The organism is Kosakonia sp., assembly GCF_032052965.1.
Lineage (GTDB): Bacteria > Pseudomonadota > Gammaproteobacteria > Enterobacterales > Enterobacteriaceae > Kosakonia.
On sequence record NZ_DAMBVN010000014.1, the window covers coordinates 1 to 57671 of the forward strand.

The 57671-nt window shown below is 53.4% G+C and carries 48 protein-coding genes and 1 pseudogene (1 of these 49 running past the window's edge); 22 read left to right on the forward strand and 27 right to left on the reverse strand.

The window, feature by feature from the left end; genetic code table 11:
- Positions 1 to 201 precede the first annotated feature (201 nt).
- The 18 genes and pseudogenes from RTX30_RS16020 to msrP all read right to left on the reverse strand — a co-directional run bounded on the left by RTX30_RS16020 (position 202) and on the right by msrP (position 18134).
- Positions 202 to 960, reverse strand: coding sequence for an amino acid ABC transporter ATP-binding protein (locus RTX30_RS16020; protein WP_312691170.1), 759 nt, complete (start codon positions 958 to 960; stop codon positions 202 to 204).
- An 8-nt stretch (positions 961 to 968) separates the two neighbouring features.
- Positions 969 to 2072 carry an amino acid ABC transporter permease gene (locus RTX30_RS16025; RefSeq protein ID WP_312691171.1) on the reverse strand — a complete coding sequence of 368 codons (1104 nt, stop codon included), beginning with the start codon at positions 2070 to 2072 and terminating at the stop codon, positions 969 to 971.
- Positions 2073 to 2081: 9 nt separating this feature from the next.
- Positions 2082 to 3263: an amino acid ABC transporter permease gene (locus tag RTX30_RS16030; protein WP_312691172.1), complete on the reverse strand. Its 1182-nt coding sequence runs from the start codon at positions 3261 to 3263 to the stop codon at positions 2082 to 2084.
- A gap of 73 nt (positions 3264 to 3336) precedes the next feature.
- Complete coding sequence (locus tag RTX30_RS16035; protein WP_312691173.1) at positions 3337 to 4362, reverse strand: amino acid ABC transporter substrate-binding protein; 1026 nt, start codon at positions 4360 to 4362, stop codon at positions 3337 to 3339.
- Positions 4363 to 4836: 474 nt separating this feature from the next.
- Entirely contained in the window at positions 4837 to 5058 is a 222-nt protein-coding gene (locus RTX30_RS16040; protein ID WP_312691174.1) for a hypothetical protein, read from the reverse strand.
- Positions 5059 to 5371: 313 nt separating this feature from the next.
- On the reverse strand, positions 5372 to 7474 hold the full coding sequence (locus RTX30_RS16045; RefSeq protein ID WP_312691175.1) for an EAL domain-containing protein: 2103 nt from the start codon (positions 7472 to 7474) through the stop codon (positions 5372 to 5374).
- A gap of 165 nt (positions 7475 to 7639) precedes the next feature.
- Positions 7640 to 7801 (reverse strand): DUF2556 family protein, encoded by a 162-nt coding sequence (locus RTX30_RS16050; RefSeq protein WP_312691176.1) that lies wholly within the window; start codon positions 7799 to 7801, stop codon positions 7640 to 7642.
- An 820-nt stretch (positions 7802 to 8621) separates the two neighbouring features.
- Positions 8622 to 8990, reverse strand: a complete 369-nt coding sequence (locus tag RTX30_RS16060; RefSeq protein WP_312691177.1) for an STY0301 family protein — start codon at positions 8988 to 8990, stop codon at positions 8622 to 8624.
- A 554-nt stretch (positions 8991 to 9544) separates the two neighbouring features.
- Positions 9545 to 9841, reverse strand: a complete 297-nt coding sequence (gene fis, locus RTX30_RS16065; protein WP_000462905.1) for a DNA-binding transcriptional regulator Fis — start codon at positions 9839 to 9841, stop codon at positions 9545 to 9547.
- 25 nt (positions 9842 to 9866) lie between these two features.
- Positions 9867 to 10832, reverse strand: coding sequence for a tRNA dihydrouridine synthase DusB (gene dusB, locus RTX30_RS16070; RefSeq protein WP_312691178.1), 966 nt, complete (start codon positions 10830 to 10832; stop codon positions 9867 to 9869).
- A gap of 487 nt (positions 10833 to 11319) precedes the next feature.
- A complete protein-coding gene (gene prmA, locus RTX30_RS16075) occupies positions 11320 to 12201 on the reverse strand; it encodes a 50S ribosomal protein L11 methyltransferase (RefSeq protein WP_312691179.1) in 882 nt (293 codons plus the stop codon).
- Positions 12202 to 12212: 11 nt separating this feature from the next.
- Complete coding sequence (panF, locus tag RTX30_RS16080; protein ID WP_312691180.1) at positions 12213 to 13664, reverse strand: sodium/pantothenate symporter; 1452 nt, start codon at positions 13662 to 13664, stop codon at positions 12213 to 12215.
- Positions 13654 to 13896, reverse strand: a complete 243-nt coding sequence (locus tag RTX30_RS16085) for a YhdT family protein (RefSeq protein WP_312691181.1) — start codon at positions 13894 to 13896, stop codon at positions 13654 to 13656. The genes panF and RTX30_RS16085 overlap by 11 nt, the downstream gene beginning before the upstream one ends.
- A 108-nt stretch (positions 13897 to 14004) precedes the next feature.
- Positions 14005 to 15354 carry an acetyl-CoA carboxylase biotin carboxylase subunit gene (gene accC, locus RTX30_RS16090; protein WP_312691182.1) on the reverse strand — a complete coding sequence of 450 codons (1350 nt, stop codon included), beginning with the start codon at positions 15352 to 15354 and terminating at the stop codon, positions 14005 to 14007.
- Between the two features lie 10 nt (positions 15355 to 15364).
- On the reverse strand, positions 15365 to 15835 hold the full coding sequence (gene accB / locus RTX30_RS16095; RefSeq protein WP_312691183.1) for an acetyl-CoA carboxylase biotin carboxyl carrier protein: 471 nt from the start codon (positions 15833 to 15835) through the stop codon (positions 15365 to 15367).
- 21 nt (positions 15836 to 15856) lie between these two features.
- Positions 15857 to 16155: pseudogene (locus RTX30_RS16100) on the reverse strand (type II 3-dehydroquinate dehydratase); the annotation flags it as partial.
- 383 nt (positions 16156 to 16538) lie between these two features.
- The gene (gene msrQ, locus RTX30_RS16105; protein WP_312691184.1) at positions 16539 to 17138 is read right to left on the reverse strand and encodes a protein-methionine-sulfoxide reductase heme-binding subunit MsrQ; all 600 of its coding nucleotides are present in this window, start codon (positions 17136 to 17138) and stop codon (positions 16539 to 16541) included.
- The gene (msrP, locus tag RTX30_RS16110) at positions 17139 to 18134 is read right to left on the reverse strand and encodes a protein-methionine-sulfoxide reductase catalytic subunit MsrP (protein WP_409429825.1); all 996 of its coding nucleotides are present in this window, start codon (positions 18132 to 18134) and stop codon (positions 17139 to 17141) included. It abuts the gene before it with no gap.
- A gap of 294 nt (positions 18135 to 18428) precedes the next feature.
- On the opposite strand from msrP, the gene csrD reads away from it, so the two are divergent.
- The 8 genes from csrD (at position 18429) to tldD (ending at position 30728) form a co-directional block, all read left to right on the forward strand.
- Positions 18429 to 20369 (forward strand): RNase E specificity factor CsrD, encoded by a 1941-nt coding sequence (csrD, locus tag RTX30_RS16115; RefSeq protein WP_312691186.1) that lies wholly within the window; start codon positions 18429 to 18431, stop codon positions 20367 to 20369.
- Between the two features lie 306 nt (positions 20370 to 20675).
- The gene (mreB, locus tag RTX30_RS16120) at positions 20676 to 21719 is read left to right on the forward strand and encodes a rod shape-determining protein MreB (protein ID WP_006818047.1); all 1044 of its coding nucleotides are present in this window, start codon (positions 20676 to 20678) and stop codon (positions 21717 to 21719) included.
- A 64-nt stretch (positions 21720 to 21783) separates the two neighbouring features.
- Complete coding sequence (gene mreC / locus RTX30_RS16125) at positions 21784 to 22782, forward strand: rod shape-determining protein MreC (protein ID WP_312691187.1); 999 nt, start codon at positions 21784 to 21786, stop codon at positions 22780 to 22782.
- On the forward strand, positions 22782 to 23270 hold the full coding sequence (gene mreD / locus RTX30_RS16130; RefSeq protein ID WP_312691188.1) for a rod shape-determining protein MreD: 489 nt from the start codon (positions 22782 to 22784) through the stop codon (positions 23268 to 23270). Before mreC ends, mreD begins: the two co-directional genes overlap by 1 nt.
- Before the next feature lie 7 nt (positions 23271 to 23277).
- A complete protein-coding gene (locus tag RTX30_RS16135) occupies positions 23278 to 23871 on the forward strand; it encodes a nucleoside triphosphate pyrophosphatase (RefSeq protein WP_312691189.1) in 594 nt (197 codons plus the stop codon).
- Entirely contained in the window at positions 23861 to 25330 is a 1470-nt protein-coding gene (gene rng / locus RTX30_RS16140; protein ID WP_312691190.1) for a ribonuclease G, read from the forward strand. The genes RTX30_RS16135 and rng overlap by 11 nt, the downstream gene beginning before the upstream one ends.
- 57 nt (positions 25331 to 25387) lie before the next feature.
- Complete coding sequence (gene yhdP, locus RTX30_RS16145) at positions 25388 to 29197, forward strand: AsmA2 domain-containing protein YhdP (RefSeq protein ID WP_312691191.1); 3810 nt, start codon at positions 25388 to 25390, stop codon at positions 29195 to 29197.
- A gap of 85 nt (positions 29198 to 29282) precedes the next feature.
- Positions 29283 to 30728 carry a metalloprotease TldD gene (tldD, locus tag RTX30_RS16150; RefSeq protein ID WP_312691267.1) on the forward strand — a complete coding sequence of 482 codons (1446 nt, stop codon included), beginning with the start codon at positions 29283 to 29285 and terminating at the stop codon, positions 30726 to 30728.
- 36 nt (positions 30729 to 30764) lie between these two features.
- On the opposite strand, the gene aaeR is transcribed toward tldD, so the two are convergent.
- Positions 30765 to 31688, reverse strand: coding sequence for an HTH-type transcriptional activator AaeR (aaeR, locus tag RTX30_RS16155; protein ID WP_312691192.1), 924 nt, complete (start codon positions 31686 to 31688; stop codon positions 30765 to 30767).
- Between the two features lie 216 nt (positions 31689 to 31904).
- Between aaeR and aaeX the strand changes: the two genes are divergently transcribed.
- The 5 genes from aaeX to RTX30_RS16180 all read left to right on the forward strand — a co-directional run bounded on the left by aaeX (position 31905) and on the right by RTX30_RS16180 (position 36878).
- A complete protein-coding gene (aaeX, locus tag RTX30_RS16160) occupies positions 31905 to 32108 on the forward strand; it encodes a p-hydroxybenzoic acid efflux pump operon protein AaeX (protein WP_061492969.1) in 204 nt (67 codons plus the stop codon).
- 7 nt (positions 32109 to 32115) lie between these two features.
- On the forward strand, positions 32116 to 33048 hold the full coding sequence (gene aaeA / locus RTX30_RS16165; RefSeq protein WP_312691193.1) for a p-hydroxybenzoic acid efflux pump subunit AaeA: 933 nt from the start codon (positions 32116 to 32118) through the stop codon (positions 33046 to 33048).
- A gap of 5 nt (positions 33049 to 33053) precedes the next feature.
- Positions 33054 to 35021 (forward strand): p-hydroxybenzoic acid efflux pump subunit AaeB, encoded by a 1968-nt coding sequence (aaeB, locus tag RTX30_RS16170; protein WP_312691194.1) that lies wholly within the window; start codon positions 33054 to 33056, stop codon positions 35019 to 35021.
- Positions 35022 to 35108: 87 nt separating this feature from the next.
- Positions 35109 to 36563, forward strand: coding sequence for an NAD-dependent succinate-semialdehyde dehydrogenase (locus RTX30_RS16175; protein WP_312691195.1), 1455 nt, complete (start codon positions 35109 to 35111; stop codon positions 36561 to 36563).
- Positions 36564 to 36608: 45 nt separating this feature from the next.
- The gene (locus tag RTX30_RS16180) at positions 36609 to 36878 is read left to right on the forward strand and encodes a hypothetical protein (RefSeq protein ID WP_312691196.1); all 270 of its coding nucleotides are present in this window, start codon (positions 36609 to 36611) and stop codon (positions 36876 to 36878) included.
- A 56-nt stretch (positions 36879 to 36934) separates the two neighbouring features.
- Here the strand turns inward: RTX30_RS16180 and yhcN (RTX30_RS16185) are convergent, their stop codons facing one another.
- The 3 genes from yhcN (RTX30_RS16185) to argR all read right to left on the reverse strand — a co-directional run bounded on the left by yhcN (RTX30_RS16185) (position 36935) and on the right by argR (position 38414).
- Positions 36935 to 37198, reverse strand: a complete 264-nt coding sequence (yhcN, locus tag RTX30_RS16185) for a peroxide/acid stress response protein YhcN (protein WP_312691197.1) — start codon at positions 37196 to 37198, stop codon at positions 36935 to 36937.
- A gap of 103 nt (positions 37199 to 37301) precedes the next feature.
- A complete protein-coding gene (yhcN, locus tag RTX30_RS16190) occupies positions 37302 to 37565 on the reverse strand; it encodes a peroxide/acid stress response protein YhcN (RefSeq protein ID WP_312691198.1) in 264 nt (87 codons plus the stop codon).
- Between the two features lie 378 nt (positions 37566 to 37943).
- Positions 37944 to 38414, reverse strand: a complete 471-nt coding sequence (gene argR, locus RTX30_RS16195) for a transcriptional regulator ArgR (RefSeq protein WP_312691199.1) — start codon at positions 38412 to 38414, stop codon at positions 37944 to 37946.
- Positions 38415 to 38823: 409 nt separating this feature from the next.
- Here argR and mdh point away from each other — a divergent pair, with 409 nt between their 5' ends.
- On the forward strand, positions 38824 to 39762 hold the full coding sequence (mdh, locus tag RTX30_RS16200) for a malate dehydrogenase (protein WP_312691200.1): 939 nt from the start codon (positions 38824 to 38826) through the stop codon (positions 39760 to 39762).
- 56 nt (positions 39763 to 39818) lie between these two features.
- Here the strand turns inward: mdh and degS are convergent, their stop codons facing one another.
- The 3 genes from degS to zapG form a co-directional block, all read right to left on the reverse strand.
- Positions 39819 to 40886 (reverse strand): outer membrane-stress sensor serine endopeptidase DegS, encoded by a 1068-nt coding sequence (gene degS / locus RTX30_RS16205; RefSeq protein WP_312691201.1) that lies wholly within the window; start codon positions 40884 to 40886, stop codon positions 39819 to 39821.
- 92 nt (positions 40887 to 40978) lie between these two features.
- A complete protein-coding gene (degQ, locus tag RTX30_RS16210; RefSeq protein WP_312691202.1) occupies positions 40979 to 42349 on the reverse strand; it encodes a serine endoprotease DegQ in 1371 nt (456 codons plus the stop codon).
- A gap of 169 nt (positions 42350 to 42518) precedes the next feature.
- Complete coding sequence (zapG, locus tag RTX30_RS16215; protein WP_088236601.1) at positions 42519 to 42917, reverse strand: Z-ring associated protein ZapG; 399 nt, start codon at positions 42915 to 42917, stop codon at positions 42519 to 42521.
- A gap of 189 nt (positions 42918 to 43106) precedes the next feature.
- Here zapG and zapE point away from each other — a divergent pair, with 189 nt between their 5' ends.
- The 5 genes from zapE to sspB all read left to right on the forward strand — a co-directional run bounded on the left by zapE (position 43107) and on the right by sspB (position 46794).
- Entirely contained in the window at positions 43107 to 44234 is a 1128-nt protein-coding gene (zapE, locus tag RTX30_RS16220; RefSeq protein ID WP_312691203.1) for a cell division protein ZapE, read from the forward strand.
- Between the two features lie 264 nt (positions 44235 to 44498).
- Positions 44499 to 44927, forward strand: coding sequence for a 50S ribosomal protein L13 (rplM, locus tag RTX30_RS16225; RefSeq protein WP_004868222.1), 429 nt, complete (start codon positions 44499 to 44501; stop codon positions 44925 to 44927).
- A gap of 15 nt (positions 44928 to 44942) precedes the next feature.
- Positions 44943 to 45335: a 30S ribosomal protein S9 gene (rpsI, locus tag RTX30_RS16230; RefSeq protein WP_000829818.1), complete on the forward strand. Its 393-nt coding sequence runs from the start codon at positions 44943 to 44945 to the stop codon at positions 45333 to 45335.
- A 312-nt stretch (positions 45336 to 45647) separates the two neighbouring features.
- Positions 45648 to 46286, forward strand: coding sequence for a stringent starvation protein SspA (gene sspA / locus RTX30_RS16235; protein ID WP_312691204.1), 639 nt, complete (start codon positions 45648 to 45650; stop codon positions 46284 to 46286).
- 4 nt (positions 46287 to 46290) lie between these two features.
- On the forward strand, positions 46291 to 46794 hold the full coding sequence (gene sspB / locus RTX30_RS16240) for a ClpXP protease specificity-enhancing factor (protein WP_312691205.1): 504 nt from the start codon (positions 46291 to 46293) through the stop codon (positions 46792 to 46794).
- A gap of 99 nt (positions 46795 to 46893) precedes the next feature.
- Here sspB and RTX30_RS16245 read toward each other — a convergent pair whose 3' ends face one another.
- Entirely contained in the window at positions 46894 to 48312 is a 1419-nt protein-coding gene (locus RTX30_RS16245; protein WP_312691206.1) for a glutamate synthase small subunit, read from the reverse strand.
- Positions 48313 to 48321: 9 nt separating this feature from the next.
- Positions 48322 to 52782: a glutamate synthase large subunit gene (gltB, locus tag RTX30_RS16250; RefSeq protein WP_312691207.1), complete on the reverse strand. Its 4461-nt coding sequence runs from the start codon at positions 52780 to 52782 to the stop codon at positions 48322 to 48324.
- A gap of 670 nt (positions 52783 to 53452) precedes the next feature.
- Here gltB and RTX30_RS16255 point away from each other — a divergent pair.
- From RTX30_RS16255 to elbB, 3 genes are all read left to right on the forward strand, one after another.
- Positions 53453 to 54379, forward strand: a complete 927-nt coding sequence (locus RTX30_RS16255) for a TIGR01212 family radical SAM protein (RefSeq protein WP_312691208.1) — start codon at positions 53453 to 53455, stop codon at positions 54377 to 54379.
- 114 nt (positions 54380 to 54493) lie between these two features.
- Positions 54494 to 56830: an aerobic respiration two-component sensor histidine kinase ArcB gene (arcB, locus tag RTX30_RS16260; RefSeq protein WP_312691209.1), complete on the forward strand. Its 2337-nt coding sequence runs from the start codon at positions 54494 to 54496 to the stop codon at positions 56828 to 56830.
- Positions 56831 to 57060: 230 nt separating this feature from the next.
- A protein-coding gene (gene elbB, locus RTX30_RS16265; RefSeq protein ID WP_312691210.1) for an isoprenoid biosynthesis glyoxalase ElbB crosses the window boundary here: on the forward strand, positions 57061 to 57671 show its 5' portion. It continues 43 nt past the right edge of the window; only the first 611 of its 654 coding nucleotides appear in the window; its start codon is at positions 57061 to 57063; its stop codon lies beyond the right edge, outside the window.

A 57671-nucleotide genomic window follows, 5' to 3' on the forward strand; every position in this document is an offset into this window, starting at 1 on the left:
TGGTAGTGTGGGGTCTCCCCATGCGAGAGTAGGGAACTGCCAGGCATCAAATAAAACAAAAGGCTCAGTCGAAAGACTGGGCCTTTTGTTTTTCTGTTGTCCCCGACTGCATCCTGAAAGTAACGTCTCACTCTTTATCCACTGAAACAGCGGTAATAAAAAAGGCCACCAGCAAGGATGGCCTGTGAAAGAGAGATGAGATTAATGGATAACCTGAGACAGAAATGCGCGGGTACGTTCTGATTTTGGGTTTGCAAAGAACTCTTCTGGCGGTGCCTGCTCGACTATTTCGCCACGATCCATAAAGATCACCCGGTCAGCAACGGTACGGGCGAAGCCCATTTCATGGGTCACGCACAGCATCGTCATCCCCGACTGTGCAAGACCAATCATGGTATCCAGCACTTCTTTCACCATTTCGGGATCCAGCGCTGAAGTCGGTTCATCGAATAACATGATCTTAGGTTTCATGCATAGCGAACGTGCAATGGCGACACGCTGCTGCTGCCCGCCAGAAATCTGCCCGGGAAACTTATGCGCATGTTCAGCAATACGCACGCGTTCAAGATAATGCATCGCCAGTGCTTCGGCTTCCTTCTTCGGCATTTTACGTACCCAGATCGGTGCCAGCGTACAGTTTTGCAGTACCGTTAAATGCGGGAACAAATTGAAGTGCTGGAAGACCATACCCACTTCCTGGCGGATCTTCTCAATGTTGCGGATATCTTCATTTAACTCGATACCATCCACGACGATGCGACCCTGCTGATGCTCTTCAAGATGGTTAATACACCGGATCGTGGTGGATTTGCCGGATCCGGAGGGGCCACAAAGAACGATACGTTCACCCTGTTTCACATTGAGATTAATGTCTTTCAGTACGTGGAATTGTCCGTACCATTTATTCACATCTTCGAGCGTAATCATCGCGTTGCCAGAATGCATAGTTATATTACTCATGGGTATCCTCAGTGCGGTGTACGCCCGGTGTTAAAGCGCTTCTCCAGGTGTTGGCTATAGCGCGACATGCTAAAACAAAAAATCCAGTAAATGAGGGCGGCAAAAACATAGCCTTCGGTCGACATGCCCAGCCAGGCAGGATCGACCGTCGCCTGCTGAACGCTGCTAAACAGATCAAACAGACCGATAATGATCACCAGACTGGTATCCTTAAACAGAGCGATAATGGTGTTCACCAGACCGGGGATCACCAGCTTTAAGGCCTGCGGTAAAATCACTAACCCCTGCGTTTTCCAGTAACCCAACGCCAGCGATTCTGCAGCTTCATACTGACCTTTTGGTAATGCCTGCAACCCTCCTCGCACCACTTCAGCCACATAAGCCGACTGGAAAAGGATCACACCAACCAGCGCACGAATCAGTTTATCGATGCTGGTTCCTTCAGACATAAACAACGGCAGCATAACTGAAGACATAAACAGCACAGTGATCAGCGGAACGCCGCGCCAGAACTCAATGAAGAGGACGGACAAGACCCGCACGACGGGCATTTTCGAACGGCGTCCCAGCGCCAGCAATATTCCAAGCGGTAACGCACCGGCAATCCCCACCGAGGCAATAATCAAGGTGAGTGTTAATCCGCCCCACTGGCGGGTTTCAACGCGATCCAGCCCGAAGAAGCCGCCAAACATCAGCCACCAGACAACAATCGGGTAGAGAACAGCCCAACAGGCGATGTAACGTCCGCGTCGCGGCAGTCCTTTCCAGAACATGGGTGCAATGGAGAACAGCCCCACCAGTAAAGCCACATTGATACGCCAGCGTTCCTCATGCGGGTAAAGGCCGTACATGAACTGGCCAAAGCGCTCATGGATAAATACCCAACAGGCACCGGCTTTGGTGCAATCCGCCCGCGTAGAACCTACCCAGTTGGCCTGGAACAAAGTCCACTCCAATAGCGGTGGGATCAGTTCCCACATCAGCCACAGACAAAACAGTGTCAGCAGCGAGTTAGACCAGCTGGAGAACAGATTTTTTCGCACCCATAACACCATGCCGTTGCTACCTGCCGGTGTCGGGCGTGCGGGGGGAGAAAGAATCGCTTTCGTCATCTTCGTTCCTTAGCGCTCAATCAAGGCAATGCGACGGTTATAGATGTTCATCAGCAGCGAAATAGTAAGACTGATAAGCAGATAAACAGACATCGTAATTGCAATCGTTTCAATGGCCTGACCCGTCTGGTTTAGCACCGTACCGGCAAACAGCGACACCATATCCGGGTAACCGATAGCGGCTGCCAGAGAGGAGTTTTTCGCGATATTGAGGTACTGACTGGTCAGCGGTGGAATGATCACCCGGAGTGCCTGCGGGATAATCACCTGACGAAGCGTGACCGGGTTCGGTAAGCCCAGTGAACGTGCCGCTTCGTGTTGTCCATAGGGAACAGACTGGATGCCGGAGCGAATAATCTCGGCGATAAATGCAGAGGTATACACCGATAGCGCAATGGTCAGCGCCGCCAGTTCCGGAATAAGCACCATGCCGCCCCGGAAGTTAAACCCTTGCAAGGCTGGCACTTCCCAGTGCAGTGCCGCACCAAACACCCAGTGCGCTAACAGCGGTAGGGCAATGACCAGTCCCAGCGCTGTCGGCCATGTCCGGCGTAGCTGTCCTGTTTTGGTCTGATGCGCTTTATTAAAGCGGAACAGGCCAACCGAGACGATAATCGCCAGCGCAATAGCGACGATGAATGCCAGCACGCCTTCACCCATTTGTGGTGAAGGAATATATAACCCGCGATTGCTCAGGAAGATAAGATCCATCGCGCTGACCGCCTGGCGGGGACCTGGCAGGTTACGCAGCACGGCAAAGTACCAGAAGAATATTTGCAGCAACGGTGGGATATTACGGAAGGTTTCGATGTAAATCGTCGACAACTTACGCAGCAGCCAGTTTTCCGACAGGCGCGCCAGACCCAGGAAAAAACCCAGAAAAGAGGCAAAAACAATACAGAGCGCGGAGACCAGCAGCGTGTTTAACAGACCGACCAGAAACACGCGGCCATATGTATCGCCCTGTTCATAGTCGATCAGATGTTGAACAATACCAAAACCGGCTGCGCGGTCGAGAAAGGCGAATCCGGAGGTGATCCCGCGATTATCCAGGTTAGTAACGGTGTTGTGTATCAAATAGACTGCGATAACCACCACGGCGACAATCGCAATGATTTGAAACAGCCAGGCACGAACCGCAGGATTTGAAAGGGTGATAGCACCTTTCACGGTTGGGCGGCGATGGGACATAGGGAAAACCTCAGTAACCATGACTCTGGACTGGGCGCTGCATAGGCGCAGCACCCGTTACAGCACTTGCCGATTAGCGTACTGGCGGAGCGTACTGAATGCCGCCGTTGTTCCAGAGATTGTTCTGGCCACGTTTAATTTTCAGCGCGCTCTCAGAACCGACATTACGTTCGAACACTTCAGAGTAGTTACCGACTTTTTTAATGATGTTATAGGCCCATTTATTATCAAGCTTCAGGTCCTTACCGAAGTCGCCTTCTTTGCCCAGCAGGTGCGCCATGTCCGGCGTCGCCGGGTTCGCGACTTTCTCATCGACGTTTTTCGAGGTGATCCCCATTTCTTCCGCATTCAGCATGGCGAACAGAGTCCAGCGCACAATGGCGAACCAGTCGTCATCGCCGCGACGCACCACCGGCCCCAGCGGCTCTTTTGAGATCACTTCTGGCAAGACGATCCACTCAGCCGGATTGCTCAGCTTAATACGCAGCGCATAAAGCTGAGACTGGTCGGAAGCCAGCGTATCGCAACGACCTGACTCCAGCGCTTTTGCCGACTCGTCAGAGCGGTCAAATGTAACCGGTGTGTACTTCATCTTATTGGATTTGAAGTAATCAGCGACATTCAGCTCGGTATCCGTACCCGCCTGAATACAAACGGTTGCGCCATCCAGCTCTTTTGCGCTCTTCAACCCGGCTTTGTTATGTGTCAGGAAGCCAATACCGTCATAATACGTAACGCCAGTAAAAGAGAGGCCCATGCCGCCATCGCGGGAAGAAGTCCAGGTGGTATTGCGGGAGAGCATGTCCACTTCGCCAGATTGCAACGCGGTAAAGCGCTCTTTTGCGGTCAGCGGGGTGTATTTCACTTTGCTATCGTCACCGAACACCGCAGCCGCAACACCGCGACAAACATCCACATCAATACCGGTGAATTTACCGTTGGCATCCGCATAAGAGAAGCCTGGCAGACCGTCGCTGATACCGCACTGTACAAAACCTTTCTTTTTAACGGCATCCAGCGTTGTACCTGCATGCGCCTGATTTGCAACAGCAAACAGCACGCCGGCAGCCGCCAGGCTGGCGATCATCATCTTTTTCATAATGCATCCTGTGTGGCGAAAATTTATCGTTATATAAGGCGTCCGGGAAACGCCTGAACCTGTCTGTGGCTATGGCCGTACTCTTTTAAGCAAAGGTAATGCCAGTTTTGCGGGCGGCGCATTTAGACGAGCCGGACACGCAATATTCAGAGTGTAGTCAGGAAAAAAAACAATAATTGCCCTGCGCTGGTGCAAATTTACAACCTGCGCCACAAAACGGAGCAAAAAAGTGCCTTTTTATCCACTTGTTAGTAAACAAGTTTCTTAGGTGAATATAAGCAATATATTGAATGGCATTACTTTGTGAAATGGCTCACGCCGAATAGCAATAATATCGGCCAACCGGTAGATTCAGCGTGGGGAGGTTTGAGGAAATATTCGCTGCCTTGCTTTTTAATGAGGCTAAACATTCGCGTTGAGAAGAATCTTGCACCATTATAAAGCAAAAGCGCGGATGCCCGCGCTTTTATCAGGTTAACGGGTCAGTGCAACGATACCCAGCGTCAGGCCAGCGAGCGCTGCGGCACCGCCAGCAACCGCCCCTGCGGTTTCCCAGTTATCCTGTGTCGTCCCTTTCATGCAGGTGTTGGTATGCACCAGACGGCCCTGATCGTCATACACCGGTACACAAGGAGAATCGTGCGCACAGCCGGCCAGAACGGCAGAAAGCAGTGCAACAGAAATGAATTTTTTCATGATATTACCTCGAAATAATCACGATCCCCGTCGAGAATCGATGCCGTTATTTTATCATTCGGCAATCGGCTTGCTCAGTCGTAATAATCTCAAAGTATGTGTAATGTAAACATCGTGGAGAGAAGGCTGGGGGATATAAAGAATATTGCAGAAAAAATGAAGAGGATAGCTAAAATATATTCTCCAGCTTCAAAATAGTGGCTTAATTCTATGACCAATAAGGATTTACTTATGTGGCAAGCAAGCAGCATATTAATCTACATCATCAACCTGGTAAAATAAAAAACGCCCGCAGGCGTCTTTTAATCATGCATTATGTACGTCTACTAAAATTATGTTCAGCCGCCGCTTCTTCTGCAGGCAGGTTATTGCCATGCGCGCTAATGGACTCGGCGCTGACCGGTTTGCCCAATAAATAGCCCTGAAGCGTATTACAGCCAAGTTCAGTGAGAAACGCTTGCTGCTCTGGTGTTTCTACGCCTTCCGCAACCACTTTCAGGTTGAGCGTTTTCGCCAGCGCGACAATGGCTGAGACAATCGTGGCATCTTCCCCCTCCTTGGTCAGTTCACGCACGAATGCGCGGTCGATTTTGAGTTCGCAAGCAGGAAGCCGTTTCAAATAGAGCAGGCTCGAGTAACCAGTGCCAAAGTCATCAATCGAGGCCTTAACACCCAGACGGGTCAACTCTGTCAGCACCCGCACACTCTCATCCGGGTTGCTCATGGCCGTGGTTTCTGTGACCTCAAGGATCAGTTTGTTCGGCGGCACGCCATGCTTATTTAGCATATCGACAATCGTATCGACCAGCGCAGGCTGTTCAAACTGTAGCGTCGAGAGGTTGACCGCTATCGACCAGTCGAGATGGCCCTGTTTGCGCCATTCGCTCAATTGTCGGCACGCTTCGTCTACTACCCAGTTGCCCAGCGGGACAATCAGACCTGTTTTTTCGGCCAACGGTAAAAACACATCCGGCGTCAGCAGTCCACGTCGTGGATGTTCCCAGCGCAAAAGCGCCTCGAAACCGACAACCGGCCCGGCAGGCGCTTTAAATTTGGGCTGATACACCAGGCGGAACTCACGATGTTCCAGGGCGTACCACAAATCGTTAAGTAACTGAAGCTGGGTCTGCGCCAGCGTGTTCATGGATGGCTGGAAAAAGTGGTAGCCATTACGCCCCATATGTTTGGTGTGATACATCGCCGCATCGGCGTTAAACATCAGTTCCCGCTCATTTTTACCATCGTGCGGATAAATTGCGATCCCCACACTCAGGGTTACCATCACCTCATAGGGATCGATTTTGAACGGTTTATCAATGACGTGTACCAGCGAGTTAGCGAGGGTGGCTGCCTCTTCAGGAGCGCTAACCTCAACCAGCAGCACAAATTCATCGCCGCCAATACGCGCCAGCGTATATTGACCTTTTAGCTGTTGCGTCAGGCGATCGGTCACCGCGACCAGCAGCTTATCGCCGACATCGTGACCCCAGGCGTCATTGACGGTTTTAAACCCGTCGAGATCCATAAACATCAGCGCAAAGAAGGTTCCTTCGCGCCTGGCCTTGTTGATGACCTGTTCAAGGCGATCTTCCAGTAATACCCGGTTGGGTAAGCGCGTCAGGGTATCGTGCAGGGCCAGTCGTGCCAGTTCTCGGTTCGCCGCGGCCAGCGAGGTAGCCAGTAACGAGGTACGTGCTTGCAAACGCGCATCGAACATCGACACCAGTAAAGTAATGCCCAGCACCGAAAAGGCCATCATGCTGACCAAAATAGCCAGCCAGTTATTGTTAAAGCCGTGATGGCCCATATCGTGCTGCGCAGGAAATTGTGCTGCGACCATCCCGGTATAGTGCATGCCGGCAATCGCGATGCCCATCAGGATGGCGGCGCCAAAGCGCATCAACGCAACCTGGGCGGCTTCATGACGCAGGCGGAAGGTGAGCCATAAGGCTGCAAAAGAGGCGACAAGGGCGATAACAACCGACAGCGATACCCATTTCAAGTCCCAGACGATCGGCGGAGAAACTTGCAGCGCCGCCATCCCGGTGTAATGCATTGCGACAATGCCCAGCCCCATCACCACTGAACCGGGAAGTAAGCGACGAAGGTGCAACTGCGAGGCGCTCACCAGCCACAGCGCGAACAGCGAAGAGCCAATGGCAATGAACATGGATATGACAGTCAGCAGCGGTTCGTAGCGCATGCTCATCGACATATTCATCGCCAGCATGCCGATGAAATGCATCGCCCAGATGCCGATCCCCATCGCGATGCCGCCGCCGGTTAACCAGACCCACGAAGAGGTACCGGTGCTTGTAGAGACGCGGCCAGCCATATTCAGGGCGGTGTAAGAGGCCAGTATGGCGACGATAAAAGAAACAACAATAAGGATATAGTCGTATTGGCTAACCAGCATGATGTCATCAACTCATTCACGAAGATCGTTATGCATTATTACGGCCGTAGGGGCGAAAAAGGCTGAGACAGTATCATCGTCTGGTGATGACTCAAAATGATTTAAATCCCTGCAATAATCTGGATGATGGCGTCGTTTTCACGAATTTTCTCTACCAACAACCACTTATAGATCGTCGCAGTTAACCAGTTTGAGCGGATTTACGGAATTCATATTGCGGCATTTATCCACTTCGGTTGTCAGATACTCAATCCATTGCATGATTAAGACATCCAGCATCAGGATCGACAGAGCGAATGCAACAAGCCACCAATATTTGCGAATCATTCCATGTATCCCTTTCTTACAACCATTTATTGGAATATACACGAGTCTGCGGCGGTGAAACGTTGGGGAAGACCGCGTTTTAGGTGTCATTTCCGGTAATAAAAAAGGCGCTTCCCCATGCCGGTAAGCGCCGTATTGGCGGGGCCAGTATTTCTGCAGGGCTCTATGTGGATGATCAGCAGTGACAAATCACCCTCAGTTATGGCCGGAAGGTGAGACATTTGTCCGCGAGGTGCTGAGACCAACAAACTATGAGCCTTTGCCAGTTTTGGTGACTTACACCGTCCCTCCGTTCGATGTTGTTGTCGCGACGTGGCAGAACACAGACCCGAAAAAGGCGTATCCGCTATTTCGGCAGTTCATCGTTGACTGGGATCAGCAGAAAAGAATAACCGATGACGTTCTTATTAGTTTTCTGATCTTTTTCCCCGGGCTGAGAAAGTGATTTTTGAGGCTTGGGCCGAACACATGAGAGAACGGCTTGCTGTAAGCCTGGCTGTATTCATGCACGAGACAAACTCTATCAATGGAGGCGAGTATGCTTGAACGGGATAACCTCGAAGAAGTAATAAAGGAAATGGCCCGTCAGCAGGGCCGATAAGCTGGAGATACGTTGCCGTGTGGCAGGAACCCTCGCCGCAAAGAAGCGTCACCGCCAGCGCATAATCGCTCCGGAATACCGATGGCGCAAGCCTGCACCCCGAAGATAATCCTTTTTCCTGGCTGATGCTGGTGGCCCTGTAATTTATGCATATCTCGTTTCTATGGGAAAGCAATTGCCAGAACCACCGGCAGGGCGATATCTGGCAATAAGATAGGTTTATTCGCAGGAGGCGTAAAACTCTTCTTTGCTGTATCCATACCACGCAGAACATTTTTTTGCTGTTTCCGGCACCTTTAGAACCAGGGTCTTTTCAGTTCCGGTGTAGTGGCATACAAGATACAGAGGCATATTTTTTTCCCGGGCATAGTCCTGGTAATCTTTTAGTGTCCACTCTGTTTTATCCTGCGTATCTGGCATTAACTCGCCAGGATTTTTCGGCAACCCCTGAAAAAGGCTTACATCGTTAAGCCTGTGCGGCTTGTTATCAATCTGGAGTGAGTCCAGACAGGCGATTTCTTCTGCGCTTGCTACGCCAGAGAACAACATAATCGCAGCACTTAGCAACGCTGCTTTACTCCGCGACATAATAATTTACTCCATTGTTTTCAGCGCGAGGGGATGACCTGAAATATATAGTCCTGGTGAAACTGTGTGTGGAACAGTAATCGGCCTGCCAGGTTTGTCAACATCATGCCCCATCTACTGATCCAGCACCTTAATCCCGGTAGAATCCTGCCCCAAATAAATCGCCGCGCGGCGTTGCCGCTATGTAAGCCATTTCCTTTGTTTCTCTGTGGATTAATGCGCCCATATTCTTTTACATGCCAGATGACAGGCAAGCGGGGGAATGAGTGAGAATGTCCGATTAAGTTCATTCCTGGTCGGCGTCGACACTTAATCCCCTGTCGAATCAGAAATGACGACAGCGGCCAGAGGGCTAATGCGCATAGTTAACCGCGTTGCTAATTCGCAACTCACTGCGCCGTTGGCGCACCCCCTGTACAGCTCGCAGATATCTCACGTTATCGTTCGGTGTAGTTTGTGCTCATATGTAGTCAGTGGTGTAATCAGTTCAATAAAAAAGGCGCTTCCCCATGCCGGTTAGCGCCTTTTTATCAATACAACTCACTGATTAAAAATCAGTTCATGCCGTATTTTTTCAGTTTTTTACGCAGCGTACCGCGGTTGATGCCCATCATCAGCGCCGCGCGGGTCTGATTACCACGGGTGTATTGCATCACCATGTCCAACAGTGGCTGTTCTACTTCAGCCAGTACCAGCTCATACAGGTCATTAACATCCTGACCGTTCAGTTGAGCAAAATAGTTCTTCAGTGCCTGTTTTACCGAGTCACGGAGCGGTTTTTGGGTAACCTGATCCTGAGAGTTAACGGTAGAAACGGTCAGTACGTCAGAATTTACGCGTTGTTCGAACATAGTTCTGTCAGCTCTTTATTTCTGTTTACGCAAAATTTTCGAAGTATGCCTCCAACGCCTCCAGCTGTTCGCTGGCATTCTCAATGGCGTTGAATGTGCGCCGAAACTGGTCATCTGGAGCGTGCTCCTGGAGATACCAGGAGACGTGTTTACGCGCGATTCGGTAACCTTTTGCCTGACCGTAAAAGTCATGCAGTTCCCGAACATGCGCGCAAAGCAAGCGCTTAACCTCTGCCAAAGGCAGCGGGGCCAGCAGCTCCCCAGTGTCCAGATAATGCTGGATTTCCCGAAAGATCCAGGGTCTTCCCTGAGCTGCGCGGCCTATCATCAGGGCATCCGCCCCCGTATAGTCAAGCACAGCTCTGGCTTTAAGCGGGTCAGTAATGTCGCCATTCGCGATGACCGGAATGGAAACTTTCTGCTTAACTGCCCGAATACTGTCGTACTCAGCTTCTCCATTGAACAAACAGGCGCGGGTGCGTCCATGAATGGTCAGAGCCTGGATACCACAATCCTCAGCCAGTTGGGCAATTTCTACGCAGTTACGATGTTCCGGAGCCCAGCCAGTGCGAATTTTCAGCGTGACAGGCACATCCACTGCTGCAACCACCGTGGTCAGGATCGACTTCACCAGATCCGGGTATTGCAACAGGGCGGAGCCTGCAAGCTTGCGATTCACCTTTTTAGCCGGACAGCCCATATTGATATCAATAATCTGGGCGCCGCTTTCCACGTTAATGCGTGCGGCTTCCGCCATTTCATCCGGGTCGCTGCCAGCAATTTGCACGGTGCGAATACCGGGTTCATCAATGTGCACCATCCGCAGTCGGGACTTGTCGCTTTCCCACACTTGCGGGTTAGATGACATCATCTCGGATACGGTTAAACCGGCTCCCATCTCGTAGCACAACGTCCGGAATGGTCTGTCAGTAATGCCAGCCATTGGCGCTGCGATCAGGCGATTTCTGAGCTGGTGGTGTCCGATGCGCATGAGTTAAGAAATGACCATACTGTGACTGCAAGGCGGCGTATATTACGCATTTTTCGCACGAGATGAAAGGCCAAACTTTGAGCAATCCTCTGTTGTAGATCAAGGAATCGCCAGCGATGGCGGGCCTTTTAAATATTAAATCATATATTTCATGAGGTTACTTAAAAGAGAAAAATTTTGCGAAGGCGATAAATTCGCGCAAGTTATCGTTTTTAATGGCGACATAAGCGTCATAATTGCTTATTAATCACGCAAAAAAGGCGGGTTTTGAGAACTCGCTCTCATTTTTTATCCCAACGATTTCTGGGAACATTTAGCAACCTGGCTTCCGCGCAGCAGAGATATCAGGCGGTTTTTGTCGTGTTACTGGTGCCATTTAAACGCGGTAAACCGCGAAGAAACTGTCAGCGGATGTTTCATCTTGCAGGGCTTGCGGCAAAGCACATAAAAATGAAAAAGCGTGGCCGGTTGGCCACGCAGAGGAGGATTACTTTTTCTGGCCAGTGATGCGGCACCACTCTTCTTTCTCAATCACCGGATCGAGCGAGAAGAGATCGGCATAAGCTTCGCAAACGCTGTCAGCCTGGCTGGCAAGGATACCAGAAAGACCAAGCAGACCGCCTTGAACAGGCAGGACGCTGATTAACGGCGCCAGTTCGCGTAACGGGCCTGCCAGGATGTTGGCGACCACGACATCGGCCTGCATGGCGTCTGGCTGATCCTGAGGCAGATAAAGTTCCAGGCGCTCTGAAACCCCATTGCGCTCAGCATTGTCGCGGCTTGCCTGGATCGCCTGAGGATCGATATCAATACCGATCGCTTTCGCTGCGCCCAGTTTCAGCGCGGCGATCGCAAGGATCCCGGAGCCGCAACCGAAGTCGATCACCGTCTTGCCGGCAAGATCCAGCCCGTCAAGCCACTGCAGGCAGAGAGAGGTGGTTGGGTGGGTGCCAGTGCCAAACGCCAGGCCCGGGTCGAGCATGACATTAACCGCATTCACATCCGGCACATCGCGCCAGCTTGGACAGATCCACAGCCGTTCGCCAAAGCGCATCGGGTGGAAGTTATCCATCCATTCGCGCTCCCAGTCTTTATCTTCCAGTTGCTCAATTTTATGGGCGAAACCTTCTCCCAGCAGCGGATGGAAAGCGAGCTGCGCGACGACGGCATTCATTTCCGTTTCAGCATCGAACAGGCCGATCACGTCGGTATCGCCCCACAGACGGGTTTCCCCCGGAAGCGGTTCAAACACCGGCGTATCGTGGGTGTCCTGGAAGGTAATGGACACGGCGCCCGCTTCCATCAGCGCATCGCTCAGATCTTCCGCGTTAGCGCCGGTGGTGTTTAGTTTCAGTTGGATCCATGGCATGACGTAACTCTTTAATGATTAGCAGAGATATTCGGAGCCTGCGGCGCGGGGTGACCAAAACGGTTCCCGGCGACGAAAGCCAGCAAACTTAACAGCAGCGAGGGCACAATCGGATGGAAGCCCAGGTACTGAATATTAAAGGTGGCGAGTACGGCATACAGCACGCCCCCCACAATCATTGCGCTCAGAGCGCCGGTCGCGTTAGCGCGTTCCCAGTAAAGCCCCAGCACCAACGGCCACAGGAACACCGCTTCCAGTCCCCCAAAGGCCAGCAAATTCAGCCAGATGATCATCTCTGGAGGACGCCAGGCCGCCAGCATCATTAATAGGCCGAGAACCAGAGTGGTGATCGTCGAAATACGCTTCAGACGCTGCTCATGACGAATTTTAGTCGGCTGTGCGCTTAACCATAGATCTTTCACGATGGTTGCAGAAGCCTGCAGCAAGTGCGCATTAACGTTAGACATGATGGCCGCCATCGGCGCGGCAAGGAATAAACCCGCCGCCCACGGCGGCAAGACTTCGACCATGAGCGTCGGGATCACCTGATCCGGCACGGCCAGGTGCGGTAACACCGCCCGACCCAGTGCGCCTGCGAGGTGCATACCCAGCATCAGCAACGCGATGACAATCGTGCCGATGATAATGCCGCGATGTACCGACTTGCTATCTTTGTACGAAATACAGCGCACGGCCGTGTGCGGCAGGCCGATTACACCAAAGCAGACCAGCACCCAAAAGGAAGTCATAAATGCGGGTGTCAGAATATCGTGCGCACCTTGCGGGCTGACCAGTTTGGGATCGATATGCTGTAAGGTGTCGACGGCGCTGTGCAGACCGCCTGCGGCATGGATCACACCGACCAGTAATACCAGGGTGCCAATCAGCATCACCATACCTTGCATGGTGTCATTCAGCACGCTGGCCCGAAAGCCGCCAAACGCGGTATAGAGCGCAATCGTAATGCCGAAAATCAGCAGCCCGGTTTCGTATTTAATCCCTGCGGCGGTTTCCAGCAGGCGCGCGCCGCCAATAAACTGCACGGCAATGGCACCAACAAACGCAACCAGCAAACTGATGCTGGCAATCCACACTACCGCCCGGCTCTGATAGCGCGCCATCAACATATCATTGAGGGTGATCGCATTATAACGACGCGCCAGGATAGCAAACTTCTTGCCGAGAATGCCCAGCGAAAGCCAGATTGTCGGGACCTGAATCATCGCCAGCAACACCCAGCCCAGGCCGAATTTATACGCTGCTCCTGGCCCGCCGATAAACGAGCTGGCGCTCACGTAAGTGGCGGTGAGCGTCATGGCCAGCACAAAACCGCCCATTGAACGGCTACCGAGGAAGTACTCGCTCAGGAAGGTGCCACTGCTGCGCTGACGCATGGCGTAGAACGACAGGGCGAACACCACGACCAGGTAGATAACCAGTACGGCAATAATTTCATTCTGCATCACTATCCTCCAGAGAGATATCGCGGAAGATAAAGCGCACCATTGCCCAGCACAGCAGGATAAACGCCAGCGGCGTTAGCAGGCAGGCCATTTCAAACCAGCGAGGCAGCCCGGTAAAGCCCTGCTCAGAGCCTGGTATGTAAGCGCATACTAACCATGCAGCAAGATAGAAAAGGGTCAGCCACAGCGCCCAGCGGGCTTCTTTGTGGGCCTGAACAAAACGGTTGTCCATTTTTTTCCCTTGTGGATGAAGAAAGCGGGGATTGTACCCTATGGGAAAGATGAGGGGAGAGAAAAAGAAAAAAGGCCGGAATGCCCGGCCTTTTGCATCGCATGCAGATTATTTTTCCTGCAAACCGAGTTTTTTCTCCAGATAGTGGATGTTGGTGCCACCGTGCTGGAAGTTCTCGTCGCTCATAATGCGCATCTGCAGATCAACGTTGGTTTTGATACCGTCGATAATCAGTTCTTGCAGCGCATTCTTCATGCGAGAAATAGCCACGTCGCGCGTTTCGCCGTAGCAGATCAGTTTGCCGATCATAGAATCGTAATACGGCGGTACTGTGTAGCCCGCGTAAATATGCGATTCCCAGCGCACACCAAAGCCACCCGGCGCGTGGAAACGGGTGATTTTACCCGGGCTTGGCAGGAAGGTGCTCGGGTCTTCGGCGTTAATACGGCACTCGACCGCATGGCCTTTGACCACGACTTCTTCTTGCTTAATGGACAGCGGCTGACCAGCGGCAATACGCAGCTGCTCTTTGATCAGGTCGACGCCAGTGATCATTTCGGTTACCGGGTGCTCAACCTGAATACGGGTGTTCATCTCAATAAAGTAGAACTCGCCGTTTTCAAACAGGAACTCGAAAGTACCCGCCCCACGATAGCCAATATCGACACAGGCTTTGGCGCAACGTTCGCCGATATAGCGACGCAGTTCCGGGGTAATGCCCGGTGCCGGCGCTTCTTCAACGACTTTCTGATGACGGCGCTGCATAGAACAGTCGCGCTCCGCCAGATAGATAGCATTGCCCTGGCCGTCAGCCAGTACCTGGATCTCGACGTGACGAGGATTTTCCAGGTATTTCTCCATGTACACCATGTCGTTGTTGAAAGCGGCTTTCGCTTCCGCACGGGTCATGCTGATGGATTGCGCCAGGTCTGCATCTTTGCGTACAACGCGCATACCCCGACCACCGCCGCCGCCGGACGCTTTGATGATCACCGGGTAGCCGATGCGTTTAGCATGCGCGCGGTTCACATCCATATCGTCGCCCAGTGGGCCATCGGAGCCAGGTACGGTAGGTACGCCCGCTTTCTTCATTGCAGTGATAGCCGACACTTTGTCGCCCATCAGGCGAATGGTGTCTGCTTTCGGGCCAATGAAGATAAAGCCTGAACGCTCAACCTGCTCAGCAAAGTTGGCATTCTCGGACAGGAAGCCATAGCCCGGGTGAATCGCCACTGCGCCAGTGATTTCGGCGGCAGAGATAATTGCCGGGATGTTCAGGTAACTTTTTACGGACGGTGCCGGACCGATACAGACCGTCTCGTCCGCCAGTAGTACGTGTTTTAAATCGCGATCCGCAGTGGAGTGCACAGCGACAGTCTTAATGCCCAGTTCTTTACAGGCACGAAGAATACGCAGTGCAATCTCGCCGCGGTTGGCGATAACAATTTTATCCAGCATGTGCGCCTCGTTACTCGATGATGACCAGCGGCTCGTCAAATTCTACCGGTTGGCCACTTTCAATCAGAATGGCTTTCACCACGCCTGCTTTATCGGCTTCGATCTGGTTCATCATTTTCATCGCTTCAACGATGCACAGGGTGTCGCCCACGTTGACTTTTTGGCCAACTTCACAGAACGCTTTCGCGTCCGGGCTCGGGGTACGATAGAAAGTCCCGACCATCGGGGAACGTACGACGTGTCCACTGATTTCTGCTGCTGCCGGTGCTTCGATGGCTGGCGCTACTGCCGGTGCTACGGCATTAGACAGCGCGGGTTGCTGCATCATCGGCGCGGCATACGCCTGTTGCATCACCGGGAAACCTGCATTCGGCGCGCTACGACTGATGCGTACTGACTCTTCGCCTTCAGAAATTTCCAGTTCAGAGATGCCTGATTCTTCAACCAGCTCGATCAGTTTTTTAATCTTACGAATATCCATGAGTGGGTTCCGTACTCTTGTTTAGTGTGATTGTGACAAGCGTTTAACCGCTGTCTGTAAAGCGTTTGTATAACCGTCTGCACCCTATTCGCAGATAACGCTAACAGCGATATCAGACTGAGACAAAGGGTGGCGGAACGGCTCCCGCGCATAGGGCTAAGGTGGTTCCCGCTTAACGGGATCGCCACGGTTAGCTGTGCATCGCGGATAGCAACACGGGGGTGCGTAAATGCGGCCGGATTGATCAGGATATAGTCCACGTTCTCTTTAGCCTGATGAATACGGTCGATCATTGCGTACTCCACGTTTGACAGAAAATGTTCAGGCACGTCATTTCACTGCGCTGTTTCCCGCGCAAACCCGTAACATTTTTGCCCTGCGTTTGTGCGCCGCATGTCTTGTGGCTCACGTAAGTTGGGCATATTAAGGTCTGGTGCGTTCAAAAGCAAAATATGCAACTTGCCAGTCATTTGCTGCTATCTTCTGCGATTCGCCGGTAAAAAACAAAATATACCTTCGATGCGCTATTGTCACCTTTTCAGGAGCGAAAATCTCCTGTCAGGAAAAGCAAGGTCGCACATTATAACGATTTCGTAGCATTTGGCAGCTAAATACTGGTCTTATCAGGGAAGATTATCATTCACTGCCAGCGAACTGGCTGTGAATGATAGAAGATCTGCGGGAAACTGCACAGAACGAAACATTAATGCCACCATTGGCGGAACTTCTTATAACGGCATGCTAAAAGCCCCAGTGCGATAACGGCATAGATAACAGGTTGCGGGGAAAGGATCTTCACTGACCAGAGATAGTGTACAGGTGCAAGGATCGCGACCAGATAGACGAAGTTATGCAATTGCTGCCAGCGTTTACCCAGTTTCCGTTGCGCCCACTGCGTAGAGGTGAACGCCAGCGCCAGCAAGATCAGCCAGCTTATTGCCCCCAGTGTTAAATAAGGACGCGAGATTAACTCCTGCCCCAGTAACGCCAGATTATTGATGCCCAGCTCCAGCAGGGTGTAGCTGGTCAGGTGCAGCGAAGCCCAGGCGAAACACCATAACCCCAGCAAGCGCCGGGTGCGGATCAGTAACGGCTGCTTCGCGTAACGCGCCAGCGGAGCCACCAGCAAACTGGCCAGCAGGAACTTTAGCGCCATTCTGCCAGTAAAATGCTGGATATCTTTTGCCGGATCGGCGCTGAAATACCCCTGACTGACCGCCCAGAAGAGCCAGATCAACGGCAGTAAGCCTGCCAGGTGCAGCGCCACCTTCAGCCAGGTGATCTGTTTTGCTGTTAAGCGCACTCAGAAGTTCTCCCTTAAATCCATACCGCGATACAACGACGCGACCTCTTCAGCGTAGCCATTAAAAAGCAAGGTCGGCTGGCGTTTCACATCCAGCGCGCCGCCTGAGCCAATCACGCGTTCTGTCGCCTGCGACCAGCGAGGATGATCGACATGTGGGTTGACGTTAGCAAAAAAACCATACTCGTCGGGGGCCGCCAGGTTCCAGGTAGTGGGGGGGCGTTTACTTGTCAGTTTGATACTGACAATCGACTTAATGCCTTTAAACCCATATTTCCACGGCACTGTCAGGCGTATGGGCGCGCCGTTTTGCGGCGGTAGCGCTTTTCCGTAGACGCCCACTGTTAACAATGTCAGCGGATGCATTGCTTCATCTATACGTAACGCTTCAACGTAAGGATAGGAGAGCCCGCCGCCAATAAAACGATCTTTCTGACCCGGCATCTCATCAGGCGCATAACGGGTTTGAAAAGCGACATATTTGGCGTTACTGGTCGGTTCAACCAGCGCCAACAGTTTATGTAACGGGAAGCCTATCCACGGAACGACCATTGACCATGCCTCAACACAGCGCATTCGATAGATGCGCTCTTCAAGCGGGAAACGTGACGTTAAGGCATCGTGATCGAGGGTGAGCGGCTTTGCGACTTCACCATCAATGGTCAGCGTCCAGGGATCGGTTTTCATTCCCCCCGCGTTGGCGGCAGGATCGGCTTTATCCAGCCCAAATTCGTAGAAGTTATTATATCCCGTGACTTTATCTTCCGGCGTCAGCGCCAGTGGTGCCTGAAACTGTTCAGGCTTCGTAAACTCAAGCGCTTTACCCGCAGGCGCTTTTGGCCGGTCATGGCCTTTAAACCAGTCCAGCAGATCGGCTTTCGCATTGGAAGAAAGGGTGAATGCGGTTGCGCCGATCCCCAACATCTTTAGCACCTGGCGGCGCTTCAACATAAAAATCGCTTCTGCGGTTACGTCGGCTTCAGTCAGTTTTTTCATTAAGACGCCCTCCAGGTATATTGCGTTAAGCATGGTGGAAACAAGACGTTAGTGCGAGTGGGAGTGTGTTACCAAACATTGTAAACTGAACGGCTAATCCATTTATTGGCGTTATTGCTGATTGGAAAATAATTTGTGAGGGCTATACTCGCAATAATGAAATGCAGTGCCGATTTAGTGCTAATACCAGCAGCCCATCTCCTGACCTATTGAGCGCAGAAGTTAGTACTTACTTTATCGACTTTGCCTAAGTCCGGCTCGCCTCGTTCTTTATACAACGGAGTTAACACAAGGATGCGATTAACGACGAAATTCTCAGCATTTGTCACGCTACTGACGGGACTGGCCATCTTCGTCACCCTGATCGGTAGTTCGCTGAGTTTTTATAACGCCATTCAGAATAAAGTGGCAAACCGCGTGGAAGCAGTAGCAGCGGTAATTGATACACGTCTGATCTCCACCTCAGTTCCCCAATTGTTGACGCAGCTTGATGAATTAATGGTGCCGGTGGACATCATCGGTATTGATATCAAGCAGGGCGACCTGACCATCCTTAGTTATACCCGTAAACGCAGCTACCGTCCGGCTGGCAGTAATTATCAATACCTTGAACGGCGCGTCACCTCGGTAAAAAACCCAGGCCTCACCATTACGCTGGTGTATCAGGATCCGATGGCGAACTACTTCCGTTCATTAATGACGACCGCACCACTGACGTTAGCCATCGGTTTTATGGTGATGATTATTTTTCTTTCCGTTCGCTGGTTACGTCGCCAACTGTCCGGTCAGGAACTGCTGGAGACCCGGGCGACACGCATTCTTAATGGCGAGCGCGGTCCGCAGGTTCGCGGCAGCATTTATGAATGGCCATCGCGCACCAGCAGCGCGATGGATGTGTTATTGACCGATATACAGTTCGCCAGCGATCAGCGGAGCCGCATGGATACGCTGATCCGCTCCTATGCCGCCCAGGATACGCGCACCGGGCTTAATAACCGGCTCTTCTTTGATAACCAGCTGGCAACGCTACTGGAGGATCCGGAAAAGGTCGGCTCACATGGCGTGGTGATGATGATCCGCTTGCCGGACTTTGATCTGCTGCGTGACAGTTGGGGGCTTCCGGCTGTTGAAGAGCACCTCTTTGCGCTGATCAACTTGCTCTCTACCTTTATTATGCGTTACCCGGGCGCGTTGCTGGCGCGTTATCACCGTAGCGATTTTGCGGTACTGCTCCCACACCGCACATTAAAAGAAGCAGAAAGTATTGCCGGGCAGATCCTGAACGCCGTTGATGGCTTGCCGCCGAGTAAAATGCTCGCACGGGAAGACATGATGCATATCGGAATTTGCGCCTGGCGTAGCGGCCAGTCGACGGAACAGGTGATGGAACATACCGAAGCGGCAACACGCACTGCGGTTCTGCAGGGGGGCAATAGCTGGTCTGTTTACGATGACACGCTGCCTGAGCAGGGGCGCGGTAACGTGCGCTGGCGTACGCTTATCGAGCAGATGCTCAGTCGGGGCGGGCCGCGTGTATACCAGAAACCGGCCGTGAACCGCGACGGGCTGGTACATCATAGAGAATTGATGTGCCGCATTTTCGATGGCGACCAGGAAGTGATCGCCGAAGAGTTTATGCCGATGGTCCTGCAATTTGGTTTATCGGAAGAGTATGACCGTTTGCAAGTCAGCCGGGTGATCCCTTTCCTTAATTTCTGGCCGGAAGAAAACCTGGCCATACAGGTTACTGTCGAGTCTTTAATTCGCCCGCGTTTTCAGCGTTGGCTGCGCGATACATTAATGCAGTGCGAAAAATCTCAACGCCGACGGATTATTTTTGAACTTGCCGAGGCGGATGTTTGTCAACACATCAGCCGGTTACAGTCGGTTGTGCGTTTAATCAACGCGTTGGGCGCTCGCGTAGTGGTGATTCAGGCGGGGCTGACGTTGGTGAGCACCAGTTGGATTAAAGCGTTGGATGTTGAGTTATTAAAGCTGCATCCGGGGCTGGTCAGGAACATTGAGAAACGCACGCAAAACCAGTTGTTGGTGCAAAGCCTTGTCGAGGCGTGCAAAGGCACGCGAACACGGGTTTTTGCCACCGGGGTTCGTTCCCGTGGCGAATGGCAGACGCTGGTGGAATGTGGTGTCGCGGGCGGTCAGGGCGATTTCTTTGCGTCGTCTCAACCGCTCGATACGAATGTGAAAAAATATTCGCAAAGATATTCGGTTTGAACTGCTGTTTGAGCCGTTTTCACGTAGAATAATGCGCGCTGCCTTGTATGGGGGTGTGCTTGCCTGCCCGCCGGATCGTCGCAGTGAATAAAAAGCCGGTTTGACCTTTGACAGGTTGTGAACGCAGAGTGCTGGAACAGGTGGATTTTATCGCTTCCGGACGAAGTCATGTCGTTTTGCAACAAAGGAAACAAACTGCACTAATTTTCACCGTAGCAGATGATTTTTGCGCCTTGTCGCTGCTGCGTGTGGTTGGTAAAGTAAGCGGATTTTGTTCCGCCCCAGCTTTCAGGATTATCCCTTAGTATGTTGAAAAAATTTCGTGGCATGTTTTCCAATGACCTGTCCATTGACCTGGGTACCGCGAATACCCTGATTTATGTAAAAGGACAAGGCATCGTATTGAATGAGCCTTCCGTGGTGGCCATTCGCCAGGATCGTGCCGGTTCACCGAAAAGTGTGGCCGCTGTCGGCCATGAAGCGAAGCAAATGTTGGGCCGTACTCCGGGCAACATTGCTGCTATCCGCCCGATGAAAGACGGTGTTATTGCCGATTTCTTCGTGACCGAAAAAATGCTGCAACACTTTATTAAACAAGTGCACAGCAACAGCTTCATGCGTCCAAGCCCGCGTGTTCTGGTCTGTGTGCCGGTTGGCGCAACCCAGGTTGAACGTCGCGCTATTCGTGAATCCGCGCAGGGCGCAGGCGCCCGTGAAGTATTCCTGATTGAAGAACCGATGGCAGCCGCAATTGGCGCAGGCTTACCGGTTTCCGAAGCGACCGGCTCCATGGTTGTTGATATCGGTGGTGGTACGACCGAAGTTGCGGTTATCTCTCTGAACGGCGTTGTCTATTCTTCTTCCGTGCGTATCGGTGGTGACCGTTTCGATGAAGCGATTATTAATTATGTGCGCCGTAACTACGGTTCTCTGATTGGTGAAGCGACCGCAGAACGTATTAAACACGAAATCGGTTCAGCCTATCCGGGTGACGAAGTGCGCGAAATCGAAGTCCGTGGCCGTAACCTGGCTGAGGGTGTACCGCGCGGCTTTACCCTGAACTCTAACGAAATTCTGGAAGCGCTGCAGGAACCGCTGACCGGCATCGTCAGCGCTGTGATGGTTGCGCTTGAACAGTGCCCGCCGGAACTGGCGTCCGATATCTCTGAACGCGGCATGGTATTGACCGGTGGTGGCGCATTGCTGCGCAACCTTGACCGCCTGTTGATGGAAGAGACGGGCATTCCTGTTGTAGTTGCAGAAGATCCACTGACTTGCGTAGCGCGCGGCGGCGGCAAGGCGCTGGAAATGATCGATATGCACGGCGGCGACCTGTTCAGCGAAGAATAGTCCGCATCAGCGCTGGAGCGATACGTCGCTCCGGCGCTGTCTGGCCTGAGAATACGCAAAGCCTATGAAGCCAATTTTTAGCCGTGGCCCGTCACTGCAGATTCGCCTTTTCCTGGCGGTTTTGGTGGCGCTTGGAGTCATTATTGCCGACAGCCGCCTCGGTACGTTCAGCCAGATCAGAACGTACATGGATACTGCCGTCAGCCCTTTCTATTTTATTTCCAACGGTCCTCGTGAATTATTAGATAACGTGTCGCAAACACTGGCGTCACGCGATCAACTTGAGCTTGAAAACCGGGCATTGCGTCAGGAACTGCTGCTGAAAAACAGCGAACTGTTGATGTTAGGACAGTACAAGCAGGAGAACGCGCGCCTGCGTGAACTGCTGGGCTCACCGCTGCGTCAGGATGAGCAAAAAATGGTGACCCAGGTGATTTCCACGGTGAACGATCCCTATAGCGATCAGGTGGTAATCGATAAAGGCAGCGTCAACGGCGTGTACGAAGGCCAGCCGGTGATCAGCGACAAAGGCGTGGTCGGTCAGGTGGTTGCGGTTGCAAAACTCACCAGCCGTGTATTGCTGATTTGCGATGCCACCCATGCGCTGCCGATTCAGGTGCTGCGTAATGATATCCGCGTGATTGCCGCTGGCAACGGCTGCACAGATGACCTTCAACTGGAACATCTGCCCGCCAATACCGATATTCGCGTTGGCGATGTACTGGTGACCTCCGGTCTGGGCGGTCGCTTCCCGGAAGGATACCCGGTGGCCGTGGTTTCTTCGGTGAAACTGGATACACAGCGTGCGTACACCGTGATCCAGGCGCGTCCGACGGCGGGGCTGCAACGTCTGCGTTATCTGCTGTTGTTGTGGGGGGCCGATCGTAATGGCACCAATCCGAGAACGCCGGAAGATGTTCATCGCGTGGCCAATGAACGTTTGCTGCAAATGATGCCGCAGGTGTTGCCGTCCCCTGATGCAATGGGGCCACCTGCGCCAATGCCCGCGCCGGCGACCGGAATTACGCAGCCGCCGCCGCAAGTCTCTCCGGGAGGGCAATAGTGGCAAGTTACCGTAGCCAGGGGCGCTGGGTTATCTGGCTCTCGTTTTTCATTGCTCTGTTGCTGCAAATCATGCCCTGGCCGGATGACATTCTCGTCTACCGGCCAAATTGGGTTCTGCTTATTCTGCTCTACTGGATCCTGGCGTTGCCACATCGCGTAAATGTCGGTACGGGTTTCGCGATGGGTGCCATACTGGATCTGATTAGCGGCTCTACACTGGGTGTACGTGCGCTGTCGTTAAGCATCGTTGCCTATCTGGTTGCACTGAAATTTCAGCTTTTCCGGAATCTGGCGCTCTGGCAACAGGCGCTGGTGGTGATGTTATTGTCGTTAGCGACTGAAGTGATTGTCTTCTGGGCGGAATTCCTGGTGATTAACGTCTCGTTCAAGCCAGAAATTTTCTGGAGCAGCCTCGTCAGTGGCGTGCTCTGGCCGTGGCTTTTCCTGTTAATGCGCAAGATCCGCCAGCAGTTCGCGGTGCAATAAGGTTTTTATGAAAGATATCTGGCTTGCTTCCGGTTCCCCCCGTCGTCAGGAACTGCTCACTCAGCTGGGCGTGACTTTCGAGCGCATCATCCCGGGTATAGAAGAACAGCGTCAGGCGCAGGAAACCGCCCGGCAATATGTTACGCGGCTTGCGCGTGAGAAAGCGCAAGCGGGTGTCGCCATGGTTACCCAGGATCTGCCCGTCCTTGGCGCTGACACCATTGTGATATTTAATGGTGAAGTGCTTGAAAAACCGAAAGACTCCTCGCATGCTGCCAGTATGTTGCGTCAACTTTCCGGGCAAACACATCTGGTGATGACGGCAGTGGCGCTGGCAGACCGCCAGTACCTGCTCGATTGTCTGGTGGAAACAGAAGTGACCTTCAGGGCATTATCAGAAGCGGACATTGCCGCTTATGTTGCAAGCAAAGAGCCGCTGGATAAAGCCGGTGCTTATGGTATCCAGGGGTTAGGTGGCTGTTTCGTCAGGAAGATTAACGGTAGCTATCATGCCGTTGTGGGTTTACCGCTGGTGGAAACCTGGGAATTGCTGAGCAATTTTAACGCACTGCGCGAGGGAAGAGATAATCATGACGGCTGAATTACTGGTCAACGTAACACCATCGGAAACACGCGTCGCTTATATTGACGGCGGCATCCTGCAAGAAATTCATATTGAGCGCGAAGCACGGCGCGGGATAGTAGGCAATATCTACAAAGGTCGGGTCAGCCGGGTTCTGCCGGGTATGCAGGCGGCTTTTGTAGATATTGGACTGGAAAAGGCGGCGTTCCTTCACGCCTCCGACATTATGCCGCACACCGAATGCGTTGCCGGGGAAGAGCAGAAGAACTTCACCGTTCGCGATATCTCCGAGCTGGTCCGTCAGGGGCAGGATTTGATGGTACAGGTGGTGAAAGATCCGCTGGGTACCAAAGGCGCGCGCCTCACTACCGACATCACACTGCCTTCGCGTTACCTGGTGTTTATGCCCGGTGCAGCGCACGTTGGCGTTTCGCAGCGTATTGAAAGCGAAGCTGAGCGCGAACGCCTGAAACAAGTGGTCGCGAGCTACTGCGATGAGCAGGGCGGTTTTATTATTCGCACGGCGGCGGAGGGTGTATGTGAAGACGATCTCGCATCTGATGCGGCCTATCTGAAGCGCGTCTGGACAAAAGTGATGGAGCGCAAAAAGCGCCAACAGACGCGTTGCAAATTATACGGCGAACTGGCGCTGGCCCAGCGTGTGCTGCGTGATTTTGCTGATGCTCATCTCGACCGGATCCGCGTGGACTCGCGCCTGACCTTTGAAGCGCTGCTGGAGTTTACCGCCGAGTACATTCCGGAAATGACCAGTAAGCTTGAACATTACAGCGGGCGGCAGCCGATTTTTGATCTGTTTGACGTTGAGAACGAAATTCAGCGTGCGCTGGAGCGTAAAGTCGAGCTGAAATCCGGCGGCTATTTGATCATTGATCAAACCGAAGCGATGACCACGGTGGACATCAACACCGGCGCGTTTGTGGGGCATCGCAATCTTGACGACACCATTTTCAACACCAACATTGAAGCCACTCAGGCGATTGCCCGCCAGTTACGCTTACGTAATCTGGGCGGGATTATCATTATTGATTTCATCGACATGAATAATGAGGATCACCGCCGTCGCGTGCTGCACTCGCTGGAGCAAGCGTTAAGCAAGGATCGGGTGAAAACCAGTATTAATGGTTTCTCCCAGCTTGGGCTGGTGGAAATGACCCGTAAACGCACACGCGAAAGCGTGGAGCATGTACTGTGCAATGAGTGCCCCACTTGTCATGGCCGTGGCACCGTGAAAACGGTCGAAACGGTGTGTTATGAGATCATGCGCGAAATTGTGCGCGTGCATCATGCTTACGACTCTGACCGCTTCCTGGTATATGCCTCTCCTGCCGTTGCCGAGACACTGAAAGGCGAAGAATCGCACGCGCTGGCGGAGGTAGAAATCTTCGTTGGCAAGCAGGTCAAAGTGCAAATCGAACCGCTCTATAATCAGGAGCAGTTCGACGTCGTAATGATGTAATTTCGCTGCGTGCAGCGGCACGAGCGGATTTGTGGGTAGGTTGACAAGGAGAGAGGCGTGAGGCGACTGCCGGGGATATTGCTGCTTACAGGCGCGACGCTGATCGTCATCGTGGCGCTGCTGGTGAGTGGGCTGCGCCTTGTTCTGCCCCATCTGGATAGCTGGCGCCCACAGATCCTGGCGCAAATTGCATCCCACACGGGGGTTCCGGTACAGGCAAGTCAGTTGCAAGCGCGCTGGCAAAACTTTGGCCCTGAACTGGACGTCCGCGATATTCACGCCACGCTAAAAGACGGCGGCGAACTCTCCATTAAGCGCGTTACGCTGGCGCTGGATGTTTGGCAAAGCTTGCTGCACCTGCGCTGGCAGTTCCGCAATCTCACCTTCTGGCAGTTGACCGCGCATTCCAATACACCGCTGCAGCGCAATGACAGCGGCGACGCTATCGAAGCCGATCGTATCAGCGATCTTTTCCTGCGCCAGTTCGATCACTTTGATCTGCGCGACAGTCGTATTAGCTTTTTGACGCTCTCGGGCCAGCGCGCCGAGCTGGCGATCCCGCAACTCACCTGGCTTAACAGTGGCGATCGCCATCGCGCGGAAGGGCAAGTGAGCCTCTCCAGCCTGACCGGGCAACACGGCATTATGCAGGTGCGGATGGATCTGCGGGATGACAATGGGTTGCTGAACAATGGCCGTGTCTGGTTGCAGGCGGACGATATTGACGTTAAACCCTGGCTTGGCCAGTGGATGCAGGACAACGTTGCGTTGCAGAGCGCACGTTTTAGCCTCGAAGGCTGGATGACGCTGAATAAAGGCGTAGTAGAAAGTGGCGATGTCTGGCTCAAGCGTGGTGGTGCCAGCTGGCAAGGGGATAAAGCCCCACACCGTATGACGGTGGATAACCTGACCGCGCATGTTTCACGTCAGCAGCAGGGCTGGCAATTTGATGTACCTGTAACGCGTATTGCCATTGACGATCGCCCCTGGCCGCAAGGTTCATTGAGCTTTGCCTGGGTTCCGGCCCAGGAAGCTGGTGGTGCAGAGGGTGTTCGCAGCGATGAACTGCGCGTGCGCGCCAGTAATCTCGAGCTGCGCGGGCTGGAAGGGTTGCTGCCGATCGCCGAAAAAATCTCGCCGCAGTTGTACAACATCTGGAGCACCATGCAGCCCAGCGGCCTGCTGGAGACGCTGGCGCTGGATATCCCACTGCAGGCCACGGATAAAACCCGTTTCCAGGCTCGCTGGAAAGAGATTGCCTGGAAACAGTGGAAGCTGCTGCCAGGCGTCGAAAACCTGAGTGGAACGCTGGCGGGGAGTATTGGCGACGGGCGGCTGATGATCACGATGGCGCAGGCGAAAATGCCTTACGAATCGGTGTTCCGCGCGCCGCTGGAGATAGAAAAAGGCGATGCCACACTCAGCTGGCAGAAAAATGAGCAGGGTTTCCAGCTGGATGGACGTAACATTGACGTGCAGGCTAATGCGATCCACGCTCATGGCGGGTTCCGCTATCTTCAGCCGCAGGGCGACGAGCCCTGGCTGGGGATCCTGGCCGGGATTAACGTGACCGATGGCGGCCAGGCATGGCGCTATTTCCCGGAGAATCTGATGGGTAAAGCGCTGGTGGATTATCTCAGCGCGGCGATTCAGGGCGGTCAGACCGACAATGCGACGCTGGTCTATGGCGGAAATCCACGGCTCTTCCCTTACAAACACAACGAAGGCCAGTTTGAAGTGCTGGTGCCGCTGCGTAATGCAACCTTCGCTTTCCAGCCAGACTGGCCAGCGCTGAAAAACCTTGATATCCAGCTCGATTTTATTAATGACGGCTTGTGGATGAAGAGTGATAACGTGGCGCTGGGCGGCGTAACCGCCAGCAACCTGACGGCCACTATTCCGGATTATGTCAAAGAGAAGCTGCTGATCGATGCGGATATCAATGGGCCGGGCAAAGAAGTGGGGCCCTACTTTAAGGAGACACCGCTGCATGACTCGCTGGCCAGTGCATTAGATGAGCTGCAAATTGATGGCGACGTCCGCGCGCGTTTACATCTTGATATCCCGCTGGATGGTGAACTGACCACCGCCAAAGGCGATGTGGTGCTGAACAATAACAGTCTGTTTATCAAACCGCTTAACAGTACGCTGAAAAACCTCAGCGGCAAGTTCAGTTTTGTGAACGGCAATTTGCAAAGCGAGCCGTTGCAGGCAAGCTGGTTCAATCAGCCGCTGAATGTGCATTTTTCCACTACCGAGGGCGATAAAGCCTACCAGGTGGCGGTTAATCTGGACGGTAACTGGCAGCCGTCGCGTACTGGCGTGCTACCTTCCCAGCTTAACGATGCCTTGCGGGGCAGTGTGGCGTGGAAGGGGGATGTGGGCATTGAACTGCCGTACCACGCCGGGGCGACCTATAAAGTTAACATTGATGGCGATCTGAATAATCTCGCCAGTACGCTGCCGCCGCCGCTGGATAAGCCGTCGGGTAAAGCGCTACCGCTCAAACTGAAAGTGGAAGGCAATTTACGCAGTTTTGACCTGACGGGCAGTGCCGGAAGCGAAAACCACTTTAATACCCGCTGGCTACTGAATAATAAATTGACCCTCGATCGTGGGATCTGGACGTCAGACAGCCGCACGCTCCCGCCGCTGCCGGAACAGACAGGGCTGGAGCTTAATTTACCGGCGATGAACGGTGCGCAGTGGCTGGCCCTGTTCCGAAAGGGCGTGGCAAATAATGTCAGCTCGTCGACCTCTTTCCCGGAGCGCGTGACGCTGCGTACGCCAGCGCTGACGATGGGCGGCCAGCAATGGAATAACCTGAGCATTGTGTCGCAGCCGCAGACATCCGGTTCGTTGATTGAGGCGCAGGGGCGCGAAATCAGCGGTACACTTACCGTGCGTGAAAATGCTCCCTGGCAGGCAGCTATTCGCTATCTCTATTACAACCCGTCGACGAATGCGCCAGATGATGAGGATATTTCCTCGCCTACGACGCTGTTGCGCGGTAAAACCCGCGTGGACTTCACCGGCTGGCCAGATTTGCAACTGCGCTGTGCGGAATGCTGGTTGTGGGGGCAAAAGTATGGCCGCATTGACGGCGATTTCGACATTCAGGGCGATACGCTGACGCTGAAGAATGGTCTGGTAGACAGCGGATTTGCCCGTCTGAGCGCCGATGGCGAATGGGTAAACCGCGAAGGAGCAGAACGGACATCTATCAAGGGCGTACTGCGTGGCGATAAGCTCGATTCGGCGATGGGCTTCTTCGGCGTGCCGACGCCAGTGCGCGGTTCGTCATTTGATATCAATTACGATCTGCACTGGCGTAACCCGCCCTGGGAGCCGCAGGAGGAGTCGCTAAACGGCATCCTGCGTACCCGGCTGGGTAAGGGGCAAATCACCGATATCAGTACCGGTCATGCCGGGCAGCTATTACGCCTGTTTAGCGTTGATTCGCTGCTGCGTAAATTGCGTTTTGATTTTAGCGACACCTTTAGCAGTGAAGGGTTCTGGTTCGACGCTATTCGCAGTACTGCGTGGATCAAAGATGGCGTGCTGCACAGCGACGATACGCTGGTTGACGGGCTGGAAGCCGATATTGCGATGAAAGGTTCTGTCGATCTGGTGCGGCGTCAACTGGATGTTGAGGCGGTTGTGGCGCCAGAGATTTCGGCCACGGTCGGCGTGGCGGCAGCTTTTGCTGTTAACCCGATCGTCGGCGCGGCGGTGTTCGCCGCCAGTAAAGTGCTGGGGCCGTTATGGAATAAAGTCTCCATTCTGCGTTATCGCATTACCGGGCCGGTGGATCAGCCGCAAATCAACGAAGTCCTGCGCCAGGCGCGTACGGATAAAAAGCAATGATTTGACGGCACCCGCGAATTGCCTCAAGCTCCTTATATCGCACTTTTTTATTGCCCGATGTGGCGGCAACGACGAGTAAATAATGATGAGTCTTAATCTGGTGAGTGAACAACTGCTGGCAGCGAATGGCCTGAACCATCAGGATCTGTTTGCCATTCTTGGCCAACTGACCGCGCGTCGTCTTGACTACGGCGATCTCTATTTCCAGTCGAGCTATCACGAATCCTGGGTCCTGGAAGACAGCATCATTAAAGATGGCTCTTACAATATTGACCAGGGGGTCGGTGTGCGCGCCGTGAGCGGCGAGAAAACCGGTTTTGCCTATGCCGATCAAATCAGCCTGTTAGCGCTGGAACAGAGCGCGCAAGCAGCCCGCACCATCGTGCGTGAGAACGGCGATGGTAAGGTTAAAACCCTCGGTGCGGTAGAGCATCACTCTTTGTATACCAGTATCGATCCGCTGCAGAGCATGAGCCGTGAAGAGAAGCTGGATATTTTGCGCCGCGTAGATAAAGTCGCGCGGGCGGCAGATAAACGTGTGCAGGAAGTTTCCGCCAGCCTGACCGGCGTTTACGAGCTGATTCTGGTTGCGGCCACTGACGGTACGCTGGCGGCAGATGTACGTCCGCTGGTACGCCTGTCGGTGAGTGTGCAGGTTGAAGATGACGGTAAACGTGAGCGCGGATCCAGCGGCGGCGGCGGTCGTTTTGGTTATGACTGGTTCCTGCAAGATGTTGATGGCGACGTGCGCGCCGATGCGTGGGCAAAAGAGGCTGTTCGTATGGCGTTGGTTAATCTGACTGCTGTTGCTGCGCCTGCCGGTACGCTGCCCGTTGTGTTAGGCGCGGGCTGGCCAGGGGTGCTGCTGCATGAGGCGGTCGGTCACGGGCTGGAAGGCGACTTCAACCGTCGCGGCACATCGGTGTTCAGTGGCCAGATGGGGCAACTGGTGGCTTCCGAACTGTGTACCGTGGTGGATGACGGCACCCTTCTCGATCGTCGCGGTTCGGTTGCGATTGATGATGAAGGCACACCCGGTCAGTACAATGTGCTGATCGAAAATGGGGTGCTGAAAGGCTACATGCAGGACAAGATGAACGCGCGACTGATGGGCGTTAAACCGACTGGTAACGGGCGTCGCGAATCGTATGCGCATCTGCCTATGCCGCGTATGACCAACACCTATATGCTGGCGGGGCAATCTACGCCGCAGGAAATTATCGAATCGGTTGATTATGGTATCTATGCCCCGAACTTCGGCGGCGGCCAGGTGGATATCACCTCCGGTAAATTCGTCTTCTCGACTTCTGAAGCCTACCTGATCGAAAAAGGTAAAGTGACCAAAGCGGTGAAAGGCGCGACGTTGATTGGCTCTGGCATTGAAGCTATGCAGCAGATCTCAATGGTGGGTAACGATCTGAAACTGGATAACGGCGTTGGGGTCTGCGGTAAAGAGGGGCAGAGCCTGCCGGTTGGCGTAGGCCAGCCGACGTTGAAAGTGGACAACCTGACCGTCGGCGGTACGGCCTGATTACGGTTTTCTCCTCTCCCTGCGGGGAGAGGAGCCTCACACCCTGCGCCCCTGCATGCCTTTGTAGACCTGCGCAACCTCAATAAAATATTCCGTCAGATAATTAATACAGACCTGCACTTTGAGCGGCAGTTTGTCCTTTTCGGTATACAAGGCGTAGACCGGTCGGGGATCTGACTGATAGCGTGGCAGCAGGATCTCCAGCGCGCCGCTGTTGATCTCATCGATCACCCACATTAAGGGCACAAAGGCGAGGCCTGCGCCAGCGGTCAGCCAGCGGGTCAGCGTCATCGGATCGTTGGTCACAAAGCGCCCTTGTGGGATCAGGCGTGTCGAGAGTCCTTCCGGTGCCACCAGTTCAAACTCATTATCCGGCCGAACGCTATATTCCAGCCATGAGTGGTTGGTCAGGTCGGCGGGTTTTTCCGGCACGCCGTACTGGGAGAGATAACTTTTGGCGGCACACACCACCATCGGCATCGCGCCGAGACGGCGTGAGAAGAGGCTGGAGTCCTGCAACGCGCCTACGCGGATCACCACGTCCAACCCGTCGGCAATCAAGTCCGGCGCCGGGATCCCGGTCACCAGGTTGACCGATAACCCCGGATGCTCTCTCAACATATCGGCTGTCATTTTTGCCAGAACATTTTGCGCCATGGTTGAAGAACTGCCAATGCGCAGCGTTCCGATGGGGGTATTGTTAAACGCGTAGAGTTGCTCGTGGACATCCTGTACTTCGTGCAACATTCGGCGGCAGCCTTGATAATAAATCTTTCCGGCTTCGGTAAGCCCGAGGCTGCGCGTGCTGCGGTTCAGCAGCTTAACCTGTAATTCATCTTCCAGTTTCGCCACCGTCTGACTGATGGACGAAACGCTCATTTGTAACTGTCGGGCTGCGGCGGTAAACGATCCCAATTCCACCACTTTGGCAAATACCGACATGCGTTTGAGTCGTTCCATTATTCACTCTGACTTAAAAGTGATTTAGATCACATAATATAGATAACAGCATAACAGTTACGTTAATATACTGTTAGTTGAATAATTACCCACGGGGGCGGTCAAACCACCCTGGGTTAAATAAAACACGTCACTCTCGCCTGGCTTTTCTTGCCCTTACTCCTGCGGTGACGTGAAAAAGAATTGTCACCTGCACGTTCTCTAACCAAGGTCAACATGAGTCTGTTTCCCGTAATCGTGGTGTTCGGTCTGTCGTTCCCACCGATTTTTTTCGAATTAATTTTGTCACTGGCGATCTTCTGGCTGGTGCGCAGGGTGCTGGTCCCGACAGGGATCTACGATTTTGTCTGGCACCCGGCGTTATTTAATACTGCGCTGTATTGCTGCCTTTTTTACCTGCTGTCGCGCCTGTTTGTCTGAGGTAGATGTGAAAACACTAACAAGAAATATCTCTCGCACTGCTATTACTATGGTGCTGGTTGTCCTGGCGTTCATCGCTATTTTTCGCGCCTGGGTTTATTACACAGAATCACCGTGGACGCGTGACGCGCGCTTTAGCGCGGATGTTGTCGCCATTGCGCCGGACGTTACCGGGCTGGTGACGGCGGTCAATGTTCACGACAACCAACTGGTGAAACAGGGCCAAGTGCTGTTCACTGTCGATCAGCCTCGCTACCAAAAAGCGCTGGAACAAGACGAGGCCGATGTCGCGTACTACCAGGCGCTGGTTAACGAGAAGCGTCGTGAAGCCGGTCGCCGTAATCAGCTGGGCGTCCAGGCCATGTCGCGGGAAGAGATCGACCAGGCCAACAATACGCTGCAAACCGAGCTGCATCAATTAGCCAAAGCCGTGGCGACCCGCGATCTGGCAAAACTGGATCTGGAGCGCACGGTTATCCGCGCGCCAGCCGATGGCTGGGTAACTAACCTTAATGTCTACGCAGGGGAGTTTATCACCCGTGGTTCCACCGCCGTCGCGCTGGTGAAGCAGAACTCATTTTATATTCTGGCCTATATGGAAGAGACGAAGCTGGAAGGCGTCAGGCCTGGGTACCGCGCGGAAGTGACACCGCTTGGCAGCAACCTGGTGCTGAAAGGCACGGTTGATAGCGTTGCCGCCGGGGTAACTAACTCAAGCAGCAGCAATGACAGCAAAGGAATGGCGACGGTTGATTCCAACCTTGAGTGGGTGCGTCTGGCTCAGCGCGTGCCGGTGCGGATCCGGCTGGATCAGCAGAAGGGCAACCTGTGGCCGGCCGGGACAACTGCTACCGTGGTGGTTACCGGAAAATCCGATCGTGATGAAAGCCAGGACTCTTTCTTCCGCAAAATGGCGCATCGTCTGCGTGAACTGGGGTAATCGCTATGGGGCTGTTCTCAATTGCCAGCCAGCATCTGCGTTTTGCCTGCAAGCTGGCCTTTGCTGTTGTGCTGGCGCTGTTTGTCGGTTTTCACTTTCAGCTTGAAACCCCGCGTTGGGCGGTGATGACCGCCGCTATTGTCGCTTCCGGCCCGGCGTTTGCCGCCGGGGGTGAACCCTATTCCGGGGCGATTCGCTATCGGGGAATGCTGCGCATTGTCGGCACGTTTATCGGCTGTGTTGCCGGGCTTGCCATCATCATCACCCTGATCCGCACGCCGCTGCTTATGTTGCTGGTGTCTTGCATCTGGGCCGGATTTTGTACCTGGGTCTCTTCGCTGGTGCGTGTCGAAAACTCCTATGCATGGGGTTTATCGGGCTACACGGCGTTAATCATTGTGATCACTATCCAGACAGAGCCGCTGCTGGCACCGCAGTTTGCGGTGGAACGTTGCAGTGAAATTGTAGTGGGGATTATCTGCGCCATTGTTGCCGATCTGCTCTTCTCGCCGCGCTCCATTAAACAGGAAATTGACCGCGAGCTGGACGCGTTACTGGTTGCGCACTACCAGTTGATGCAGCTATGCATTAAGCATGGCGACAGTGAGGAAGTCGATAGCGCCTGGGCTGCGCTGGTACGCCGAACCGCCGCGCTGGACGGCATGCGCAGCAATCTGAAGATTGAATCGTCTCGCTGGGGGCGCGCCAACCGCCGTCTGAAAGCCATAAACACCTTGTCGCTGACGTTAATTACCCAGGCCTGCGAAACCTATCTTATTCAGAACACGCGCCCGGAGCTCATCACCGGTACTTTTCGCGAATTATTCGATGCGCCAGTCGATACCGTGCAGGATGTTCACAGGCAGTTAAAACGGATGCGCCGCGTGATCGCCTGGACGGGTGAGCGGGAAACCCCCGTCACCATTTATAGCTGGGTTGGTTCGGCCACCCGCTATCTGCTGTTAAAGCGTGGGGTAATCGGCAATACAAAAATCAGCGCCGTTGAAGAAGAGGTATTGCAGGGTGAGGCGGTCGTGAAACCCGAATCGGCTGAACGACATCATGCCATGATTAACTTCTGGCGTACCACGTTGTCGTGCATGCTCGGTACGCTGTTCTGGCTGTGGACGGGCTGGACTTCCGGCAGTAGTGCCATGGTGATGATTGCGGTAGTGACCTCGCTGGCGATGCGCTTGCCCAACCCGGTGATGGTAGCCAAAGACTTTATCTACGGTATGTTATGGGCCTTGCCTATTGGCTCGCTCTACTTCCTGATCATTTTGCCGTCAACGCAACAAAGCATGCTGCTGCTCTGTATCAGCCTCGCGGTGCTGGCCTTTTTCATTGGTATCGAGGTGCAAAAACGGCGGCTGGGTTCGCTTGGCACCATGGCGGGCACGATCAATATTCTGGTTCTTGATAACCCGATGACCTTTAAATTCAACCAGTTTCTCGACAGTGCGCTGGGGCAGTTAGTCGGTGTGGTGCTGGCGATGGTGGTGATCCTGCTGGTGCGTGATAACTCGCAAGCGCGTACCGGGCGAGTGCTGTTAAACCAGTTTGTTTCTGCGGCGGTGTCGGCAATGACCACCAATACCGCACGGCGTAAAGAGAACCATCTGCCTGCGCTGTACCAGCAACTGTTCTTATTGTTGAACAAGTTCCCTGGCGACGTGGCGAAATTCCGTCTGGCATTAACGTTGATTATTGCCCACCAGCGCCTGCGCGATGCCCCCGTGCCAGTCAATGACGATCTGTCGGCATTCCATCGCCAGTTACGCCGCACAGCCGGGCAGGTGATTTCCGCAAGTTCCGACAATAAGCGCCGCCGCTACTTTACCCAGTTGCTGGAGGAGCTGGAGATCTACCAGCAAAAGTTGCGCTACTGGGATGCCCCCGCCCAGGTGACGGAGCCGGTGCACAGGCTTACGGGCATGTTGCATAAGTACCAGCACGCACTGACCAGCAGTTGACCCTGCCCCAAACCGACGCCAAAAGCGTCGGTTTTTTTATGGCTATACTTGGTGTGAGCTTTCATAACGCACAGATCAGGAGGACAAATGACCACGCAGGCACTGCAGGACAACGCGCTTTTCCAGACGGGCTATCTGGTTGATGGCGTCTGGAAATCGCTGGATACCACATTTGACGTTCTGAATCCGGCCACCGGAGAGGTAATCGCAAAAGTGGCAAAAGCCGGTAAAAAAGAGACCGAAGAAGCGATTGCTGCGGCGGCCAGGGCGTTTCCCGCGTGGCGGGCAAAAACCGCCAAAGAGCGCTCCACCATCCTCTATCGCTGGTATGAACTGATTATTGAGAATAAACGTTGGTTAGGGCAATTAATGACCACCGAGCAGGGGAAGCCATTGAAAGAGGCCGAAGGCGAGGTGGAGTATGCGGCCAGCTTTATTCAGTGGTTTGCCGAGCAGGCAAAACGCGCTAACGGAGAAATTATCCCGCCGATTAAACCCGGCTCACACATTCTGGCCACCCGCGAACCGGTGGGGGTGGTGGCGGCAATAACACCGTGGAACTTCCCGATGGCAATGCTCACGCGCAAACTCGGCCCTGCGCTGGCGGCGGGTTGTACCGGCGTGATTAAACCGGCAAATAATACACCGCTGAGCGCGTTTGCCCTGCTAACGCTGGCGAAAAAAGCGGGCGTACCGGATGGCGTGCTGAATGCGGTTGCCGGGAACACGTCCGAAATCAGCGACGCAATCATGGCCAGCCACGACGTGCGTAAAATTTCCTTTACCGGTTCGACTGCAGTCGGAAAAACGCTAGTGCGCAATGCCGCCGAGACGATGAAAAAAGTGTCGATGGAGCTGGGCGGCAATGCGCCTTACATTGTTTTTGAGGATGCGGACATCGATGCGGCCGTTCAGGGGGCTATCGCCAATAAATTCCGTAACGCCGGGCAGGTTTGTGTCAGCGTGAACCGCTTCTATATCCATGAATCGGTCTACGACACTTTTACGCAGAAACTGGCGACAGCGGTGAGTGCCTTGAAAGTCGGCAATGGCCTGGAGGAAGGGGTCGTTGTCGGGCCTCTGATTGAGCCTGCGGCCATCGATAAGGTGCGCGAACATGTCGAGGATGCGGTAGCCAAAGGCGCAAAAATTCTGGCGGGCGGTAAACCGCATAGCCTTGGCGGTAACTTCTGGCTACCTACGGTGCTGGGTGATTGCAGCGATGGCATGAAACTGGCGCAGGAAGAGACGTTTGGCCCGGTTGCGGCTTGTTTCCGCTTTACCACCGAAGAGGAGGTGGTGAAACGCGCGAATGCGACGCCATATGGGCTGGCGGCCTATTTCTATACGCAAAACCTGCAACGAGTATTCCGTGTGTCGCAGGCAATCGAAAGCGGCATGATCGGCATTAATGAATGTGCGGTATCTACGGAACTGGGACCATTTGGCGGGGTGAAAGAGTCAGGGCTGGGACGGGAAGGGTCGGTACTTGGCCTGGAGGAATTTCTTGAAGTCAAAACCCTGCATCTTGGTGGATTGTAAACATCCGGGCGGCGTTCGCCGCCCGTCAGGCTGGTGGCGGAGACCATGAATATCTACACCTTTGATTTCAAAAATATTACTGATCAAAGTGCTTTCTATCGCGAATTTTCCCGCCAGTTCGCTATTGAGCGCGAGAAAGTTCACGATCTCGATTCGTTGTGGGATACGGTAATGGAAGGCACGCTACCGATGCCGCTTGAGATCGAGTTCACGCATTTGCCTGAAAGGCAGCGTCGGCGCTTTGGCGCGTTGATTCTGCTCTTCGATGAAGCCGAAGAGGAACTGGAAGGGCAGTTGCGTTTTAACGTGCGTTAAGCGCAAAAAAAGCCCCTGACAGGCAGGGGCAAGTCGTCGGACAGGACGACGAGGGTTTATTTATACAGTTCCGCTGTGACGTGGGTATGATCGCCAGTACGCGCCTCGACAATGCGGTAGCTGCTGGCGCCAGCCTGGTCAGCTTTTGCTGATAATTCCTGACGGATATCCATCGGTACACCTGCGACCTGCGAAACAGAAACGCTGCCCATAGGCTGCAGATTGTTGGCCTGATCGCTATTGATCAGTGTTGCGGCGCTGGCACCAAAAGAGAGTAAAGATGCAAGGCCAAGGGATGCGATGATCAGATTACGTTTCATTGTCTTTCTCCTGAATAGCGTCTCTGCGGCGAGAAGGATTGAACGGCTTTTTTTATACCTGGTGCCGCGAGACGATAATGACATAGGGTTTTATCGGTAAAACTTATTTGTACAGTTCGGCAGTGGCGTGCCACTGGTCACCGGTACGGGCTTCGATAATGCGATAGGCTGAAGCACCCTGCGCATCCGCTTTTTTGTTCAGTTCAGCACGCATATCCATCGGGGAAGAGGCGACTGAGCTTACGGACACGGTACCCAGCGACTGGCGCGATTGCGCTTGATCGGCATTGATTGAATCCGCTGCGAAAGCACCGAATGACAGTGCAGAGAGGATACTCAGTGTTGCTACAGTTGATTTGATATTCATGATATTTACCTCGTCGTATTCTTTGCTTTCATTTTTCCTGGGGTCTTGTTTCGTGACCCTCATCACAAAATCAAGTATACACTAATCACGGAAAGAATTAATACCATGCTAATTATAACTGTGACTTATAGGAATAAAGAGCATGATTTTTTATCGCGTAATGGCATAAAAAAGCGGATGTACTGTGAATATTAGTTAACGATGATTAATAAAATCAGCGAGATAGAAGACTTTGATTTTTTGTGCGATGGGATACGCTGGAACGAGCCTGGAAAGCCATAAATCGCACTAACTGTTAAAGAGTATGGCGGTAGAAAGTGGGGGATGTACCGATAAATACCGGATATTCCCCCGCAGCAAGCTACGGGGGGGAAGCAATCACAGCTCCTGTTCGAACACCAGCAGAATAGCCTCGTACAGCTGTTTAACCGTGAAGTTGCTCGAAGGAGTGGTGAAAATCGTGTCGTCACCTGCAATGGTACCGAGAATGCCTTCCGCTTTCCCTAGCGAGTCCAGCAGGCGTGCAATTAGCTGCGCCGCGCCTGGGCTGGTATGAATCACCACCACGGCATCGTTATAGTCGATATCCAGCACCAGATTTTTCAGTGGGCTGGAGGTCGTCGGAACGCCGAGCTCAATGGGCAGGCAGTAAACCATCTCCATCTTCGCGTTACGTGTGCGCACCGCACCGAATTTCGTCAGCATGCGGGATACTTTAGACTGATTGATATTGTCGAAGCCTTCATCTTGTAAAGCCTGGACAATTTCTCCCTGAGAACTGAATTTCTCTTCTTTAAGCAGCGCCTTAAACGCTTTGACTAATTCTTCTTGTTTTGCCGAGCTTCGCATAAGTCACCCGTATTATGGCCGTGAAAAACAACATTATTATGCATATTGCTGCATTTTTATGCAAATACTCTGCGGAGTAAATACATTAAAAAATGCCGTGAAGGGCGCGGAGTTTATCAAATCCTGTTCTGAAGGACAGAACCCTGTGTTCTGCGTCGCAAATAAGATTCGAAAGTAAATTAATTGTTATAAAGTTGATGTTACTTTGGTGAATAACGCAGCTATATTATAAACTCTCTGTGTTAGTTGCTGAGTTTGTCGATCTGCCGGTCGTATTTACCCGTCACAAGATCTAACAATGTGTCATGCCGCAGAATTTTTGCATGGTCATTGTCATAATTATCAGGGTGAATTAAGGTCGCCGCAACGGAGTAACAAATATTTAGCTAACCATAATAAGGAGTTTAGGATGAAAGTCGCAGTCCTCGGCGCGGCCGGCGGTATCGGTCAGGCGCTCGCCCTACTACTGAAAACACAACTGCCTTCTGGTTCAGAACTCTCCCTTTACGATATTGCTCCTGTCACACCTGGCGTCGCCGTTGACCTCAGCCATATCCCTACCGCGGTTAAGATCCAGGGCTTTGCTGGCGAAGACGCCACGCCTGCGCTGGTGGGTGCCGATATTGTGCTGATTTCCGCAGGTGTTGCGCGTAAACCGGGTATGGATCGCTCCGACCTGTTTAATGTGAATGCCGGTATTGTCAAAAACCTGGTTGCTCAGGTAGCAAAAACGGCGCCGGAAGCCTGCATTGGTATTATTACAAACCCGGTAAACACCACGGTCGCGATTGCGGCGGAAGTGTTGAAAAAAGCCGGTGTGTACAACAAAAACAAGCTGTTTGGCGTAACCACGCTGGACATCATCCGTTCAAATACTTTTGTTGCTGAGCTGAAGAATAAACAGCCTGGCGACATCGAAGTGCCGGTGATTGGCGGCCACTCTGGCGTGACTATTCTGCCGCTGCTCTCCCAGGTCCCGGGTGTTAGCTTCACTGAGCAGGAAGTTGCCGACCTGACCAAACGTATCCAGAACGCGGGTACTGAAGTGGTCGAGGCGAAAGCGGGTGGCGGATCGGCAACGCTTTCTATGGGCCAGGCCGCAGCGCGTTTTGGGCTGTCGTTAGTACGTGCTCTGCAGGGCGAACAAGGGATTGTTGAATGTGCCTATGTTGAAGGTGACGGTGAACACACGCGTTTCTTTGCTCAGCCACTGCTGTTGGGGAAAAAGGGTGTAGAGGAGCGTCACAGCATCGGCGCGCTTAGCGCCTTTGAACAACAGGCGCTGGAAGGTATGATGGACACGCTGAAAAAAGATATTCAACTCGGCGTGGATTTCGTTAACCGCTAAGCGCGGCCGCCAAAAGCATAAACCGGAGCCAGCGTGCTCCGGTTTTTTTATGGTCGTTAGTTGGTTGCCGGGTATTCCTGAATCGTCACTTTAAACGTCAGCTTTTTATCGTCCCGCATTACCTCTACCGGGATTTCCGAACCCGGACGGATCTCGGCCACCTGATCCATGGTTTCAAGCGCAGAGACGGCCGCTTTGCCGTTAACAGAAGTGATCACGTCGTTAACCTGGATCCCCGCGCGTGCTGCCGGGCCATCTGGTGAAACTTCATTGACGACGATCCCCTGGATCGGATCGATGCTGCCACCCTGGGCATGTAACGGAGCGATTTCACGGCCGCCAATGCCTATGTAACCACGGATCACGCGGCCATCGCGGATCAGCTTATCCATGATCTTGGTGGCTAACTGGAACGGAATAGCAAAGCCGATCCCTTCCGGTGTTTCGCCATCGTTACTCTTATCGAAAGAGAGCGTGTTAATGCCCATCAGTTCACCCAGCGAGTTCACCAGCGCACCGCCGGAGTTACCGTGGTTGATGGAGGCATCGGTCTGCAGAAAGTTTTGCCGTCCCGTCGGGTTCAGGCCAATACGCCCCGTCGCGCTGATGATCCCCTGCGTGATCGTCTGCCCGAGGTTATACGGGTTCCCAATGGCCAGCACGACATCACCAATATGCGGCGTGCGTTTGGCATTAATCGGGATCACCGGTAGCCCGCCGGTGGCATTAACCTTCAGTACGGCAAGGTCGGTCAGAGAGTCAGAGCCCACCAGCAATGCCTCGAAAACACGGCCATCCTGTAGAGCCACGATGATCTGATCCGCATCGTTAATAACGTGCTTGTTAGTAATGATATAGCCGCGTTGATCCATGATAACCCCAGATCCGAGCGTGCGAATTTCAAGGCGATCATGCGTGGAGCTATTCAGGCTGCGGTTATAGACATTCACTACTGCCGGGGCGGCACGACGCACCGCCTGGTTGTAGCTGGCAGGGGTTTCATCCGCGCTATCGAACTGGCGCGATGTGAGAGGGTTATTCTGACGTAAAGAGGGCATGGCGGCGATTATCAGGCCACCCGCAACCAGACCGATTGCTACCGAGCGTAAAAGCTTCACATACATGATGGGATAGTCATTAAAAAGGGGAACATCTGCAGCATAACATGAGTTATCCGGACATCACATGCAGCGGTGATGCCCGGATACGGAAATGATCAGCGCAGCAGTAAATAGATGCTGTCGTTGCCGCGTACAATATGCAGCGCCTTCACTGACGGTTTCGCCTCCAGCACTTTGCGCAATTCAGCAATAGATTGCACGCGATCGCGGTTAACGCCAATGATCACGTCATCTTTACGCAGGCCCGCCTGGGCTGCGGCGCTCTCTTTTTCCACATTACCGATGGTGATCCCTTTGGTGCCATCTTTTAACTGACCATCGTTTAATTCCGCGCCTTGCAATGCGGGTGAAATCAGCTCCGCACTGGCGGAAGAAGAGGTGCTTTTGTCCAGTGTGACTTCTACCTCCAGTGGTTTGCCGTCGCGCAGCAGACCCAGTTTCACTTTTGAACCCGGTTCTGTGGTCGCAATGCGCGAGCGCAGTTCGGCAAAACTTGTCAGTGGCTTGCCGTTAAGACTGATAATCACATCGCCAGACTTAACCCCGGCTTTTGCAGAGCCAGAATTTGGCAACACTTCGCTGACAAACGCGCCGCGTTGCACATTGAGATTAAAGGCTTTGGCAATGTCCGCGCTCATTTCGGTGCCTTTAATGCCCAGCAAACCGCGTTTAATCTCGCCAAACTGAATCAGTTGTTTCGACAGGGTTTGAGCCATATTGCTGGGGATCGCAAAGCCGATGCCAACACTACCGCCGCCTGGCGCGAGAATGGCGGTATTAATGCCGATAAGCTCACCGTTGAGATTTAATAACGCACCGCCGGAATTGCCGCGGTTAATTGAGGCATCGGTCTGGATAAAGTTTTCCAGCCCTTCCAGATTAAGGCCGCTGCGGCCAAGGGCGGACACAATCCCGGATGTGGCCGTCTGACCCAGACCAAAGGGGTTGCCCACGGCGATCACGAAATCACCTACGCGCAATGTATCGGAATCGGCAATAGCGATTTGCGTCAGGTTCGAGGCATTTTGCAACTGTAGAAGGGCGATATCGCTCTGGTCGTCGCTGCCGATTAATTTGGCTTCGAATTCGCGCCCGTCGTTGAGCTGAACATTGATTTTCTGCGCCTGATTAACCACGTGGTTATTGGTCAGCACGTAGCCTTTAGCCGCATCAATAATGACCCCGGAACCGAGGCCTTCAAAAGGTTGCGGTTGTTGTTGTTCCGGCATCTCTTCGCCAAAATATTTTTTCAGCTCTTCCGGCACTTTCTGGCCTTGTACAGCGGTCCCTTCTACCTGCACGCTGACCACGGCGGGCAGCACCTTTTCCAGCACCGGTGCAAGGCTTGGCAGCGCACCCTGGCCAGGCACCTGAGATGGCATGGCAGCCATGACCTGAAACGGTGCCGAGAGAGTTAACCCGACACTTAACGCAAATGCACTCAACAGCTGGGTTGGTTTCTTCATTGATGCTGGCTCTCGTAACCTGAAGTGAAAGGAATGTCGCCTCAAAACAATTTGATGTTATTGAAATTTCAACCGCGGAACAATGAGGTGAATGACTAAATAATAGCTGCGATGCAGAAGAAGGGACGGGCACGCAGAGCGCGCCCGTAAAAATTAGGAGACGGAACGATTATTTGCGGTTTGCGCTGCCGCGCAGCAGACCAGAGGCGCCCTCTGAATAGTCGCGAGGGATCTGCACCGGCGCCTGATCGTTGCTGGCTTCGGATTCTGCCAGACGGTTGCGGAACGGATTTTCTTCAGCAGACATTTCCGGCAACAGGCTGCTGGAGCTTTTCGCCATGTGCTGGTACAGCTGACGGTAGTCGTGCGCCATATTATCCAGTAACTCAGCGCTGCGGGCGAAGTGGCTCACCAGTTCCTCACGGTACTCTTCCAGTTCCGCTTTGTTTTTTTCCAGTTCGTACTGCAAGGCCTGTTGTTGGCGCAATTTGCGGTTCCCGAAACGCATACCCACGGCACCAATAATAATGCCGACAACCAAGCCAATTAGCGCATATTCCCAGGTCATGAACTTCTCCCGTTGTTTTGTGATTCCGTAGGGTTCTGGCTGCAAGCTCCTGCCTGCGCCTGATAATGCCACTATAACCGCTAATAGTGCAGAAGTGGAATCCTGACGCAGCATCGCGTAGTGTAGAGCGGCCTTTTTTTCGTCAACCCTGTGGGGGCGGATCGATTTTCAAGGAACAACAATAACACCATGCAAAGCCTTTCCCCGACATCGCGATATTTAAAAGCCCTGAACGAGGGTAGCCATCAGCCGGACGATGTGCAAAAAGAAGCTGTCAACCGGCTGGATGCCATTTACCAGCAACTTATCAACCGCGGTAACGTCGCCGTGCCGCCGGGCACCGGCCTGATGGCGGCGTTCAGTAAACTGCTGGGCAAACGAGAAACCCGCACCGCTGAGCCCGTTCGGGGTCTGTATATGTGGGGGGGGGTAGGCCGGGGGAAAACCTGGTTGATGGATATGTTCTATCAAAGCCTGCCCGGAGAACGTAAACAGCGTCTGCACTTTCACCGTTTTATGTTGCGTGTTCATGAAGAGCTGACCAGCCTGCAGGGGCAAACCGATCCGCTGGAAATCGTGGCCGATCGCTTTAAAGCCGAAACCGATGTGCTGTGCTTCGATGAGTTCTTCGTCTCCGACATTACCGACGCGATGCTGCTTGGCGGGCTCATGAAAGCGCTGTTCGCCAGGGGGATCACACTGGTTGCGACCTCGAACATTCCGCCGGATGAGCTGTATCGTAATGGCTTGCAGCGCGCACGTTTTTTGCCTGCTATCGAAGCAATCAAACAGTTTTGCGACATTATGAATGTCGATGCCGGTGTTGATTACCGTCTGCGCACCCTGACGCAGGCCCATTTGTGGCTGACGCCTCTCAATAGCGATACCGCGCAGCAGATGGATAAGCTCTGGCAAGCGCTGGCGGGGGCTAAAAGGGAACATGCGCCGGAACTGGAAATAAACCATCGCGCCTTACCGACGCTGGGCGTAGAAAATCAAACGCTGGCCGTGTCGTTCTCCACGCTGTGTGTGGATGCGCGAAGCCAGCATGATTACATTGCGCTCTCACGGTTGTTCCACACCGTGATGCTGTTTGATGTTCCGGTAATGACGCCGCTAATGGAGAGCGAAGCACGGCGCTTTATCGCGCTGGTGGATGAGTTTTATGAGCGCCATGTGAAGCTGGTTGTCAGCGCCGCTGCGTCACTGCATGAGATTTACCAGGGGGAACGGCTGAAGTTTGAGTTTCAGCGCTGTTTATCACGGTTGCAGGAGATGCAAAGCGAAGAGTACCTCAAGCGAACGCATATGCCGTGATGCGGTTGGCTCCGGTCTGGTAAAGAAGTCTGTGGGCTGCACAAAACCCAATCGGAATCACAAAAAGGGGTCGATCTTTGACCCCGACTTCTCTATAATCCTGCGACCCCACGTTACAACAAGGTTTTTTTCCCGAAACACTTGTGTGCCGGTTAAACATATCCGAAGGGGTGGGTTTACTGGACAATGTCGTGTGAACCTCACTTGTATTTAAGCGTTTGGGTGTTCACCAACGTGTAACTAATTTATTTGGGTAAGCTTTTAATGAAAACTTTTACAGCTAAACCAGAAACCGTAAAACGCGACTGGTATGTTGTTGACGCGACCGGTAAAACTCTGGGCCGTCTGGCTTCTGAACTGGCTCGTCGCCTGCGCGGTAAGCATAAAGCGGAATACACTCCGCACGTTGATACTGGTGATTACATCATCGTTCTGAACGCAGAAAAAGTTGCTGTAACCGGCAACAAGCGCGAAGACAAAATGTACTACCACCACACCGGCCACATCGGTGGTATCAAAGAAGCGACCTTTGAAGAGATGATTGCCCGCCGTCCTGAGCGTGTGATTGAAATCGCGGTTAAAGGCATGCTGCCAAAAGGCCCGCTGGGTCGTGCTATGTACCGTAAACTGAAAGTTTACGCAGGTAACGAGCACAACCACGCGGCACAGCAACCGCAAGTTCTTGACATCTAATCGGGATTATAGGCAATGGCTGAAAATCAATACTACGGCACTGGTCGCCGCAAAAGTTCCGCCGCTCGCGTGTTTATCAAACCGGGCAACGGTAAAATCGTTATCAACCAGCGTTCTCTGGAACAGTACTTCGGTCGCGAAACTGCCCGCATGGTAGTTCGCCAGCCGCTGGAACTGGTTGATATGGTAGAAAAACTGGATCTGTACATCACCGTTAAAGGTGGTGGTATCTCCGGTCAGGCAGGTGCGATCCGTCACGGTATCACCCGCGCTCTGATGGAGTACGACGAGTCCCTGCGTTCCGAACTGCGTAAAGCTGGCTTCGTCACTCGTGACGCTCGTCAGGTTGAACGTAAAAAAGTCGGTCTGCGCAAAGCACGTCGTCGTCCGCAGTTCTCCAAACGTTAATTGTTTTCTGCTTCGGCAGAACGATTGGCGAAAAAACCCGGTGCAAACCGGGTTTTTTTATGGATAAAAATCATGTTATCCACAGTAATTGGTTGATTATCTCTTCTTTTTCAGCATTTCCAGAATCCCCTCACCACAAAGCCCGCAAAATCTGGTAAACTATCATCCAATTTTCTGCCCAAATGGCTGGGATTGTTCATTTTTTGTTTGATCGTTAAACGAGAGTGACAGTACGCGCGGGTGGTTAACTCAACATCTGACCGGTCGATTTGGTCCGGTAGTAGTAAATACTGAATATACCTGGAGGTTTTCATGGCTGTCGCTGCCAACAAACGTTCGGTAATGACGCTGTTTTCTGGTCCTGTGGACATCTATAGCCATCAGGTCCGTATCGTGCTGGCCGAAAAAGGTGTCAGCTTCGAAATTGAGCACGTGGAAAAGGATAATCCTCCTCAGGATCTGATTGACCTCAACCCGAATCAAAGCGTACCGACACTCGTAGATCGTGAACTCACATTGTGGGAATCACGTATTATTATGGAATATCTGGATGAGCGTTTTCCGCATCCGCCGCTGATGCCGGTTTACCCGGTTGCGCGTGGTGAGAGCCGCCTGTACATGCACCGCATTGAAAAGGACTGGTATTCTCTAATGAATATCATCCAGAACAACAGCGGCGCACAGGCTGATGCAGCGCGCAAGCAACTGCGTGAAGAACTGCTGGCGATTGGCCCGCTGTTCACTCAGAAGCCGTACTTCCTGAACGACGAGTTCAGCCTGGTGGATTGCTACCTTGCTCCGCTGCTGTGGCGTCTGCCGGTGTTGGGCATTGAGCTGAGCGGTACTGGCGCGAAAGAGCTGAAAGGCTATATGACGCGTGTGTTTGAACGTGATTCCTTCCTCGCTTCTCTGACTGAACCTGAGCGCGAGATGCGCCTGGGCCGGGGTTAATTGCATGGATTTGTCACAACTGTCTCCACGCCGTCCGTATTTACTGCGGGCTTTTTACGAATGGCTGCTGGATAACCAGCTAACGCCGCATCTGGTTGTTGATGTGACGATGCCGGGCGTACGCGTGCCGATGGAGTATGCGCGTGACGGGCAAATCGTGTTAAACATCGCGCCACGCGCGGTCGGTAACCTGGAACTGGCGAACGACGAAGTGCGCTTCAACGCCCGCTTCGGTGGTGTGCCGCGCCAGGTTGCAGTACCCCTGGCCGCTGTACTGGCTATTTATGCCCGTGAAAACGGTGCCGGAACGATGTTTGAGCCGGAAGCCGCATACGATGAAGACGTCGTCAGTCTGAACGATGACGATGACGCTTCCGTGCAGGAAAACGAGACGGTGATGTCGGTTATCGACGGTGATAAACCCGACCACGCAGAGGATCAGGATAACGGCCATGACGACGATCCGCCGCCACGCGGTGGTCGCCCGTCACTACGGGTCGTGAAGTGATCGCACAAACAGGGCCAGCAGGCCCTGTTTTTTTATGCATGCAGAGATAACATCCATAAAAAAGGAGGCCGGGGCCTCCTTTTTGGCGCTACGAGGATATTACACTTCAAGGAAATTCATAATGCCTTCCGCCGCCTTGCGGCCCTCGGCAATTGCCGTGACCACTAAGTCGGAGCCACGCACGATATCGCCGCCAGCAAAGATTTTCGGATTGCTGGTCTGGAACGCGTTCTCACTACCTTCTGGCGCAATAACACGGCCCTGGCTGTCCAGCTCAACGCTGTGCTTCGCCAGCCACTCCATGCTGTGCGGGCGGAAACCAAATGCCATGACCACAGCATCTGCCGGAACCACATGCTCAGAGCCTGCGACGATCTCTGCACGGCGGCGGCCTTTTGCGTCCGGAGCGCCCATTTCTGTGCGCGCCATTTTCACACCGCAGACTTTGCCATTGGCATTGACTTCAATGCCCAGTGGCTGCACGTTGAACTGGAATTCAACGCCCTCTTCACGCGCGTTTTTCACTTCGCGTTTTGAGCCAGGCATATTCTCTTCGTCACGACGATAGGCGCAAATAACGTGCGTTGCGCCCTGGCGTACCGACGTGCGAACGCAGTCCATTGCGGTATCGCCACCGCCGAGCACCACCACACGTTTGCCCTGCATACTAATGTACGGCTCGTCCGGCGTTTCGCCATAGCCCATAAGCTGCTTTGTGTTGGCAATGAGGAACGGCAGCGCATCGTAAACGCCCTGTGCATCTTCATTTTCCAGCCCGCCGCGCATCGACTGATAAGTCCCCACGCCGAGGAATACGGAGTCGTACTCTTTTAACAAATCTTCCAGCTGTACATCACGGCCCACTTCGGTATTGAGTTTGAACTCAATGCCCATACCGGTGAAGATTTCGCGACGGCGGGTCATAACCTCTTTCTCCAGCTTAAAGGCCGGAATACCAAATGTCAGCAGGCCGCCAATCTCCGGATGTCGATCAAAAACGACCGCTTTCACGCCGTTGCGGGTCAGCACATCGGCACAGGCCAGCCCTGCCGGACCGGCACCAATAATGGCTACGCGTTTGTCGGTCTGCTTTACGCCCGTTAAGTCCGGACGCCAGCCCATCTCGAACGCTTTATCGTTGATATAGCGCTCAATGTTGCCGATGGTGACGGCACCGAACTCGTCGTTCAGCGTACAGGAACCTTCACACAGACGGTCCTGCGGGCAGACGCGCCCGCAAACTTCCGGCAGCGTATTGGTCTGGTGCGACAGCTCTGCCGCCTCAAAAATACGCCCTTCATTGGCCAGCTTCAGCCAGTTTGGAATGTAGTTATGAACCGGACATTTCCATTCACAGTACGGGTTGCCGCAAGAGAGGCAGCGATCTGCCTGCGCTTTGGCCTGGCCTTCAGAAAAGGGCTCGTAAATCTCAACAAATTCAATTTTGCGCAGTTTCAGCGGTTTTTTTGCCGGATCGACACGCTGTAAGTCGATAAATTGGTAAACATTCTGACTCATCTGAATTCCTTACTGCGCCTGCACGCGCAACTCTGCCGCGCTACGACTACGGTGACCTAACAGGGCTTTCACATCGCTGGACTTCGGCTTAACCAGGGCGAATTTCGCCGCAAATGCCGGCCAGTTAGCGAGGATCTCTTCGCCGCGTTGCGAACCCGTATGCTGAACATGCTCGGTGATCAGGCCGCGCAGATGCTCTTCGTGAATAGCGAGGTCATCCACACTCAGCACTTCGACCAGTTCCGGGTTTACGCGTTTACGGAATTCACCGTCTTCATCCAGTACATAGCCGAAGCCGCCTGTCATCCCCGCGCCGAAGTTAACGCCAGTTTTACCCAGTACGCACACGATCCCACCGGTCATATATTCACAACCGTTATCACCAATGCCTTCCACCACGGTGATGGCACCGGAGTTACGCACGGCAAAACGCTCACCTGCGCGGCCCGCAGCGTACAGACGACCTCCGGTTGCGCCATACAGGCAGGTGTTACCAATAATGCTTGCTTCATGGCTACGGTAAGCGGAACCGACCGGAGGACGGATAGCCAGCAAGCCGCCCGCCATACCTTTACCCACATAGTCGTTAGCATCGCCCGTCAGATAAAGCTCTACGCCGCCTGCGTTCCAGACACCGAAGCTCTGGCCTGCGGTACCACTGAAATGGGCTTTAATTGGATCGGCTGCAAGGCCTTGATCGCCATGCGTTTGCGCAATGTAGCCAGACAGCGAAGCACCCACGGAACGATCGGTGTTGCGGATATCAAACCAGAAGGTTTTGCTCTGTCGCTCATCCACATACGGTTTGGCCTGCTGCAGCAATTGTGCATTCAGCACGCCATTATCAAACGGCGGGTTGTTTTCCGTGCAGTACAGTGCCTTACCTTCATGCGGCTCGGCGGTTTCCAGCAGTTTGGACAGATCCAGCTTCTGCTGTTTGGCGGTAAACCCGTCCAGCTCTTTAAGCAGGTCTGTGCGGCCAATCAGGTCGACCAGGCGTTTCACGCCCAGTTGCGCCATCAACTCACGCGTTTCACGTGCAATGAATTCAAAGTAATTCGTCACTTTGAACGGCAGGCCGTGATAGTGGTTCTTACGCAGTTTGTCGTCCTGAGTCGCAACGCCGGTTGCACAGTTGTTCAGATGGCAAATGCGCAGATATTTACATCCCAGTGCCACCATCGGGCCGGTGCCAAAACCAAAGCTTTCTGCGCCCAGAATGGCCGCTTTGATGATGTCCTGGCCGGTTTTCAGGCCACCATCCACCTGAAGGCGGATTTTGTGACGCAAACCGTTCGCCACCAGCGCCTGCTGGGTTTCGACCAGGCCCAGTTCCCACGGACAGCCGGCATATTTCACCGAGGAGAGCGGGCTGGCACCTGTACCGCCGTCATAACCGGCGATGGTGATCAAATCGGCATATGCTTTGGCAACACCGGTTGCGATGGTACCGACGCCCGGTTCGGAAACCAGCTTCACGGAGATCATCGCTTTCGGGTTAACCTGCTTCAGATCAAAAATCAGCTGCGCCAGATCCTCGATAGAGTAAATATCGTGGTGTGGCGGTGGTGAAATCAGTGTGACGCCGGGCACGGAATAGCGCAATTTGGCGATGTACGGCGTGACTTTATCACCTGGCAACTGACCGCCTTCACCAGGTTTCGCGCCCTGGGCAACTTTAATCTGGATCACATCCGCATTGACCAGGTAGGCCGGCGTAACACCGAAGCGACCAGACGCGACCTGTTTAATGCGCGACACTTTATTGGTGCCATAGCGCGCCGGATCTTCACCACCCTCACCAGAGTTGGAGAAGCCGCCGAGGCTGTTCATGGCCTCGGCCAGCGCTTCGTGCGCTTCCGGGCTCAGCGCGCCAATAGACATCGCTGCCGTGTCGAAGCGTTTAAACAGTTCGCTGGCGGGTTCAACATCTTTCAGGCTTACCGCTTCCCCGTTCGGGGTGATAGCCAGCAGATCGCGCAGCGTTGCCGCCGGACGCTCGTTAACCAGCTTCGCGTATTCCTGATAGTCGCTGTACTCGCCACTTTGTACGGCCTGTTGCAGCGTGCGCACCACGTCCGGGTTGTAAGCGTGGTATTCGCCGCCGTGGACATATTTCAGCAGGCCGCCCTGTGTGAGCGGTTTACGGGCCAGCCATGCGAGTTTGGAAAGGTTCAGCAGATCCTGTTGGAAGTCTGAGAAACCTGCGCCACCGATACGGCTGATAACCCCCTGGAAGCATAAATCGGCAACGTCGTCATGCAGACCCACGGCTTCAAAGAGTTTTGAACAGCGGTAAGATGCGATAGTCGAGATGCCCATTTTGGACATGATCTTGTACAGCCCTTTATTGATGCCGTTACGATAGTTCAGCATCACCGTGCGGTAGTTCTTCTCAATCGCTTTGTTGTCTACCAGTTTCGCCAGCGTTTCATATGCCAGATACGGGTAGATTGCCGTTGCGCCAAATCCCAGCAGGACAGCGAAGTGGTGCGGGTCGCGGGCGCTGGCCGTTTCAACAATAATGTTGGCGTCGCAGCGCAGGCTCTTATCAACCAGACGAGTCTGGATGGCACCAACGGCCATCGGCGCCGGAACCGGCAGCCGGTTTTTAGCGATGTTGCGGTCAGAAAGCACCAGCAGGACGGTGCCGTCACGTACCATCTGTTCAGCTTTGTCGCACAGCGCTTTGACCGTCTCTTCCAGCGTCTCTTCGGTGACGTCGAATGTGATATCCAGCGTATCCGCGCGGTAGTGCTCCTCTTTCATCGTCGTCAGCTGTTTGAAATCTGAATACAACAGGATCGGCGATTTAAAACTCAGACGGTGCGCCTGGCCTTCGGCTTCGCAGAAGACGTTCATCTCGCGGCCGATGCTGGTGGCCAGAGACATAACGTGCGCTTCACGCAGCGGATCGATAGGCGGGTTTGTGACCTGCGCAAACTGCTGGCGGAAGTAATCATAAATAATGCGCGGCTGGCTGGAGAGCACGGCGAATGGGGTATCATCGCCCATTGAGCCGACCGCCTCCTGGCCGTTTTCACCCAGCACGCGGATAACGGAATCCAGCTCTTCAAAGCTGTAGTTAAACTGTTTCTGGTAGCTGGCGAGCAGGTCATCGTCCATTTCACGGGTGCCGACTTCTTCATCCGGGAGATCTTCAAACGGCACCAGACGACGGACGTTTTTCTCCATCCATTCTTTATACGGGTGGCGGCTTTTCAGATCGTCATCGGTTTCTGCCGAGTGCAGAATGCGCCCGCCACGGGTATCGATAACCATCAGCTCGCCCGGACCAACACGCCCTTTTTCCACCACTTCATCCGGCTGGTAATCCCAGATGCCCACTTCGGAAGCACAGGTGATCAGTTTGTCTTTGGTGATGACGTAGCGCGCCGGACGGAGACCGTTACGGTCGAGGTTACAGGCGGCGAAACGGCCGTCGGACATGACAATGCCCGCCGGGCCGTCCCACGGTTCCATATGCATGGAGTTGAAGTCGAAAAAGCTGCGCAGATCCGGATCCATATCCGGGTTGTTCTGCCACGCTGGCGGAACCAGCAAACGCATGGCGCGTACAATGTCCATACCGCCAGCCAGCAGCAGTTCCAGCATGTTATCCATGGAACTGGAGTCGGAGCCGGTTTCGTTGACGAACGGCGCGGCATCATGCAAATCCGGAATCAGCGGCGTCTGGAATTTATAGGTACGCGCGCGTGCCCACTGACGGTTACCAGTAATGGTGTTGATTTCACCGTTGTGTGCCAGGTAGCGGAACGGCTGCGCCAGCGGCCAGCGCGGTACGGTATTGGTAGAGAAGCGCTGGTGGAACAGGCAAATGGCCGATTCCAGACGCAAGTCAGCCAGGTCCAGGTAGAAGCGCGGCAGATCTGCCGGCATACACAGACCTTTATAAATGTTTACCAGATTAGAGAGGCTACAGACGTAGAACTCTTTATCTTCCTGCAGCCGTTTTTCAATACGGCGACGGGCAATAAACAGACGGCGCTCCATATCGCGCGGGCGCCAGCCAGCAGGGGCGTTAACAAAAATTTGCTCAATACGAGGCAGCGAGGAGAGGGCGATTTCACCGAGTACCCCTTCGTTGGTGGGCACATCGCGCCAGCCGACGATAGAGAGTGTTTCACGTTGAAGTTCTTCTTCCACGATACGACGCGACGCGCTGGCTTTTTCTGGATCCTGGTTCAGGAACAGCATGCCCACAGCGTAGTTTTTGGCTAAACGCCAGCCGCGCTCTTCTGCCACAATTCGGAAGAAACGATCGGGTTTTTGCAACAGCAGGCCACAACCGTCACCGGTTTTACCATCGGCGAGGATTGCACCACGGTGCTGCATTCTGGCCAGTGCGTGAATAGCGGTACGCACTACCTTGTGGCTAGGTTCGCCTTCTATGTGGGCGATCAGGCCGAAACCACAGTTATCCCTCTCAAGGGATTTATCGTACAACATATCAGTGAACCTCCCCAGGCTCTACGGGACGCCCTCCAGAACGATGCGCACAGGCACAAAAAGAGCATGGCGACGGGGCATTTGCCTCGCATGTCGCCCTCTTTAATTTCCTTTTCGCATCGATACACAAGTGTTGAGGACTTGCTTAAGAGGGAATCTCAATAACTGCATAAATATGATGAGCAGACTGCTCATCCAGAAAGCTTCCAGCGGATTTCCAACTTATCGGGAATCCGTACACAGGTCAAATGCCGAGCTTATTTATGCAGAAATGTGCTAAAACATACATAACAGCATGATTTTATTTGATATTTAAGGTTTTTTACATTGCGCGGAGGCGAGACAACGTGGCCGTAATGTGTGATCTGACTCACTATCCAAAAGCGCTGTTTCTAACGTACTGTTCTGATTACATGTTTAATGGCAGCTTTTTATTCTGCTATGAGGGGCAGGCTTGCATAAAGTCACTGTTTTTCACCCGTGACAGTATTTCTGCAAAATATCGCAGCAACATAAGGAAAAGTAATTGCCTGTAGTGTGAATGAAATTGCGATTATATTGACTGTTTATTCAATAGATAAAAGGCTTCCCTGACGCTTGATCCAGGTCATCGTCGATGAAAGCTAAAAGTGGCAGGCTACGCCCTTTCATCAGGGCGGCCTTTCAGATTATGCAGTTACAAAAATTAGTCAATATGTTTGGTGGGGATCTTGCCCGGCGGTATGGGCAAAAAGTCCATAAACTGACCTTGCATGGCGGTTTTAGCTGCCCGAACCGCGATGGCACCCTGGGGCGCGGGGGCTGTACTTTCTGTAATGTGGCCTCCTTTGCTGATGAAGCGCAGCAACACCGCTCCATTGCGGAACAGCTTGCCCTCCAGGCGCAACGGGTGAATCGTGCAAGTCGTTATCTGGCCTATTTTCAGGCCTACACCAGCACCTGGGCCGAAGTACAAGTGCTACGTTCGATGTATCAACAGGCGGTTAGCCAGGCGAGTATTGTCGGGCTGTGCGTCGGCACACGGCCGGACTGTGTTCCGCAAGCGGTGCTGGATCTGCTATGTGAATACCATCAGCAAGGCTATGAAGTGTGGCTGGAGCTGGGATTACAAACCGCGCATGATAAAACGCTGCACCGCATTAATCGCGGGCATGATTTCGCCTGCTATCAGAAAACAACGCAACTGGCCCGTGAACGGGGCCTGAAAGTCTGTACACACCTGATCGTCGGGTTACCAGGAGAACGCCGCGCGGACTGCCTGGAAACGATAGCGCGAGTGACAGAAACCGGTGTCGACGGTATTAAGCTGCATCCGCTGCATATTGTGAAAGGCAGCATTATGGCAAAAGCCTGGGAGGCCGGGCGCCTCAACGGAATCGGGCTTGACGAGTACACTGTCATTGCCGGCGAGATGATCCGTCATACGCCACCGGAGGTGATTTATCATCGTGTCTCTGCCAGCGCCCGCCGCCCGACACTGTTGGCGCCGTTATGGTGCGAAAACCGCTGGACGGGCATGGTAGAACTGGATCGCTATCTGACAGAGCAGGGCGCGCAAGGCTCTGCGTTGGGGCGCAGCTGGCAAATGGTCAGCTAACGCAGCACGGCCTTTTTATGACCATAATGCACATCATCACTGCATTTTTCGCACAAGCTTCAACCCCTTGCTCATAATTGAGTATTATTGACGGAATTGTTCGAGGGGATCTCTATGAAGCAAATCCGTTTACTGGCGCAATATTATGTCGACCTGATGATGAAGTTGGGTCTGGTGCGTTTTTCCATCTTATTGGCGCTGGCGCTGGTGGTAACCGCGATAGTGGTGCAAATGGCCGTGACCATGGTGTTGCAGGGCCGGGTCGAGAGCATCGATGTTATCCGCTCCATCTTTTTTGGTCTGCTGATCACGCCCTGGGCGGTTTATTTCCTGTCGGTGGTGGTTGAGCAACTTGAAGAGTCGCGCCAGCGCTTATCGCGGCTGGTTGATAAACTCGAAGAGATGCGTAACCGCGATCTGAAACTCAATGTGCAATTGAAAGACAACATTACCCAGCTTAATCAGGTGATCAGCGACCGCGAAAAAGCCGAAGCTGAGCGCCAGGCCACGTTTGAACAGCTGAAAATTGAGATGCAGGAGCGCGCGCAAACGCAGATCCAGCTTGAACAACAATCTTCCTTCCTGCGCTCATTCCTTGATGCATCACCCGATCTTGTGTTCTATCGTAATGAAGACAAAGAATTTTCCGGCTGTAACCGGGCGATGGAGCTGCTGACAGGCAAAAGCGAGAAGCAACTGATCAACCTCAAGCCGCAGGATGTTTATGCGCCGGAGGCAGCGGAGAAGGTGAACGAAACCGATGAAAAAGTTTTCCGCCATAACGTCTCGCTGACTTACGAGCAGTGGCTCGACTATCCGGACGGACGCAAAGCCTGTTTTGAAATCCGCAAAGTGCCTTATTACGACCGGGTGGGTAAACGCCACGGGCTAATGGGCTTTGGCCGTGATATTACCGAGCGTAAACGTTACCAGGATGCGCTGGAGCGCGCCAGCCGGGACAAAACCACCTTTATCTCAACTATCAGCCACGAATTACGCACACCGCTTAACGGCATTGTCGGTTTAAGCCGCATTCTGCTTGATACAGAACTGACAGAAGAGCAGGAAAAGTACCTAAAAACGATCCATGTTTCTGCGGTGACGCTGGGGAATATTTTCAACGATATTATAGACATGGATAAAATGGAGCGCCGTAAAGTGCAGCTGGATAACCAGCCTATCGACTTTACCGGCTTCCTGGCGGATCTGGAAAACCTGTCGGGATTGCAGGCACACCAGAAAGGGCTGCGCTTTGTACTGGAGCCAACGCTGCCGTTGCCGCATCAGGTCATTACGGACGGTACCCGGTTGCGGCAAATTCTGTGGAATCTTATCAGTAATGCCGTCAAATTCACCCGCGAAGGGCAGGTTACCGTACGTGTGCGTTACGCTGCCGGCGATATGCTGCACTTTGAAGTGCAGGACTCCGGGATCGGTATTCCGCGCGACGAGCAGGACAAGATTTTCGCCATGTACTATCAGGTCAAAGATAGCCACGGTGGGAAACCGGCCACCGGGACAGGCATTGGTCTGGCGGTATCGCGACGTCTGGCAAAAAGTATGGGCGGCGACATTACCGTTAGCAGTGAGCCTGGCGCTGGCTCTGTGTTTACCTTAACCGTCAATGCGCCTGCAGTGGCCGAGGAAGTCGAAGACGCATTTGCTGGTGACGATATGCCGCTACCGGCGTTGCATGTGTTGCTGGTCGAAGACATTGAACTGAACGTTATTGTTGCACGTTCTGTGCTGGAAAAACTTGGTTGCAGTGTGGATGTAGCAATGACCGGAACCGCTGCGCTGGAGATGTTTACACCTGGTGAATACGACCTGCTGCTGTTGGATATCCAGTTGCCGGACATGACCGGGTTGGATATTTCGCGGGCACTGACCAGCCGTTATACGCGAGAAGATTTGCCGCCACTGGTTGCTCTCACCGCTAACGTGCTGAAAGACAAGCAGGAGTATCTGGATGCAGGTATGGATGATGTATTGAGCAAACCGCTGGCAGTCCCGGCATTAACTGCCATGATTAAAAAGTTCTGGGATGCAGGCGATGAGGAGGATGTGCAAATGACAACCACAGACCACAGCAAAGTACAGACACTGCTGGATGTTGCCATGCTTGAGCAGTATCTCGAGCTGGTCGGTCCGAAACTGATCACCGACGGACTGGCGGTGTTTGAGAAAATGATGCCGGGGTATCTGAGTGTGCTGGAGTCCAATCTTACCGCGCGCGATCAGAAAGGGATCGTGGAAGAGGGGCACAAAATTAAAGGCGCAGCCGGATCGGTCGGTTTACGTCATTTGCAGCAACTGGGCCAGCAGATCCAGTCGCCTGATCTTCCCGCATGGTGGGATAATGTTGGCGAATGGGTCGAAGAGATGAAACTGGAGTGGCGCAACGATGTGGCGGTACTGAAAGCCTGGGTGGCAGACGCCGGAAAAAAATGACCCCGGATTAACCGGGGTGCGCGAATACTGCGCCAACACCAGGGAAATCGTGGCTGCGCCGTAATTTTTTTGATTTTTTTGCAAGGGCGCAGTCTAAAAAACTGGACCGCACGCACATAAGATAGCAAATCTTAAATGGTTTGTTACATCAATCGGTGAAATGTGTGAAGCACGGCGCTGTTATCAAAATTTTTAATTATCGACAGTAAGTTGCGTAAGGGATGAGCAAAATGAAAAAAGTGGGCGTTATTCTCAGTGGCGCAGGTGTCTATGACGGCTCAGAAATCCACGAAGCTGTGATCACACTGCTGGCGCTTGCCCGCAACGGTGCGCAAGCAGTGTGCTTCGCCCCTGATAAAATCCAGAATGATGTGGTCAATCACCTGACGGGTGACGCGCTGGCGGAGAGCCGTAATGTCCTGATCGAATCCGCCCGTATTGCGCGTGGCGCTGTGCAGGATCTGACGCAGGCATCAGCAAACGATCTGGATGCGCTGATCGTTCCTGGCGGGTTTGGCGCGGCGAAAAACCTGAGCAATTTTGCCAGCCACGGTAGCGAGTGCGTAGTGGATAGCACCCTCAAACAGCTGGTGCTGGCGATGCATCAGGCCGGTAAACCGCTGGGTTTTATGTGTATTGCCCCTGCGATGTTGCCGAAGATTTTCGATTTCCCGCTGCGGTTGACCATTGGTACCGATATCGATACCGCAGAGCTTGTGGAAGCGATGGGCGCGGAGCATGTGCCATGCCCGGTGGATGACATTGTGATCGACGAAGAGAACAAAGTGGTGACCACCCCGGCGTACATGCTGGCGGAGGACATTGCCCAGGCGGCGACGGG

Excerpts from the sequence above, each read along its gene's own strand:
- sspB (WP_312691205.1), top strand. The coding sequence starts at position 46,291 with ATGGATTTGTCACAACTGTCTCCACGCCGTCCGTATTTACTGCGGGCT.
- gltB (WP_312691207.1), bottom strand. The coding sequence starts at position 52,782 with ATGTTGTACGATAAATCCCTTGAGAGGGATAACTGTGGTTTCGGCCTG.
- tldD (WP_312691267.1), top strand. The coding sequence starts at position 29,283 with ATGAGTCTTAATCTGGTGAGTGAACAACTGCTGGCAGCGAATGGCCTG.
- RTX30_RS16040 (WP_312691174.1), bottom strand. The coding sequence starts at position 5,058 with ATGAAAAAATTCATTTCTGTTGCACTGCTTTCTGCCGTTCTGGCCGGC.
- accC (WP_312691182.1), bottom strand. The coding sequence starts at position 15,354 with ATGCTGGATAAAATTGTTATCGCCAACCGCGGCGAGATTGCACTGCGT.
- RTX30_RS16180 (WP_312691196.1), top strand. The coding sequence starts at position 36,609 with ATGAATATCTACACCTTTGATTTCAAAAATATTACTGATCAAAGTGCT.
- aaeR (WP_312691192.1), bottom strand. The coding sequence starts at position 31,688 with ATGGAACGACTCAAACGCATGTCGGTATTTGCCAAAGTGGTGGAATTG.
- mreC (WP_312691187.1), top strand. The coding sequence starts at position 21,784 with ATGAAGCCAATTTTTAGCCGTGGCCCGTCACTGCAGATTCGCCTTTTC.
- rng (WP_312691190.1), top strand. The coding sequence starts at position 23,861 with ATGACGGCTGAATTACTGGTCAACGTAACACCATCGGAAACACGCGTC.
- yhcN (WP_312691197.1), bottom strand. The coding sequence starts at position 37,198 with ATGAAACGTAATCTGATCATCGCATCCCTTGGCCTTGCATCTTTACTC.
- mreB (WP_006818047.1), top strand. The coding sequence starts at position 20,676 with ATGTTGAAAAAATTTCGTGGCATGTTTTCCAATGACCTGTCCATTGAC.
- accB (WP_312691183.1), bottom strand. The coding sequence starts at position 15,835 with ATGGATATTCGTAAGATTAAAAAACTGATCGAGCTGGTTGAAGAATCA.
- panF (WP_312691180.1), bottom strand. The coding sequence starts at position 13,664 with ATGCAGAATGAAATTATTGCCGTACTGGTTATCTACCTGGTCGTGGTG.
- msrP (WP_409429825.1), bottom strand. The coding sequence starts at position 18,134 with ATGAAAAAACTGACTGAAGCCGACGTAACCGCAGAAGCGATTTTTATG.
- mdh (WP_312691200.1), top strand. The coding sequence starts at position 38,824 with ATGAAAGTCGCAGTCCTCGGCGCGGCCGGCGGTATCGGTCAGGCGCTC.
- aaeB (WP_312691194.1), top strand. The coding sequence starts at position 33,054 with ATGGGGCTGTTCTCAATTGCCAGCCAGCATCTGCGTTTTGCCTGCAAG.
- degQ (WP_312691202.1), bottom strand. The coding sequence starts at position 42,349 with ATGAAGAAACCAACCCAGCTGTTGAGTGCATTTGCGTTAAGTGTCGGG.
- csrD (WP_312691186.1), top strand. The coding sequence starts at position 18,429 with ATGCGATTAACGACGAAATTCTCAGCATTTGTCACGCTACTGACGGGA.
- argR (WP_312691199.1), bottom strand. The coding sequence starts at position 38,414 with ATGCGAAGCTCGGCAAAACAAGAAGAATTAGTCAAAGCGTTTAAGGCG.
- zapG (WP_088236601.1), bottom strand. The coding sequence starts at position 42,917 with ATGACCTGGGAATATGCGCTAATTGGCTTGGTTGTCGGCATTATTATT.
- arcB (WP_312691209.1), top strand. The coding sequence starts at position 54,494 with ATGAAGCAAATCCGTTTACTGGCGCAATATTATGTCGACCTGATGATG.
- fis (WP_000462905.1), bottom strand. The coding sequence starts at position 9,841 with ATGTTCGAACAACGCGTAAATTCTGACGTACTGACCGTTTCTACCGTT.
- RTX30_RS16245 (WP_312691206.1), bottom strand. The coding sequence starts at position 48,312 with ATGAGTCAGAATGTTTACCAATTTATCGACTTACAGCGTGTCGATCCG.
- zapE (WP_312691203.1), top strand. The coding sequence starts at position 43,107 with ATGCAAAGCCTTTCCCCGACATCGCGATATTTAAAAGCCCTGAACGAG.
- sspA (WP_312691204.1), top strand. The coding sequence starts at position 45,648 with ATGGCTGTCGCTGCCAACAAACGTTCGGTAATGACGCTGTTTTCTGGT.
- RTX30_RS16175 (WP_312691195.1), top strand. The coding sequence starts at position 35,109 with ATGACCACGCAGGCACTGCAGGACAACGCGCTTTTCCAGACGGGCTAT.
- rpsI (WP_000829818.1), top strand. The coding sequence starts at position 44,943 with ATGGCTGAAAATCAATACTACGGCACTGGTCGCCGCAAAAGTTCCGCC.
- degS (WP_312691201.1), bottom strand. The coding sequence starts at position 40,886 with ATGTATGTGAAGCTTTTACGCTCGGTAGCAATCGGTCTGGTTGCGGGT.
- aaeX (WP_061492969.1), top strand. The coding sequence starts at position 31,905 with ATGAGTCTGTTTCCCGTAATCGTGGTGTTCGGTCTGTCGTTCCCACCG.
- RTX30_RS16030 (WP_312691172.1), bottom strand. The coding sequence starts at position 3,263 with ATGTCCCATCGCCGCCCAACCGTGAAAGGTGCTATCACCCTTTCAAAT.
- RTX30_RS16255 (WP_312691208.1), top strand. The coding sequence starts at position 53,453 with ATGCAGTTACAAAAATTAGTCAATATGTTTGGTGGGGATCTTGCCCGG.
- RTX30_RS16020 (WP_312691170.1), bottom strand. The coding sequence starts at position 960 with ATGAGTAATATAACTATGCATTCTGGCAACGCGATGATTACGCTCGAA.
- rplM (WP_004868222.1), top strand. The coding sequence starts at position 44,499 with ATGAAAACTTTTACAGCTAAACCAGAAACCGTAAAACGCGACTGGTAT.
- prmA (WP_312691179.1), bottom strand. The coding sequence starts at position 12,201 with ATGCCATGGATCCAACTGAAACTAAACACCACCGGCGCTAACGCGGAA.
- RTX30_RS16025 (WP_312691171.1), bottom strand. The coding sequence starts at position 2,072 with ATGACGAAAGCGATTCTTTCTCCCCCCGCACGCCCGACACCGGCAGGT.
- RTX30_RS16035 (WP_312691173.1), bottom strand. The coding sequence starts at position 4,362 with ATGAAAAAGATGATGATCGCCAGCCTGGCGGCTGCCGGCGTGCTGTTT.
- RTX30_RS16050 (WP_312691176.1), bottom strand. The coding sequence starts at position 7,801 with ATGATTCGCAAATATTGGTGGCTTGTTGCATTCGCTCTGTCGATCCTG.
- RTX30_RS16045 (WP_312691175.1), bottom strand. The coding sequence starts at position 7,474 with ATGCTGGTTAGCCAATACGACTATATCCTTATTGTTGTTTCTTTTATC.
- RTX30_RS16135 (WP_312691189.1), top strand. The coding sequence starts at position 23,278 with ATGAAAGATATCTGGCTTGCTTCCGGTTCCCCCCGTCGTCAGGAACTG.
- yhcN (WP_312691198.1), bottom strand. The coding sequence starts at position 37,565 with ATGAATATCAAATCAACTGTAGCAACACTGAGTATCCTCTCTGCACTG.
- RTX30_RS16060 (WP_312691177.1), bottom strand. The coding sequence starts at position 8,990 with ATGTCGCGGAGTAAAGCAGCGTTGCTAAGTGCTGCGATTATGTTGTTC.
- dusB (WP_312691178.1), bottom strand. The coding sequence starts at position 10,832 with ATGCGCATCGGACACCACCAGCTCAGAAATCGCCTGATCGCAGCGCCA.
- RTX30_RS16085 (WP_312691181.1), bottom strand. The coding sequence starts at position 13,896 with ATGGACAACCGTTTTGTTCAGGCCCACAAAGAAGCCCGCTGGGCGCTG.